Below are 54,257 nucleotides of genomic sequence, written 5' to 3'. Positions count from 1 at the left end.
CACTGCGCGAAGCGATGTCACCGCAGGTGATCTCGGGCGGGGGCAATGACCTCGCTGTGCGCCCCTCGCACTACGGGTTCGGGTTCAACGCCTCGCCGTTGCTGTCGGGACGGATCGCGTACTCGCACTCCGGGGCGTTCGTGCTCGGGGCCGGCAGCGCCTTCCAGGTGGTCCCCGATCTCGACCTCGGCATCGTCGTGCTCACCAATGGCGCCCCCGTGGGAGCGGCCGAGTCGGTGATCGCCGAGTTCACCGACCTCGTGCAGTTCGGATTCGTCACGCGCGACTGGACGGCAGACTTCGGTGGCGTCTTCGCGGGGTACTTGACTCCCATCGGAGACCTGGCGGGCAGCGAGGCGCCCGGTGGCGCCGCACTGCCGGATGACGCGGATGCCCTGACCGGGCGCTACGCCAACGACTACTTCGGCGACATGGAGGTCGTCGCCGTCGGAGACGGGCTGGTGGCGCGCATCGGACCCGGCGGTGTCACCGAGATGGCATTGCAGCCGTGGGACGAGGAGCGCATGGCGTACGCGCCCGAGAACGAGAATGCCCCGTACGGTTCCTTGGCCAGCGCGTGGGTCACCCACGAAGACGGAGGCGTGCAGCTGCGGCTCGACACCTTCGATACGCGCGGGCTCGGAACCTGGACGAAGACGTCGTAGCGGACAGGTACGGACGTGAGGATCGCGGTCTCAGGGGCGCACGCCACCGGCAAGACCACGCTGATCGGCGACTATCTCGACGAGAGGCCGGGGGTCGAGCACGTCCCTGATCCTTTCGAGCTGGTCGAGCACGCGGCATCCGCTCCAGGGTTCGAGGAGTTCGCCCAGCAGCTCCTCGTCTCGGCGCGGGCGCTGTCGGCATCGACCCCCGGCGCCGCCCGCATCATCGAACGCACTCCGCTCGATTTTGTCGCCTACCTCAACGCTCTGCACGACCTGGGTCGTACCGCGCACCCGGCGCCGGATGAGCTCGTGGCTGTTGCGGAGGATGCGCTGGCGCATCTGGACCTGTGGGTCGTGCTGCCGATCGAGCACCGCGACTCCACGGCACCCGGCCCCGACGAGGACCTGCCCCTGCGACGCGCCATGAACGATGCGCTGCTCGAGCTTGTGGATGCGGCCGACCTCGCCAGGCACACCCGCGTGATCGAGATCACCGGCTCGCGCAGCGAACGGCTGCGCCGCCTGCTCGCCGAGAGCGGTTGACCGCTTCAGAAGTTGCCGAGCGCCTTGCCGATGATCTGCGCACCGAGCACGAGGAAGAGCGTCATCATGATCACCGCGTTGTGCGCGGTGAGCCAGGTGCGGATGCCCGAGAGCAGCGTCGCGGCCTTGTGCGGCGCCACGATCACGGCGATCACCGGGATCGCGACGGTCAGCGCCGCGATGAGACCGAAGACGAGTACCACGGTCAACTGCTCGGGCACGTCGAGCTCGGCGCGTCCGATCATGCTGCCCGCGGCAACGGCCAGCAACAAGTTCTTGGGGTTGATCGCGGCCAGCACGAACGCCAGCCCGGTAGCGGCGAACGGGTTCATCGAGTCGATCTTCGCCATCCACGCCGGCAGTTCGGCCTCTTCGCCCGGCGCAGGGCGAGAACGCCACTGACGTGCGGCCAACAGCAGCAGCAACGTCCCCAGCACGAGCTGGATCACCGCGATCACGGGCTGCGCGCCGTCGGATTCCTCGGGCTCGGGGATCACCCCTGCCAGGAGGGTGAAGGCCGTCGTCGCCACCAGAACGCCCAGCAACCAGCCGACCAGGAACCCGAGTCCGAGCTGCCGCGGACGCGGAGACATCAGCATGAGGATCACCGCGATGAGCGGGATCGGACTGATCGCGATACCCACGGCGGTGGGTAGAACGCTACCGAGAACCTCGAGCATGGGAACCTCCGTGCGCGAATGATGGGGACCCTGCTCATCATGGCAGGGCGATCCGCTCTCGTCACGCGCCGGATCATCCTCTACGTTCAGTGGTACGCATGGCCCCGTCACGCACAACGAAGGTGGAAGATGACGCAGCTGACGATCGGTACCGAACTCGACACCCCGAACGCGCCGGTTCAGCTGGACGCGCGCCGATTCAACCGCCACACGTTCTGGTGCGGCCAGAGCGGCAGCGGAAAGACCTACGCCCTCGGCGTCGTGCTCGAGCAGCTGCTGCTGCACACCGAACTGCCCATGCTCATCCTCGACCCCAACTCCGACTTCGTCCGACTGAACGAAGCGCGAGAGAGCGCCGGTGACGACGTCGCGAACCGGATCGCCGAGACCGACATCCGGGTGTTCCACTCCTCGCGCTCCGACGGTGAACGCCTGCACGTGCGCTACGTCGACCTGTCGACGCCGTCCAAAGCGGCACTGCTGCAGCTCGACCCCATCGCCGACCCCGAGGAGTACAACCTGCTGCTGCACATCGAAGAGCACACCGAGGTGCTCGACACCGACAATATGGTCGCCCGGCTGCGGGCATCCGATGATCCGGGAATGCGGCGTCTCGCCAACCGCGTCGACAACCTCGAGGTGCTCGACTGGGACCTGTGGTCGCGTGGCTCGACGACGGTCACGGATGCCATCGATGAACGTCCCCGCGCGACCGTGATGGACCTGGGCGGGTTCGCGCACCAGGCCGAGCCCAAGATCGCCGCGCTCGCCGTCCTCGAGCACCTCTGGCGCAACCGCGAAGAACGCCGACCCATCCTCATCGTGATCGACGAGGCGCACAACCTGTGCCCCCCGAATCCCCGCACCGACGTCGAACGCGCACTGACCGAGCAGCTGGTGCAGATCGCGGCAGAGGGCCGTAAGTTCGGCCTGTGGCTTCTGCTGTCGACGCAGCGGCCGACGAAGATCCACCCGAACGTGCTCTCGCAGTGCGACAACCTCGGCCTGATGCGGGTGAACGCACCGCGGGATCTCGCCGAACTCGCCGACGTCTTCGGCTTCGCCGGCGACAAGGTCAGCCGATCACAGCGGTTCACGCAGGGGCAGGCGCTGTTCGCGGGCGGTTTCATCGCTCAGCCCACCTACGTGCAGATGGGGCAGCGGTTGACCGAGGAATCCGGCGGCGACGTGCGCGTGCCGCTGCGCGAGGGCTGAGCAGGACGCGCGCCATGGCAGACACGTTCGCAGCGGTAAAGCGGAACCTGCGCGGCTACCTGCGCCGCTTCGGCGGGCGCAAAACCGTCGCATCCGATCTCAAAGCCGGGCTCGTGCTGGGCGTCGAGAGCGTCCCCGACGGTCTCGCCGCCGGCGTCCTCGCCGGCGTGAACCCACTGCACGGCCTGTACGCGTACATGTTCGGTGCGATCGGCGGGGCGCTTGCCACCGGGTCGGCATTCATGACGGTGCAGGCCACCGGTGCGATGGCGGTGATCATCTCGGATGTCTCGGCCGAGACCCCCGGCGGCCTGACACCGGCCGCGTTGACCACTCTCGGGCTCATGGTCGGCGTGATCATGCTCGTGCTGGGGATCGCACGCCTCGGTTCGCTCGTCAGGTTCATCCCGACCGCCGTGCTGGTCGGTTTCGTCAACGCCGTCGCCGTGAACATCGTGCTCGGCCAGATCGACAACGCCACCGGCTTCGCCGCCGAGGGCGCCAACCGCATCGCCAGGACCCTGGACTCGCTCCTGCACTTCTGGCAGTGGAGCTGGCCGACGATCCTCGTCGGCGTCGTGACCGTCACGCTGATCCTGCTGTTGGAACGCACCCGGCTCGGAGCACTGGCGCTGGTCGTCGCGGTCATCGTCGGTTCCGGTCTGGCCGCCGCGCTGGCGCTGCTCGACGGCATCGATCGGGTCGCCACGATCGGCGACATCGCCGAGGTTCCGCAGACGCTGCCCGGCATGCAGATGCCCGACCTGTCGGTGGTGCTCGCCCTGATCGTGCCAGCGCTCTCGCTGGCGCTGGTGGGGCTCGTGCAGGGTGCGGCGATCAGCGGGTCGATCGCGAACCCCGACGGCCGCTACCCCGACGCGTCGGCGGACTTCCGTGGCCAGGGGATCGCGAATCTGGCATCCGGGTTCTTCCAGGGCATCCCCGTCGGCGGGTCGATGTCGGCGACGGCCCTCGTGCGCGCGGCAGGTGCCAGAACTGCCCTGGCAAACCTCTTCGCCGGAGTGGTGATGGGCATCACGGTGCTGGCCTTCGCCTCGCTGATCGGCTACATCGCCATGTCGGCGCTGGCGGCCCTGCTCATCATCGTGGGCGTCCGCACCTTCAAGGTGCACGACATCTACATGGTGTGGCGTACCGGTATCGTGCAGGCGACGGTGCTGACGGTGACGTTCGTGCTGACCCTGCTGATCCCGCTGCAGTACGCCGTGCTCACCGGCGTCGGACTCGCGGTCATCCTGATCGTGGTGCAGCAGTCGAACCGGGTCGTGCTGCGGCAATGGGAGTTCGACGACCTCAGCGCGCTGCCGATCGAGTCCGCTCCGCCGGCCACGATCCCGCCGGGTGAGGTGGTGGTGCTCGCACCGTACGGAAGCCTGTTCTTCGCTGCGGCTCCGGTGTTCGAGAAGCAGCTCCCCGCCGTACCGGCACGGCTCGACGGCGCCGTGGTGATCGTGAGACTGCGTGGCAAAGAAGCGCTCGGCAGCACCTTCCTGCGGGTCATCGCGACCTACGCCGAGCGGATCCGCGCTGCCGGTGGGACGCTGATGATCTCAGGCGTCAGCGAGGCCGTGCACCGGCAGCTGCGCGATACCGGGATCATCCGCCGGATCGGTGAACGGCAGGTCTTCCGCGCGCACGCCCGCGTCGGGGAATCGTTGCAGCAAGCGCGAGACGCCGCGCAACGACTGATCGACGAGCGGGGAGGCGCCGACGGCTGACGTGACTCGGGCGGCGCGGTCCGCACCGCCCGAGTCGTGATCACGGCACCTCGCGCAGCATCCGCTCTGCGTCGTCGCCGACCGACACTTCCAGCGTCAGGTCGATGTCGAGACTCGCGAGGAACACGTCGTCGTGACTGACGACCAGCACGGCACCCCGGTAGGCGCGCAGCGCCCGCACCAGCTGCCCGACCGTATCGAGATCGAGGTTGTTCGTCGGCTCATCGAGCACCACGAGCTGCGGAGCGGGATCGGCGAGCAGCAACGTCGCCAGGGCAACCCGGAATCGCTCGCCGCCCGACAGTGCCGCCACGGGCCGGTCGACGGCCGCCCCACGGATGAGGAAGCGCGCCAGCCGGTTGCGCAGCTGCTTGTCGGGCACGTGCGGTGCCGACGCCGCCACGTTCGCGATCACCGAGGCGCGATCGTCGAGCCCGTCGACGCGCTGCGAAAGGTACCCGATGCGGTCGACGTGCGGTTCGCAACTCCGGAAAATCTGCCCGAGACCATCCGGAACAGCAGAATCCGGGCCGATCCGGCCCGTTTCTCCGGAGTTGTGAACAGCGGATGCCAGCAGCCGGCGCAGCAGTGTGGTCTTGCCCGCCCCGTTCGCGCCGATGAGAGCGACCCGCTCGGGCCCCTGGATCACCCATGACCGTTCGCCGTCGCCGAGCGTCGCGATCCGCCTGCTCGCGGGCACGTGCGGGTCAGGCAACTCGATCTTCATCGTCTCGTCGTCGCGCACACGGTGCCCAGCGTCATCCAGTGCCTGCCGGGCGGCATCCTCCTTTCCGGCCATCTCGGTGCGCAGCCGACCGGCCGACACCTGCGCAGCGCTCTTGCGCCCGCCGGCGATGATCTTCGGAACCCGCTTCTCGTGCTCGGCCTTGCGGGCCGTCTGCGCGCGTGTGGCGAGCTTCAGCTCAGCCTCGATCCGTTGACGCTTCTCTCTCTTCAGCGCCTGCTTGGCGTCGCGTTCGGCCTGCTCGGCCGCGGCCTGCTCGGCATCCAACCAGGCGCGCCACTGCGAGTACGGGCCGCCGAACACGGTGAGACGGTTCTGGTAGAGCTCGGCCGTGGCATCCATCAGCTCCAGCAGCGAGACGTCGTGACTGACCACGATGAGTACGCCTCTCCAGGCGCGCACCATATCGGCCAGGCGTGCTCGCGCCCCGCGGTCGAGATTGTTGGTGGGCTCGTCGAGCAGGGTGATCGGGGCGCGGCGCAGACGGATGCCCGCCACCGCCACGAGCATCGCTTCACCGCCCGAGAGTTCACCGACCGTGCGGTCGAGGAACGACGGATCGAGGCCCGCCTCGGCGAGCGCTGCTTCGGCGCGCGCTTCGATGTCCCAGTCGTTGCCGACCGCATCGAAGTGCGCCGGGTCGACGTCGCCCGCGGCGATCGCGCGTACCGCGTCCAGCGGTACGGCGACGCCGAGCAGTTCTGGGATCCGACGGCCGGTGTCGAGGGTGAGACGCTGCGGCAGGTACGCGACCTCGCCGCTCATGGTGACGTGACCCGATGTCGGGTGCAGATCGCCGGCGAGCAGACGCAGCAGCATCGTCTTGCCCGACCCGTTGCGGCCGACCAGCCCGGTGCGGCCGGGGCCGATCGCCCCGGTCAGCTGGTCGAGCGCGACGGTCCCGTCAGGCCAGGTGTGGGTGAGCCCGTCGAAGGTGACGGGCGCGGTGGAGGTGAGTGATGACATGGGCGACTCCCGGATGTGTGCGGGTGCGCGGATGCCGACGGCTCGCCGTCAGAGGGCGAGGCGGTCTGTGAGATGAACCCGGATGCCGGGGAAGAACAGGATCGTCGGATCGGCGCGTGGATGATGACGCGGAGGCGACGATTCAGATCAATGGACTTCCCAACACAGCGGACAGGGGCTCGAAGACTGTATCCCGGGCGTGTCGCGCTTCGCAACCCCGGAGCGGTCGATCCCCGGGCCCTATCCGTCGCGCGGTGGAGGTGCCAGCCCGGACGGGCGCGTATCGTCGAGGAATGCACGATCATCCGAGCGGCCATGAGACCAGCCGGCGCCTCGCACTGGGGGCGGGCATCGCCATCGGCATGGGCGTCGGCGTCGCTCTCGGCGTGGCCCTCGACAACATGGGCCTGGGGATCGGCCTCGGTCTCGCGATCGGCGTCGTCATCAGCGCCGCCCCAGAATGGCTGGGCTCCCTGCAGCGGCGCCGCAGCGCACCGGAGGGCCGGGAACCCGACAATGCATCCGAGGTCGCACCAGACGCGGATCACGATGACGGTTCCGACGACGTCGAGGACGAACCGCGCCCCTGAGCCGGCACACGGGCGCTCAGCCGTCGGTGCTCACCGCGCCGTCACTCTGCCGTCGCGGCGTCCCGCCACTTCGTGAGGAACACGCGCACGTCGGCGAGCTCCTGTTCGGAGATGCTGTGCGTCAACCCCGCGTACACGCGGCCGGAGAGCTCTGTGTGGTCGGGCAGCCATTGCGCCGTGTGGGCGACGAGGGATGCCGGGATCACGTCGTCGTGGCTGCCCCGCCCCCAGAACACCGGCGGGCGCTCCTCGCGCAACCGCGCGTCGCGGGGGAGTTCGCCCATCGCGGCATAGCCGCTCAGCGCCACGACCGAGGCGATACGCGCCGGTGCGAGTCGCAGCGCCTGCAGCGAGACGGCCGCGCCCTGCGAGAAGCCGAGCAGTGCGACGGGGGTCGTGGGTTCGGTGACCTCATCGAGCCATGCCAGCAGGGCCTCGGCCGCGGTTGTGATGCCCGCGGCGTCCCGGGTGTCGAGCGAGTCGATCGGGTACCAGGAGCGCCCCGGCATCGGCCACGGCGGCGTGAGCGGCGCCGCGACGGCGGCGACGGCGATGTCATCGGGCAGATAGGGCACCAGACCGAACAGGTCGTTCTCATCGGCGCCGTACCCGTGCAGCAGCACGAGCAACGGCTTGCCCTCGCGGGGGCCGGCAGACCAGAGCGTGGCGGTCGGATCGATCGAGACGGTCACGGGTCCATCCTGCCAGCAGCGTCCGACGCTGGTAGAAATGAGCCATGACGGTGCGCACACCCGACCCAGATCCCGACGACGACTTCGGGCTCGACGCCGCGCCGCCGCGCGACAGCAACCCGGGGTGGTTGACCGACATCGAGCTCGCTGAGGCGCGCCGCCGCCTGCCGATGCTGTACGTCGAGGCGATCCCCGTGCGCACCGATGGCTCCGGTCAGGTGACCTCGATCGGCGTGCTGCTGCGTTCGACGCCCCTCGGTGAGATGACGCGCACGATCGTCTCGGGGCGCGTGCGGTATGGCGAGAGCATCCGTGACGCCCTGTTCCGTCACGTCGAAAACGATCTCGGGCCGATGGCCTTCCCGTTGCTGCCCCCGTCGCCCGACCCGTTCACGGTCGCCGAGTACTTCCCGCTGCCGGGGATCAGCGCCTTCCACGACGACCGTCAGCACGCCGTCTCGCTGGCGTTCGTGGTGCCGGTCACGGGCACGTGTGAGCCGCGCCAGGATGCACTGGAAGTCACCTGGTTCACCCCGCAGGAGGCCGCATCCGACGCGCTGGCCGCCGACATGGAGGGCGGCCGCGGCACACTGCTGCGCCAGGCGCTGTCGCACCTGGGCCTGCTGCGCTGACAGCATCCGCCCTGCCCTGCTCCGCCCCACCGTGCCCGGCCCCGCCCTGCCCACCCCTCCCGCAACGCCGAGACCCCCACTCCTCGTCGAGACCCCTACGTATGGACGTCCATACGTGGGGGTCTCGACGCCAGGTGGGGGTCTCGGCGAAGAGGGACGGGCCGGGTCAGGCCGCGGTGAGGCGGGCCAGCTCGGCGACGAAGGCGTCGACGTCGGACTCCTGGGTGTCGAAGCTGCACATCCAGCGCACCTCGTTGCGTGCGGCATCCCAGTCGTAGAACCGGAACTTCTCGCGCAGCTGGTCCGCGACGCCGTCGGGCAGCGTCGCGAAGACGCCATTGGCCTGGGTGGGCTGAGAGAAGCCGACACCGCGGATGCTGCCATCGGCGAGCCCCTGCTCGACCTCGGCCCGCAGGCGGGCCGCCATGGCGTTGGCGTGGCGGGCATTGCGCAGCCACAGGTCGCCCTCGAGCAGGGCGATCAGCTGCGCCGACACGAAGCGCATCTTCGACGCCAGCTGCATGTTGAGCTTGCGGCCGTACAGCAGGCCGGCGGTGGCGTCCGGGTTCAGCACCACGACCGCCTCGCCGAGCATCGCGCCGTTCTTCGTGCCGCCGAAGCTGAGCACGTCGACGCCGACGTCGCGCGTGAAGGCGCGCAATGGCAGGTCGAGGGCGGCGGCGGCGTTCGACAGGCGTGCGCCATCGAGATGCAGCTTCATGCCGCGCTCGTGTGCGTGGTCGGCCAGCGCGCGAATCTCGTCCGCGGTGTACAGGGTGCCCAGTTCGGTCGACTGGGTGATCGACACGACGAGAGGCTGTGCGCGGTGCTCGTCGCCCCAGCCCCACGCCTCGCGGTCGACCAGCTCGGGCGTGAGCTTGCCGTCGTCGGTGGGCACCGTCAGCAGCTTGAGCCCGCCGACCTTCTCGGGCGCCCCGCCCTCATCGACGTTGATGTGCGCCGTGGATGCTGAGATCACCGCGCCCCACCGCGGCAGCATCGACTGCAGACCGACGACGTTCGCGCCGGTGCCATTGAAGACCGGGAAGGCCTCGACGCCCTCGCCGAAGTGCTGAACGAAGACCTCGTTCAGGCGCGCGGTGTACTGATCTTCGCCGTAGGCGACCTGGTGACCGCCGTTGGCCGCCGCGATCGCGGCGAGCACCTCGGGGTGGATGCCAGAGTAGTTGTCGGATGCGAAGCCGCGCACGGTGGTGTCGTGCAGCGGGGCGTCATGCAGAAGGCTCACCGCACCAGCCTACGGGCGCGTGGGCCTCGCGCGTGCGCGCGCGGGAAAGATACCCGGATCGGATGCCCGAGGTGCCCCTATCCGATGTCGGTGGCCGTGATTACTCTCGTACCGTGATCGATACCGCAGCGAGGCGGGCGTTCGCGAACGTCCTGGTCAACACGCTCATCGCCAATGTGACGACGAGCTTCCTGTGGTTCGCGCTGACCTTCTGGGTCTACCTCGAGACGCGGTCGGTGCTGGCCACGGGCATCATCGGCGGCGCCTACATGCTGTTCATCGCCTTCTTCTCGATGATCTTCGGCACCCTCGTCGACCGGCATCGCAAACATGCGGTCATGCTCGTGTCGAGCGTGGTCTCGGCGGCGGCGTTCATCGTTGCCGGCGTCATCTACGCGGTGCATCCCGAGGCTGCGCTGCTCGACCTGGGCGGTCCGTGGTTCTGGCTGTTCTCGGGCGTCATCCTGTTCGGCGGCGTGATCGAGCAGCTGCGCAACATCGCGCTGTCCACGACCGTGACCCTGCTGATCCCCGAAGAGCGTCGGGCCAACGCCAACGGGCTCGTGGGAACCGTGCAGGGCATCGCGTTTCTCATCACGAGCGTGTTCTCGGGGTTGGCGATCGGCTTTCTCGGCATGGGGTGGACGCTGATCATCGCCATCACCGCGATGGGGCTGACCTTCGTGCACCTGCTGTTCGTGCGGATACCCGAGGGCGAGCCCGAGCGCGATCCGAGCGCACCGGGCGCGTTCGACTTCCGCGGCAGCGTCGCGGCGATCCGTGCCGCGCCAGGGCTGTTCGCGCTCATCGTTTTCTCGACGTTCAACAACCTCATCGGCGGTGTCTACATGGCACTGATGGACCCCTACGGGCTGACGCTGTTCAATGCCCAGACCTGGGGGTTCGCCCTGGCCTTCGCCTCGACCGGCTTTCTGATCGGCGGCGCGCTGGTGGCGAAGTTCGGGCTCGGCAAGCGGCCCGTGCGCACGCTGCTGCTGGTCGTCATCGCGATGGGCGCGCTCGGCGCGCTGTTCATGCTGCGCGAATGGTGGCCGCTGTTCGTCATCGGCATGTGGTTGTACATGATGCTCATCCCGCCCGCCGAGGCTGCCGAGCAGACCGTGATCCAGAAGGTCGTGCCGTTCACCCGCCAGGGTCGAGTGTTCGGTATGGCCGCTGCGATGGAGGCAGGGGCAGCGCCGATCACCGCATTCCTGATCGCCCCGATCGCTGAGTTCCTGATCATTCCGTACATGCGTGCGGACGAAGGGCAGCAGCAATGGGGCTGGTTGCTCGGCGACGGCGAGACCCGCGGGATCGCGCTGATCTGCCTGTTCGCCGGCCTGATCATCGTGGTCGTGGCGGTGCTGGCCTTCTTCACCCGCTCCTACCGCACGCTCAGCGCGCTCTACGAGAACGCTCCCGAACAGCAGCTGCCGCCGCCCGAAGCCGCCTTCGACCCGATCGCCGCACGCGGCGGATTGGTCGAAGAACCCGTCCTCCGTGACGAGTCGAGCGACGAGGAGCCCCCGGCGAAGACGGCCGAATGACGTCCGCGACCGGGGCGCTGCCGACCCGGCGCCGCGCTCACCCCAGGGGGAGCATCCGGTCGTTCAGGTCGGTGGCATCCGAATCCCACAAATCGACCGCGGCGCGCGCCAGCGCGTCCGGATCAAGCGCCCCCTTGGCGCGGAATACGACCGAGGCGGCAGCCAGAGGTCGCTCGCCGTCGCGGGCGGCCTTCGCGAAGCCGTGCGCCACAGCGCGCGTCCAGGCCTCGGTCGCCGACTTCACGGCGGCGTAGTTCGCGCCGCCCGCCAGCGGTCGCTCCACGGCCGTCGACGACACGACGGCGAAGCGTCCGGCATCCGACGCCTGCAGTGCCGCGTCGAACGCGCGGCTGGTCGCCCGCACCGCGTGCAGAGCAGGGAGCAGAGCGACGAAGTCCTCGTCGCTCTGCCCCGCAAGACCACCGCCGCCGCGCCATCCGCCGACCAACGGGATGACCCCGTCGACGCGACCGAGACGCGTGGCGAGTGCGGCCATGTCGCTCAGATCGGTGGCATCCGACACCTCCACCTGCGCGCCGGCCGCGGCCAGCGGTGCCAGGCGCTCGACCGAGCGGCCCGTGGCCACCACGTGCGCGCCGGCCGCGATCAGTGCCTCAGCGACCGTCTGTCCGGCGGCGCTGGTCGCGCCGGCCAGGACGATCGTGCGTCCAGCGATGCTCATGGCGGCCCTCGGGTCTCTCTGGATCAGTTGTCGGTGCCGCGGATGCCGACCGTCGATTCGATGACCGGCTTCATCTTCTTGTCGAGCGCCTCGAAGAACATCGACAGCGGGAACTCGTCGTCCAGCACTGCGTCGGTGAACCCCTTCGGCGGCCCGGCGAGCACCTCATCCGAGAGCCCGCGCGCCCACACCGAGGCCGGGTGCGGTTCGAGCGTGGAGCGCACCAGCTCGTACGCGGCCAGCCAGTGGGCGGTCTTCGGCCGGTCGATCGAGCGCCAGTACAGGTCGTCGATCGCGTCTCCGAGCGCGACGACAGCCTCGGGCACGCGTTCCCAGTCGAAGGCGAGCTGGGTGTCGGTCCAGTGCAGCACACCGCGCTGGTGCAGCCAGGCGAACAGCAGCTGTCCACCGAGGCCGTCATAGTTGCGCAGGCGCGAACCGGTGATCGCGAAGCGGAAGATGCGGTCGAAGATCACGGCGTACTGCACGAGGCCGGCGTGCTCGAGCATCTCCTGCTCGGCGTCCGACAGGGCATCGGTGCGCTCGGCAAGCGACTTCTGGATCTTCACCGACTCGCGGAACGCGGTCAGATCGCACCGCAGCTCTTCGAGCGAGTACAGGAAGTACGGCATGCGCTGCTTGATCATGAACGGGTCGAACGGCAGGTCGCCGCGCATGTGGGTGCGGTCGTGGATGATGTCCCACATCACGAACGTCTTCTCGGTGAGCTGCTGGTCATCCAGCATCCGCGCCGCGGCCTCGGGCAGCTCGAGCTTGGTGATCTGCGATGCCGCGCGCACGACGCGGCGGTACCGCGCCGCCTCGCGGTCCTGGAAGATCGCGCCCCACGTGAACGGCGGGATCTCGCGCATCGCGACCGTCTCGGGGAAGAGCACGGCCGAGTTGGTGTCGTACCCGGGGGTGAAGTCGATCAGGCGCAGCGACACGAACAGCTTGTTGCCGTAGTCGCCTGCTTCGAGCTCGGCGATGAACTCGGGCCAGATGGTCTCGACGATGAGCGCCTCGACGAGGCGGTCGCTGGAGCCGTTCTGCGTGTACATCGGGAAGATCACGAGGTGGCGGATGCCGTCGACCCGGTTCTGCTGGGGCTGGAACGCCACGAGCGAGTCGAGGAAGTCGGGCACGCCGAAGTCCTCATCGGCCCAGCGCTGGAAGTCGACCACGGCCGCCTCGAGGTAGGCCGCGTCGTGCGGGAAGGACGGGGCGAGCGTGCGGATGCTGTCGATGATGGTTCCGACGAGCGCGCGCGCCTCATCGTGCGCACCGGTCTCGGGGATCGAACCGTCCTTGACCTGGTGGGTGCGCAGAGCGATCGCGGCGGCCTTGAGCTGCTGCCACGCTGCGGTGTCCTCGACGACCTCGGGTTCTCCGATGACGGCCTGCGTGTGCGGCGTGATGATGGACATGTGAACCTCCGATCGCGTAGACAACGGAAATTTTCCGGTGATTGCGTGTTTCGTTCGCTATTATTCCACTCATGGATGATGCTGTCGACCACGCACTTCTCGCCGCCGTCTCGCTCGACGGGCGCGCGACGCTCGCGCAGCTATCCCAGGAGGTCGGGCTGTCGACCTCAGCCGTGCAGTCGCGGTTGAAGCGACTCGAAGCGCGGGGTGCGATCGCCGGCTACCAGGCCGTGCTCGACCCCGAACAAGTCGGCGCGCCCCTGTCGGCGTTCATCGAGATCACCCCTCTCGACCCCGCCCAACCCGACAACGCCCCGGAACTGCTCGAACACCTCGCGGCGATCGAGGCGTGCCACTCCATCGCCGGCGACGCCGCCTACATGCTCTTCGTGCGCGTCGCCTCGCCGCGTGCACTGGAACAGCTCGTGCGCGACATCCGTCTGGCGGCGAACGTGAGCACACGCACCACGGTCGTGCTGCAGACCTTCTACGAGCGGCGTCCGATCGTGACCGCCACGACCTGACGTGCTTCCCCGGCCGGCATCGCGACGGCCAGTAGGATGCCCAACGTGGCAGGAAAGTCCAAGAAGAACAGCAAGAAGCGCGCTCAGCACCGGCCGCGCACCAGCGGCAACCCGGCCAAGCAGCCCGTACTGGAGCTCCCGCCGGTGACGGTGAAGGACTGGATCGGCGCCGCCCGGCTGCGCACGCTGCCCCTCGCGGCCGCGCCCGTCATCATCGGCACAGGAGCCGCACAGACCATCGATCACAACCTGCACTGGGTGATCGCGCTGTTCTGCCTCGCCGTCGCCCTCCTGCTGCAGATCGGCGTCAACTTCGCCAACGACTACAGCGACGGCATCCGCGGCACCGACAGCGAACGCGTCGGTCCCGCCCGCCTCACCGCCTCGGGGCGTGTACCCGCCAAACGGGTGCTCACCGTCGCGCTGGTGTTCTTCGCGCTCGCCGCCCTCGCCGGACTCGCCATCGTCATCCGCACGCAGCAGTGGTGGATGCTCGCCGTCGGCGCCGCCTGTATCGTCGCGGCCTGGTTCTACACGGGCGGCAAACGCCCCTACGGATACAACGCGCTGGGCGAGGTGTTCGTCTTCGTCTTCTTCGGCCTCGTCGCCACGCTGGGGACCACGTGGGTGCAGGCCTTCGCTCTGCCGTTGCCGGCCTGGCTGGGAGCCATCGCCGCCGGACTGTTCGCCTGCGCCGTGCTGCTGGCCAACAACCTGCGCGACATCGTGCAGGACGGTCGGGTGGGCAAGCGCACCCTCACCGTGCTGATCGGCAAGCGCGCCACCCAGGTGCTGTTCACGCTGTTCGTGCTGGTGCCCTTCGGGATCGCGGCGATGATCGCCCTGATCTACCCGATCGCCTGGCTGTCGCTGCTCGCCCTGTTGGCCGGGGTGCCGGCCATCGTCATCGTCTGGTGGTACCGGCAGCCGCGCGAACTGGTCATCGCCTTGGGCCTGACCTCGCTCACGGCGCTCGCGTACGCCGGGTTCCTCTACTGGGCGTTCGTGGGCTGATACTCATGGAACCCGTCCTATTCGCGCTTCCCGCGCAGCCCGGGCGGGAGAGCGAGGACGCCTGCGCACTCGGCGAGGGGATCGCGGTCGTCGTCGACGGCGCCGGTCTGCCGAAGTCGTCCCGCCGCGGATGCGGGCATTCGGTGGCGTGGTACGCGAGAATGCTCGCCGAAGCGTTCCGCGTGCGACTGGAGGACCGCACGACCCGCATGACGGATGCCCTCGCCGGCGCGATCGGTGAAGTGACGGCGGCGCATGCCGACACGTGTGACCTCGCCCTGGGGTCGCCGAGCGCCACCGTCGCCGCCTGGCGGATCACCGGCGATGAGATCGAGCACCTGGTGCTGTGCGATGCGTCGATCGTCGTGGTCACCGCCGACGGCGGCGTGCGCGAGATCACGGATGCCCGCATCGACGACGCCGTGCGCCGACGCGCCGCGCAGTTGGCGGCCCAGGCCGGAATCGCCGAGGCGCCCGCCGAGATGCGCTTCCGGGCGCTCGATCAGATGCGCAACGTCGACGGCGGGTTCTGGTGCGCGCACACTGATCCCGGCGCCGCCCGACACGCCCTCACCGGGCGGACGCCCGTGGCGGATCTGCGTGCGATAGTGGCGGCATCCGACGGCGGCACCCGCGGCTATCAATGGCTGGCGGCGCACTCGATCGAGCGCTTCGCCGAGCTGGCGGTGCAGGAGCGGTTGGGCGAGATCGCCGACGAGATCCGCGCGGCAGAGGCGGGCGCGCCCGTGCGAGTCTTCACCAAGCCTCACGACGACATCACGCTGGTCGCGCTGACGCTCTGACCAGCCTGCGGCTCAGATCAGTCCGAAGCGGCGTCCTCTACGTCTTCGTCGGACGTCGCGCGGTTGCGCTTCTCATAGATCTGGCGGGACGCGTTCGACAGCGGCGCGCGCAGGAACAGCAACGAGATGCTCATGCCGATCAGCGCCGAGAACAGCGCGGCCAGCCACCAGAACTCCCGGAAGATCGGGAAGAAGAGCCACATGATCGCGAGCGGCACGATGAACGCCAGCAGCCGCAGCACGGTGTAAACGAGGAGAGGTGGCAACTTCACCGCCCCAGTCTACGATTCGGGCTTAGGTGGTGGCTGAGCGCGGGCATTCGCCGTGCCGCCGCCGCGTAGGCGACCTACACTGGGGATATGGCTCGTGCTCTGATCGTCGGCGGTTTCCTTGCTGTCATCTTCTGGGTGTTCAGCATCGTCGACGTGTCCGTGCAACCGGCCGACCGTCACCGTGGCGTCTCCAAGGGCATCTGGGTACTGATCGTGGTGCTGCTGCCGGTGCTCGGCGGCATCCTGTGGTTCGCGCTCGGACGTCGCCGTCAGGGCGACACCCGCACCACTCTCTCGCTGCACCCCGACGACGATCCCGAGGCGCTGCGGCGCATGAGCACGGCCGAGCAAGATGAGCGCATCCGCCAGATGGAACAAGACGAGCGCATCCGCCAGCTTGAGGAAGAGCTCGCGCGCCTCGATGACGAGACCGACGGTGCGGATCCGCGGTCGTGACCGCGTCGCCGGCGAGTGACGCCGCGGCCGATCTGCTCGCCGAGCTGATCCGTCATGGTGTGCGCGATCTGGTGCTCGCGCCCGGCTCGCGTTCTCAATCGATCGCTCTCGCGGCGGTCGGCTACGCCCGAGCGGGCGTTCTGCGGGTGCACGTGCGCATCGACGAGCGTGTCGCCGGGTTCACGGCGCTCGGCATGGCGCGCGAGACGGGCGTGCCCGCGGCGGTGCTGTGCACCTCGGGAACGGCCGCGGGCAACCTGCTTCCCGCGGTGATGGAGGCCTTCCATGCCGGCGTGCCGCTACTGCTGCTGACCGCCGACCGTCCGCCCGAGTTGCGTGGTATCGGTGCCAACCAGGCGACCGTGCAGCCCGGGATCTTCGGAGCGTTCACGCGTCTGCTGATCGACGCGCCTGTGCCTGCGGACACGGCGACCACCGATTCTGTGTCAGGAATCACCGATTCTGTGTCGGAAATCTCAGACGAAACCGGTGCAGACCGGCGTGTTGAGCCCGGGCGCGCCGAGCAGAGCACGATCGGCCTGGGAGTTCCCACCGCATGGACGGGGCTCGGCGTCCGTGCCGTGCGCGCGGCTCTCGGACGCGACGGCGAAGGACTGCCCGGCGTCCGTGGCCCGGTGCAACTGAACCTGCCGACGAGGGAGCCTCTGTCGGCGACGATCGAACTTCCGGCCGTCACGCCCGCGGACGCACCGACCCCGCCGCGTGCGCAACCGCTCGTGCTGCCGCGCGGTCCGCGCACGGTCGTGATCGCGGGCGCGGATGCCGGGGCGGATGCTGAAGAGCTCGCCCACAACGGCGGCTGGCCGCTCATCGCCGAGATCGTCAGCGGTGCACGATTCGGACGCCTGCTCGTGCACGGCTATCGCGAACTGCTCGGCGAGGCCGCACTCGGCGGCCGCATCGAACGGGTCGTGGTGCTCGGGCATCCGACGCTGAGCCGCGAGGTCGCGGCGCTGTTGGCGCGGGAGGACGTCGAGGTGCTCGCGGTGCGGTGCGGGGGAGAGGCGCTCGATCTGAACGGGCGCACAACAGCGCTGGATTCCGTCGATGTGGCACCCGGCGCGGTCGATCGAGAGTGGTTGGGTGCATGGATGACGGCCTCGCAGGCGCGCATGGTCGACCTCAGCGCGCCCGCACCGGACCACGACGGGCTGTCGTCCGACGACAAGGCCACGCGGCTGGGAGCCGTGCGCGCGGAGTTGGACGCCGTACGCGCCCGGGTCGATCGCGAGATGCTGGTGGATGCCGTCTGGCGGGCGACCTGGCCGCATGATCGGCTGGTGTTCGGGTCGTCGCGCCTGGTGCGGGTCGCCGACCGGGTGCTGGGCGGCAAGAAAGTGCCGGTGCACGCCAACCGTGGCCTGGCGGGTATCGACGGGACCATCGCAACGGGAATCGGAATCGCGCTGGCGAGCCAGGCCGAGGGATCGCCGGGGACGACCCGCGTGCTGCTGGGCGACCTGTCGTTCTTGCACGACGTCGGCGCACTGCTGCTGCCCGAGGATGAACCGGCACCGCGCATTCAGGTGATCGTCGGCAATGACGGCGGCGGAACGATCTTCGACGCCCTCGAGGTCGCCGGCACCGCACCAGCGGCCGACCTGGACCGAGCGTTCTACACGCCGCACGCCGCAAACCTGGCGGCGCTCGCCGAGGCCTATGGCTGGCAGTTCTCGCGGATCGACACCCGGTCGTCACTGGACCAGGCGCTGACCTCTCCGATCGACGGTCCGCAGATCATCGAGATCCCTCTGAAACGCTGACGTCTGACGCTCACTCCAGCCGCTGGGTGACCTCGCCCACATCAGCGCTGGCGTACCGCTCGGCGTCGGGCTCTGCTTCTTCGAGCTCGTAGAGGTCGCTCTTCTGCGGTGCGGTCGCGAGGGCCTCGACCGGCGAGGCGTCGGCGAGCACATCATCGAGCCCCTGCAGGGCGCTGAACCGGCGCGCCTGGGTGACCACGTTGCGGTCGAGCGAACCGGCGAACCGGTTGTACGCATCGACGGTCGAGTTCAGGCTCCGGCCCAGCTTGGCGAGGTGCCCGCCCAGCGTGCCCAGCCGCTTGTGCAGTTCCTTGCCGACGGTGAAGATCTGCTGCGCCTCCTGCGCCAGCTGATCCTGGCGCCATGCGTGGCCGACCGTGCGCAGCAGCGCGATCAGAGTCGATGGGGTCGCGATGACGACGTTGCGCTCGAACGCGTACTCGTAGAGCGTCGCGTCCTGATCCAGTGCGGCGGCGAGAAACGGCTCGGCCGGTACGAACATCACCACGAACTCGGGGGAGCCGGCCACCACATCCCAGTACTCCTTGGTACCCAGATCGTCGATGTGCTTCTTCAGGTGTCGCGCGTGCGCCTGCAGTCGCTGCGTGCGGACGGTGTCGTCGGTGGCCTCCATCGCCTCGAGATAGCCGTTGAAGGCCACCTTCGAATCGACCACGACGCGCTTGTCGCCGGCGAGATGCACGACCAGATCGGGACGCAGCGCGCCCTCATCGGTACTGTGATGCGGCTGCTCGTCGAAGTCGACGTGGTTGACCATGCCCGATGCCTCGACCACCCGCCGCAACTGCAGCTCGCCCCAGCGGCCGCGCACCTGCGGGGCGCGCAGCGCGCTGACCAGCTTGCGCGTCTCGGACCCCAGCGTCTCGGACGACTGACGCATGAACTGCAGCTGTTCGGCCAGGGCGGCGTTCGCCTCGAGACGCGACTTCTCGGCCGTCGTCATCTCGGTCTTGACCGTATCGAGGGTCTTCTGAATCGGCTCGATCAGCTGCTGCACGGCGTCCTGCCGCTTCTGCAGTTCGGCCGCGCCCTCGCTCTGGCTGCGCTTGAGGCGCTCCTCGGCCTGCTGCAGGAACACCTTCGTGTTCTGCTCCAGCGCGCGGCGGCTGAGGGCGTCGAACTCGTCGGCGAGACGCTTCTGATCCGACCGCAGCTCGTCCAGGCGCCGGGCGTGCTCGGCGCGTTCGTGCTCGAGCCGCGCGTGGGCCTCGGCACGGGCATCCGCCACCGCCTTCTCGCCGAGCGCCCGCGCCTCGGCCACCCGGCGCTCCGCCAGACCGCGCTCTTCGTGCACACGCGATGCGGTCTCGGCGCGCAACGCCACGGCGTCGCGCTCCAGGGACTCGATCCGCAGGCCGGCCGCCGCCGCTTCGGCGTGCTGTGCGGCATCGGAGGAGCGCCCGCGCTGCGTTCCCAGCAGGAATCCCAGCGCGCCCGCGAGAGCCGCTGCCAGCAGCGCGACGACGATGATCAGAAGCGACGTGTCCATGGTTCCGATTGTGTCCGAGACCACCGACATCGCGATCCCGTCTCGTGCGCCGGGCACACGGAGCGGGCATGATGTCTGCATGAAGACGCATGGATGGACGCACGACCCGGTCGACCTGCTGCGCGTGGACGAGGAGTTCTCGCTCTCCGATGTGGACAGCGCCTCTACCCCCGGCTTCACGGGGGACAAGGCCGACGGCGAGCAGGCGCTCGAGGGGCGCGGGCAGGTGCTCGGCAACCTGCAGGAGCGCCTCTTCGCCAGCCGCGGCGATGGCACGGCATCCGTGCTGCTCGTGCTTCAGGCGATGGACACCGCCGGCAAGGGCGGCATCGTGCGTCATGTCGTCGGCGGCGTCGACCCGCAGGGCGTCGAGCTGGCGGCCTTCAAGAAGCCGACCCCCGAAGAGCTCGAGCACGACTTCCTGTGGCGCATCGAGAAGCACCTGCCCGCCCCTGGATTCATCGGTGTCTTCGATCGCTCCCACTACGAGGACGTGCTGATCGGCAAGGTGCACGCCCTCGCCGACGCCGCCGAGATCGAGCGCCGGTATGAGGCGATCAACGTCTTCGAACAGCGCATCACGGCCACCGGCACCCGCATCGTGAAGGTCATGCTGAACATCTCGCGCGATGAGCAGAAGCAGCGGCTGGCCGAACGCCTCGACCGCCCCGACAAGTACTGGAAGTACAACCCGGGCGACGTCGACGAGCGCCTGCGCTGGGACGACTACATGGCCGCATACCAGACGGTGTTCGAGCGCACCGCGACACCCGAGGCGCCCTGGTACGTCGTGCCGGCGAACCGCAAGTGGTACGCGCGCCTCGCCGTGCAAGAACTGCTGCTGGACGCCCTGGAGCGCATCGACCCGCAGTGGCCCGCGGCCGACTACGACATCGAGGCCGAGAAGAGGCGCCTCGAAGCGAGCTGAGCGCCGGTGAGCTGAGCGCCTTCGGGCTCAGCGCGGCTTGCGTGCCCGGTGCAGTGCGACGATGCCGAACGACAGGTTGCGGTACTCGACGTGCGTCCAGCCCGCCTCGCGGATCCAGGCCGCCAGGGTGCGCTGATCCGGCCAGTCACGGATCGACTCGTTCAGGTAGTCGTACGCGTCGCCGTTGGTGCCCGCCAGACGGGCCACCTTTGGCAGGACCTGCGCGTTGTAGAACGTGTAGAACCCGCGGAAGAACCGGCTCGGCGGGGTCGAGAACTCGTTGATCACCAGGCGTCCGCCGGGCTTGGTGACCCGTAGCAGCTCGGCCAGCGCCTTCTTCGGCTGCTGCACGTTGCGCAGCCCGTATGACATGGTCACCGCATCGAACTCATCGTCGCCGAACGGCAGGTCGGTGGCATCCGCCTCGACGAAGGTGATGTTGGGCAGGTGACCGTGCCGGCGGCGGCCCTCGGCGAGCATCCCCGGCGAGAAATCGGCCGCGACGACCTGTGCGCCGCTGGCGGCCAGCGACGCCGACGAGGACGCCGTCCCCGCGGCGAGGTCGAGGATGCGCTCGCCGCGCTGCGGTGCCACCGCGCGCGTCGCCGCGGCGCGCCACAGCGCGTCGTTGCCGAGCGTCATGGCCGTGTTCGTGCGGTCGTAGCCCTTGGCGACCTGATCGAACATGCCGCTGACGTGCGAGGGGTCCTTGCCGAGGTCGGCGCGATTCGACGAGGTCATACTTCGATCCTATGCGGCGGATGCTGGGCGCTTCGCGCGGGGATGTGCGCTTCGCGCGGACAGAATCCTGCAGATCGTCCGCGCGAAGCGCACAAGTCCGCGGCAGGCGTACGCGCTGACTCGCGCGGCGGTGCCTGCGACTAAACTGGGTCGCGTGAGCAGCATCCGTCTGGTCGCGCAGACCCGCGAGATCCCACCCGTCGACGACCTGCTGGCACATACCTCTGCCGCACGGCCGATGGCCTGGTTGCGTCGCGGCGACGGGATCGTCGCCGTCGGCGACGCGCCGGCGGCGGTCATCCGCATCCCCGCCGGGCAGTCGCGCAAGCGCAGCGACATCCTCGCTGACGCGTGGCGCGAGATCTCATCGGATGCTGACATCGACGACCCCGTCGGACTCGCCGGCACCGGCCTGGTCGCCTTCGGGGCGCTGATCTTCGATGAGCACTCGCAGGCCGACAGTGTGCTTGAGGTGCCGCGCACTCTGATCGGACGACGGGGCGATCGCAGCTGGATCACTCGCATCCGCGCCGTCGATGAGGACTTCGCCGATGTGCCGCCATCGGTGCCGTACGGTCCGCACTGGGCCGGTCGCGTCGGACCCGGCGCGCAACCACCGCAGGGGTATCAGCAGTCGGTGCGCACGGCGCTCGATGAGATCGAACGCGGCGACTACGGCAAGATCGTCCTCGCCCGTGATCTGACCGGCACCGTACCCGGGGACGCCGACCTGCGACGCCTCGTGCGCGCACTGGCGAGCGGATACCCCGACACGTGGACCTTCGCGGTCGACGGCTTGATCGGTGCCAGTCCCGAGACGCTCGTCACCGCGCATGAGCGCACGGTGACGGCGCGCGTGCTGGCAGGCACCGCCGCGCGCGGCGCCGACCCCGCAGAAGACGCCGCCGCCTCGCAGGCGCTCGCTCACAGTGCCAAGGATCGCGCCGAGCACGCCTATGCGGTGCAGAGCGTGCTCGACACCCTGCGGCCGCACACCCGCTCACTGAACGCTGACGAGAACCCGTTCACGCTCGAGCTGCCCAATCTGTTCCACCTCGCCACCGATGTTGAAGGCGTGCTCGATGACGGTGCATCCTCACTCGACCTCGTCGGCGCTCTGCACCCGACCGCGGCGGTCGCCGGCGCGCCGACCGACGTCGCGCTTGCGGCCATCCGCCGCATCGAGCCGTTCGATCGCGGCCGGTACGCGGGACCGGTGGGCTGGATCGACGGCAACGGCGACGGCGAGTGGGCGATCGCCCTGCGTTGCGCGCAGTTCGCGGATGCCCCCGATGACGCATCCGGTGCGCGCCGGGTCACCGCCTACGCCGGGGCAGGGATCGTCACCGGCAGCGACCCAGAATCCGAACTGCTGGAGACGCGCGTGAAGTTCCGTCCGTTGGTCGATGCGCTCGCGTAAGACGGTGCGATCGCGCCGCCGAGAGCGGGTGGGCGTCCGGGCGCGGGTAGGGTGGAACACGTGACTTCGAGCCCCGCCTCCTCGGGCACGCGCCTTGCGAGCCGACTCGGCTTCAGCGACCGCGTCTTCCTCGGCCCTGCGGCCCGCCGCATCGCGGCACGCATCGACGAGGGCCTCGACCTCGTCGAGTCCACTCTTGCCAGCGAGGTGAAGGTCGCCGACCCGGTCACCGATGCGGCCACGCGTTACCTGTACGAGGCCGGTGGCAAGCGCATCCGTCCCGTGCTCGCGCTGCTGACGGCCCAGCTCGGTGACGGCAACATCACGCCGGTCATCGAGATCGCCGCAGCGCTCGAACTGACCCACCTCGGTTCGCTCTACCACGACGACGTCATGGACGGGGCCGACACTCGACGCGGTGTACCCGCGGCGCACGCCGTGTGGGGCAACAACGTCGCGATCCTCACCGGTGACATCCTCTTCTCGCGTGCCAGTCAGATCATGTCGCGTTATGGCGACCGGGCCATGCGCCTGCAGGCTGACACGTTCGAGCGCCTGGTCATGGGGCAGATGCACGAGACCGTCGGTGCGCAGCCCGACGACGATCCGATCGAGTTCTACCTGCAGGTCTTGGCGGACAAAACGGGATCGCTCATCGCCGCGGCCACTCAGGGCGGTGCGATCTTCTCGAACGCGCCCGCCGAGTACGAAGAGCCGTTGCGTGTGTACGGCGAGAAGGTCGGCGTCGCGTTCCAGTTGCTCGACGACGTCATCGACCTGTCGGCCGATGCCGAGGAGACCGGCAAGGTTCCCGGTACCGACCTGCGCGCAGGCGTGCCGACCATGCCGTCGCTGCTGCTGAAGACCGGCACCTCCGACGCCGACGTTGAACTCGCCCGTCGTATCGACGACGGCGTCGCCCGTATCGCCGAGGGTGCCGACCCCGCGCTGCTGGACGGACCGCTCGCCGAGCTGCGTGACCATGAGGCCACGGCCCGCACGATGGACCTGGCCCGTACCTGGACATCCGACGCGATCGCCGCGCTCGCACCGCTGCCGAAGGGCGCCGTGCGCGAAGCGCTGACCCGGTTCGCAGAGACTCTCGCTGATCGCAGCAGCTGACGGAAGGAACCCCCATGACGAAGCTCAAGCTGGCCATCGTCGGGGCAGGACCGGCGGGTATCTACGCCGCTGACATCCTGCTCAAGGCCGAGCGCAAGTTCGATGTGTCCATCGACCTGTTCGAGCAGCTGCCGGCCCCGTACGGCCTGGTCCGTTATGGTGTTGCGCCCGACCACCCCCGTATCAAGGGCATCATCACCGCGCTGCGCAACGTGCTCGACCGCGGTGACATCCGCATCTTCGGCAATGTGCGCTTCGGTGAGGACATCACCCTCGACGATCTCAAGCGCCACTACAACGCGGTGATCTTCGCCACCGGTGCGGTGCGCGACTCGGGCCTCGACATCCCCGGCATCGACGCCGAGGGGTCGTACGGTGCGGCCGACTACGTCAGCTGGTTCGACGGGCACCCCGACGTGCCGCGCGACTGGAACCTGGATGCCGAGTCGGTCGGCGTCATCGGCAACGGCAACGTTGCGCTGGACGTGGCGCGGATGCTCGCGAAGCACGCCGATGACCTGTTGGTCACCGAGGTGCCCGACAACGTCTACCAGGGCCTCAAGGCCAGTCGGGTCACCGACGTGCACGTGTTCGGCCGTCGCGGACCCGCGCAGGTGAAGTTCACCCCGCTCGAACTGCGCGAGCTCGGCGAGCTGCGCGACGTCGACATGGTGGTCTACGACGAGGACTTCGACTACGACGAGGCCTCCCAGCAGGCGGTCGCCAGCAACAAGCAGGTCATGGTGATGGACCGCATCCTGCAGTCCTGGCGCAAGCTCGACTCGGTCAACAACGCCGGCGGAACGGCATCCCGCCGCCTGCACCTGCACTTCTGGGCCCGCCCCGTCGAGGTGCGCACGGACGAGAACGGCCGGGTCGCGGCCCTCGTGTACGAGCGCACGACGTCCGACGGCGCCGGCGGCGCGGTCGGCACCGGGGAGCTGCGCGAGGTGCCCATGCAGAGCCTGTACCGGGCCGTGGGCTACTTCGGTTCGCCGCTGCCCGATGTGCCGTTCGACAAGAAGCACGGCGTGATCCCCAACCGCGAGGGTCAGGTGCTCGAGGCGCAGTCGAACCAGCGGGTTCCCGGCATCTACGCCACCGGTTGGATCAAGCGTGGCCCGGTCGGGCTCATCGGGCACACCAAGTCGGATGCCATGGAGACCGTGCGTCACCTCATCAACGACCAGGGCTCGTGGTGGCAGCCCGAGGACCCCTCCGACGAGGCGATCCCGGCGCTGCTGGCTGAGCGCGGTGTGGAGTGGACCGACCTCGAAGGATGGCATCGCCTGGATGCCCACGAGATCGCCCTGGGCGCCGCGCAGGAACGCGAGCGGGTCAAGCTCGTTCCGCGCGACGAGATGGTGCGGGTCTCACGCGGGGAGTGAGCGCGCCGCGCTGAACCGCACTGCCCGTTCCTCCTCGGCGCGCCGGATAGGGTGTCGACATGGGGGAGTGGATACCGGACATCCTCGGCGACGGGTTCGAGCAGCAGACGCTACCGCTGGGTGAGGACTCCGAGGGTCAACTGGTCGCGACCGTGGTGCGGTCGCTACCGGAAGCGCCGCGCTGGTGGCATCCGCTGATCGGACATCGTGATCGTCGGCCGCTGGCCGACGTCGATGTGCTGTACGTGCACGGCTGGTCGGACTACTTCTTCAACCGCCGCCTCGCCCGCTTCTGGACCGACCGCGGTGCGCGCTTCTACGCACTCGACCTGCGCAAATACGGACGCAGTCTGCGTCCGGGTCAGACCCCGGGCTTCATCACCGATCTCGCCGAGTACGACGCCGACATCGGTGCGGCGCTGGCCGCGCGAGGGGATGCCACCGGGCGCCGGTTGGTGCTGCTCGGCCATTCGACAGGCGGGCTCACCCTCAGCCTGTGGGCTGCACGTCATGCCGGCGACGTCGCGGCGGTGGTGCTGAACGCACCCTGGCTCGAGTTCCAACTCAGCGCGGCGCGCGCCGCGATCACGCCCGTGGTCGAACTGCAGGCGCGATTCTGGCCGATGGATGCGGCGCCCCAGGTCGATCTCGGGTTCTACAGTCGCGCCCAGCGCGAGGTCGCCGACCCTGATGATCCCCTCGAGACGAATCCCGAGTGGCGCCCCGAGAAGGCGATGACCGTGCACGCGGCGTGGTTGCGCGCGGTCTTCGCCGGGCACGATGCGGTCTCGCGGGGCCTGGGGATCACTGCGCCGGTGTGCGTGCTGCTGTCGCAGCGCACGGCCTTGCCCACCCGCTGGTCGCCGGAACTCACGCGCGCTGACAGCGTCCTGGTCGTCGACGACATCGCCGCCGCCGCCGTGAAGCTCGGATCGTCGGTCACGGTCGAGCGGATCGACGGCGCGCTGCACGACGTCTTCATCTCGCAGAAGGATGCCAGAGACGAGTCCTACGCGCGGTTGGCGCGGTGGGTGGACGGCTGGTCGGTTCAGACGGCGTAGAGACGACGGCACGCCTGTTCGGCGGCGTCGGCGTCACGGCGGTGCAACGCGTCGATCATCTGGGCGCACCCTTCGACCATGCGACGACGGTGCTCGGGGGCGATCACGAAGTCGCGCAGGGACCGCGCGAGGGCCAAGCTCACTTCTTCGATCAGCGACTGCTGCAGCGGGTTTCCGGTGCGCGACGAGAGGAATCCCATCAGCTGCCGGCGGGCGTGAGAGCACGCGAACGGGTCGTCGACCGAGTCGGCGACATCGGCGATGAGTGCCGTCGCTGTCGCGAGTTCATCCTCTGCGAGCCGAGGACATGACAGGCGGACGATGATCCCGGCCTGGAGTCCGGCGAACTCCCGGGCCACCTGGATCGACTCCGGCGTGACCGTGCTGACCTCGGTGTAGCGACTCGGGTACATCGTGACCAGCCCGATGCGCTCCAGCCGCTGCAGGGCCTCGCGCACCGGCGTGCGCGACACCGCGAGCTCTGCGGCCAGGTCCGCGTCGCGGATTCGCATTCCGGGTGCCAGCTCCCCTTCGACTATGCGTCCGCCGATCAACTGGAACAGACCCTCCGCCAGCAGTTTCTTGTGCCCGGTGATTGTGGGCTCGTGCCGTCGCTCGACGTCGACCATCTTCTCTCCCCATGAGCCTCGATGCGGTCTCCCGCGTCGGAGTTCTCGACTGCCCCATACAGTCGTGACTCCGTAGTCTACCCGCGTGGATTCGGCGGACATCCGTGGGCTGTGGAGAGATTCTCGAGCCGGTAGATATCTGACAGTTGTCGTATAAACTGCAGATATGGATGCGCGCGTGCGACGTTCGCGAGACGCGCTTCGGGCAGCGGTGCTCGAAGCGGCGGCCGTGACCCCGATCGCCCAGCTGACGGTGTCGCAGATCTGCCAGTCGGCCGGGGTCACTCGTGACACCTTCTACCGGCACGCGGCAGCGCCGGCGGAACTGCTCGCCGATGCCCTCGAGGCCGAGCTGGAGCCGATTCTCGCCGACATGCCGACCACCCGAGTGCTTGACGAGAGCGAGCGCGCTCTGCTGACGCACATCCAGCAGCGCGCCGCCGTGTACCGCGGTGCCATGCAGCCCCTGCTGGCCGCCCCGATCCGGTTCGCGCTCGACGCGGCCCTGCGCCGCGGTCTTCGGCTGTGGTTGCAGCTGCACCCCGACATCGTTCCCGATGCGATCGCCGCCGACCCGGCGGCGCTGCGCATCGCCATCGCCTATTCGGCCGCCGGCACCGTGGGTGCCATCGAGGAGTGGCTGCCGGATGGTGGTGACCCGGATCGCGCCGCAGAGATGATCCTCGCGGCTTCACCCCAATGGTGGCGGGCGACATCCGCCATCGAGGAAAGGAAACAATCATGAAGGCAGCGGTGTTCCACGCGAAGGAGGACCTGCGCATCGAGCAGGTCGACGAGCCGGTCGTGGGCCCTGGGCAGGTCAAGCTGCGCAACGCGTTCGCGGGCATCTGCGGATCCGACCTGCACGTGTACTACGCGCCCGAGGCATCCGGCCTGGATCTCTCCAAGCCGCACCCCCTCACCGGTGCAACGCTTCCGCAGATCCTCGGGCACGAGTTCTCGGGCACGGTCGTCGAGCTCGGCGAGGGCGTCACCGACGTCGCCGTCGGTGACCGCGTCGCCGTGTGGCCGATCTACTCGTGCGGCGAGTGCGTCGCGTGCCGTCGTGGCATGTTCAACGCCTGCCGCACGATCGGCTTCCACGGGCTCACGTCGCACGGCGGTGGCATGTCCGAGTTCACCACGGTGCCCGCGGGCAACGTCCACGTGCTGCCCGAGAATGTTGACCTGCGCATGGGCGCGCTGGTCGAGCCGATGGCTGTTGCCTGGCACGCCGTCAACCGCGCCGAGATGCCCGAGAACGGCACGGCTCTGATCGCCGGCGCCGGTCCCATCGGCATCGGTGTGTGGTTCGCTCTCAAGGCCCGCGGGATCGACCGGGTGCTCGTCTCGGAGCCCAGCGCAGAGCGCCGCGAGATCATCGCAGCACTCGGTGCGACGGTCGTCGATCCGGTGAACGGCGACCTCGCCGCGGCCGTGGCCGAGCTGACCGACGGCGACGGCGTGGATGCCGCGTTCGACGCCGCGGGTGCGGGGCCGGCGATCACATCGGCACTGCCGCAGCTGACCCCCGGCGGCAAGGTCGTGGTCGTCGCGATCCACGAGCGCCCCATCGACCTGCTGCCGACGCAGCTCGTCGCGACCGAGATCGGCATCTTCGGTACGCTCGGGCAGCTTCCCGAGGACTACGAAGACGTGATCGCCGCCATGGCCCGTGGTGTGTACGACACCACCGGCTGGGTGCAGGAGGTCGAGCTCGACGGTGTGGTGGATGCCATGACGGCACTGCGCGGTGGCGCCGGCGCGAAGATGCTGGTGAAGGCCGGCTGATCCCCGTCCGCAGAGACACAGAGGCGGGCCCGTGCGATCGCACGGGCCCGCCTCTGTGTCTGAGTGCTGTCGGTCAGCGGTAGTTCACGAACTGCAGGTCGACCTCGAGGTCGGAGCCCTTGAGCAGAGCGATCACCTGCTGGAGGTCGTCGCGGCTCTTGGACTGCACGCGCAGCTCATCGCCCTGGATCTGGCTCTTGACGCCCTTGGGGCCCTCGTCGCGGATGATCTTGCTGATCTTCTTCGCGTTCTCGCTCGAGATGCCGTCCTTGAGCGAGGAGACGATCCGGAACTCCTTGCCGCTCGCGAAGGGCTCGCCGGTGTCGAGGCTCTTCAGCGAGATGCCCCGCTTGATGAGTTTGGTCTGGAACACGTCCAGGACGGCCTTCGCGCGCTCCTCGGAATTGGCCTTGATGAGGATCTGCTCGCCGCTCCAAGCGATGGACGCGTCGGTGCCCTTGAAGTCGTAGCGCTGCTCGACCTCCTTGCGGGCCTGGTTCAGAGCGTTCTCGGCCTCCTGGTGGTCGACCTTGGAGACGATGTCGAAAGAGCTGTCAGCCATACACGCAGTGTATCCAAGAGCGCCGGTGTGGAAGCGTTTCCATACCGATATGCGGTTCGCGACGCCATCACGGCTCGGTATCAGTCCGCGGAGGCATTGCGGAACAGCATGCTTGCCAGGCATACTGTAAGCGCTTGCAGGTCTGCAGGTCCACGCATCGAGAGAGGCACACCAATGAAGGTGAACAAGAGGAGCATCCTCGCGTTCGGCGCCATCGCCGCCACGTCCGCAATCGTCCTGACCGGCTGCGCATCCGACTCGCCTGCGGGCGAGGGTGATTCGGGCAACACGACCGACTTCTCGGGCCAGATCACCGTCTGGGTCGACGCCGACCGCGCCGGTGTGATGGAAGACGCCGCCGCCGACTTCACCGCGGACACCGGCGTGAAGGTGTCTCTCGTGCAGAAGGAGTTCGGCGAGATCCGCGACCAGTTCGTGCAGCAGGTCCCCACGGGCAAGGGCCCTGACGTGATCGTGGGCGCACACGACTGGCTCGGCGTCCTCGTCGAGAACGGTGTTGCCGCACCGGTCGAGCTCGGCGACCGCGCAGGGGAGTTCGAGCAGGTGGCGCTCGATGCATTCAGCTACAACGGTCAGGTCTACGGCGTTCCCTACGCCATCGAGAACATCGGACTGCTGCGCAACACCGACCTGGTCGCCGAAGCGCCCACCGACTTCGACGACATGATCGCCAAGGGCGAAGCGGCCGGCACAGAGTACGCCTTCCTCGTCGGACTCGACCCCGAGGCCGCCGACCCGTACCACCTGTACCCCTTCCAGACCTCGTTCGGCGCCCCCGTCTTCGGCCAGAACGCCGACGGCAGCTACAACCCGGACGACCTGCAGATCGGCAACGACGGCGGCAAGGAGTTCGCCGGATGGCTCGCCGAGCAGGGCGAGGCCGGTGTCTTCAACACCAACATCACCGGCGACCTCGCCAAGGAGAACTTCAACTCGGGTAAGGCGCCGTTCTTCCTCACCGGACCGTGGAACGCGCCGTCGGCGGTCGAGGCGGGCCTGAACGTGGCCGTCGACATGATCCCGTCGGCCGGCGGTCAGGACGCACAGCCGTTCGCCGGTGTGCAGGGCTTCTTCCTCAGCGCTGAGAGCGAGAACAAGCTCGCAGCCAATGAGTTCCTGCTGAACTACGTCGGTTCCGAAGAGGTGCAGACCGCTCTGTACGAGGTCGGTGGCCGTGCCCCCGCGCTGACCAGCGCTTTCGAAGCCGCCGTCGCGGGCGACCCGATCACCGCCGGCTTCGGTGAGGTCGGTGTCAACGCGGTTCCGATGCCCAGCATCCCCGAGATGGGCGCCGTGTGGCAGTACTGGGGCGTGACCGAGGCAGCCATCATCAACGGAAGCGGTGGCGATCCGGCTGCGCTGTGGGAGAAGATGACCGCAGACATCCAGGGCGCGATCAGCGAGTGACGCGGACGGGTGGGGAAGCGCCGCAAGACGCCTCCCCACCCGGCATCCCGACGGATGCCATCGCCGACCTGCCGTGATAGCAACCCACCTCGACGAGGAACGCCGATGACGATCACCGATCCGCAGCCACCTACGCCACCGACTGCGCGCCAGCGGCGCGCCTCCCGCATCGCGGATGCAGCCAGCGGCGGTTGGGGCCTGATGCTGTTCAAGGTCGTGGTGCTGGGACTGATCCTGGCGCTGGGCCTGTACGCCGCACTGGTGCTCGCGCGCACCGGACAGTGGGTGGTGGCGGTCATCGTCATGGCTGTCGCGGCGCTCGCCGTCTGGATCTACTTCGGCCGCGGCAAGCTTCCGGCGAAGTACCTCATGCCGGGTCTGGTGTTCCTCTTCGTCTTCCAGGTCTTCGCAGCCGTCTACACCGGCTACGTCGCCTTCACGAACTACGGCACGGGGCACAACAGCGACAAGCAGAGCGCCGTGAACTCGCTCATGCTGTCGGCGCAGGAACGCGTGCCGGACTCTCCGGCGTACGACCTCACCGTGGTCGAGCGCCTCGGTGAGCTCTCATTCCTGGTCACCGCGCCCGACGGAACCGTCTCGGTCGGTGGTGTCGAACGGCCCCTCGAAGAGGTCGACGGGGCGCAGATGGACGGCGACAAAGCGGTCGGCCTCGAGGGATACAACTCCCTCGGCTTCGCCCAGATCGTCGCCGACCAGCAGCGGATCGCGGACATGACGGTGCCGCTGAGCGACGACCCGAACGACGGCGCACTGCGCACGCCCGACGGTTCCAGCGCCTACGTCTACACCTCCGCACTCGTGTACGACGAAGACGCCAGCACGATGACCGACACTCGCAGCGGCGTCGTCTACTCCGACATCGGAACCGGCGCGTTCACGGCATCCGACGGCACCGAACTCAAGCCGGGCTGGAAGATCAACGTCGGGTTCGACAACTTCACCCGCGCATTCACCGAGGAATCCATCCGCGGCCCGTTCATCTCGGTGCTGATCTGGACGTTCGTCTTCGCATTCCTCTCGGTGTTCACCTGCTTCGCGCTCGGACTGTTCCTGGCGATCGTGTTCAACGATCCGCGCATGAAGTCGAAGAAGTACTACCGCGTGATCATGATCCTGCCGTACGCCTTCCCCGGCTTCCTCTCGGCGCTGGTGTGGGCGGGCATGATGAACCAGGAGTTCGGGTTCATCAACGTCGTGCTGTTCGGCGGCGCCGACATACCCTGGCTCACCAATGAGTGGCTGGCGAAGTTCAGCATCATTCTGGTGAACCTCTGGCTCGGGTTCCCGTACATGTTCCTGATCTGCACGGGTGCGCTGCAGTCCATCCCGGATGACGTGCAGGAGGCCGCGCGCGTGGACGGGGCCAGCGCCTGGCAGATCTTCCGCTCGATCAAGCTGCCGCTGCTGTTCGTCGCGGTCGCGCCGTTGCTGATCTCGTCGTTCGCCTTCAACTTCAACAACTTCAGCCTGATCTACATGCTCACCGGTGGTGGCCCTCGCGACGTCACCGCCGGAGTGAACGTCGGTGCGACCGACATCCTCATCACGATGGTCTACAAGGTCGCTTTCGTCGGTTCGAGCTCCGACTACGGACTCGCGAGCGCGTTCTCGATCATCATCTTCATCCTGGTCGCGACCATCTCGGTGATCGCGTTCCGGCGCACCAAGGCACTGGAGGATCTGAACTGACATGAGCACCGCACCCGTCACCGCCCCCGACACGGCTGCGATCGTGTCCTCCTCCGGTGTGCGCGGCGAGGCCCCGGAGACCCGTCGCCCCTTCCGCAAGTACTTCCGTGAGACCGGCTGGCGCCATCTCGTCGGCATCGCCGCCACCGTGTTCGCGCTGTTCCCCCTGCTGTACGTGTTGAGCGCTTCGCTGAACCCCGGGGGGACCCTGCTCACCGCCAACTCGCTGTTCAGCGACGTCAGCGGCGAGAGCTACCTGCAACTGTTCCAGAACCCCCGGCACCCGTACGGCGCATGGTTCATGAACACCCTGGTGATCGGTCTGATCACGTCGGTGTTCACCGTGCTGCTGGGCGCGCTCGCCGCGTACTCCTTCTCACGGATGCGGTTCACCGGCCGGCGGTTCAGCCTCACGGCGCTGCTGGTGGTGCAGATGTTCCCGCAGATGCTGGCCATGGTCGCGATCTTCTTGATCATGGTGACGATCAGTGACATCTTCCCGGCGATCGGCCTGAACACGCAGATCGGTCTGATCATGGTCTACCTGGGCGGTGCGCTCGGCGCGAACACCTACCTGATGTACGGCTTCTTCAACACCGTGCCGGCCTCCATCGACGAGGCCGCGAAGATCGACGGCGCCGGACACGCCAGGATCTTCTTCACGATCATCCTGCGGTTGGTGGCCCCCATCCTCGCTGTCGTCGGCCTGCTCAGCTTCATCGGAACGAGCAGCGAGTTCGTGCTCGCCAGCGTCATCCTGATCGACCCCCACAAGCAGACGCTTGCCGTCGGGCTGTACAAGTTCGTCGCAGACGAGTTCTCGAAGAACTGGAGCGTGTTCGCCGCGGGCGCCGTGCTCGCCGCCATCCTGCCCGTGGCGCTGTTCCTCGCGCTGCAGAAGTACATCGTCGGTGGCCTGACGGCGGGGAGCGTGAAGTGACCGCGATGCACCCGCGCACCCCGCACCACGACGGCTCCCCTCTGCACGTCTCGAACGATGCGCCCACCCTCGGCGAAGTCGTTACCGTCCGGCTGCGCGTGCCCGCCGGCTACGGCCCGCTGCGTGCCGTGCGCACCCGCTCCAATCCCGACCATGAGCCCGAGTGGACCGACGCCGAGCGCATCGGGTCGGTCGACGGCTGGGAGTGGTGGCAGGCGCCGATCACCGTGCGCAACCCCCGGCACGGCTACCGGTTCGTGCTGGTTCACGATGATGGCACGGTCGAGTGGCTCAACCAGAGCGGGCTGCACCGCGGCGAGACGCTCGACGCCGAGGACTTCGCGCTCGTCGCCAACCCGGCGCCCCCGGCCTGGCTGAACGACGCGGTCATGTACCAGGTGTTCCCGGACCGCTTCGCCCGCTCGGCCGAGGCTGACGGGCATCCGACGCCCGAATGGGCGATCCCCGCGACGTGGAGCGACCCGGTCGACCCCGTCATGCCGGGGCGCTCCCAGCAGTTCTATGGCGGTGACCTGCCGGGCATCATCGAACGACTCGACCACCTCGTCGACCTGGGCGTGAACCTGCTGTACCTCACGCCGGTCTTCCCCGCCGCATCGAACCACCGCTACGACGCCTCGAGCTTCGACTCGGTCGACCCGCTGCTCGGCGGCGACGAGGCCTACGTCCGACTGATCGAAGAAGCTCACGCCCGCGGCATCCGCGTCATCGGTGACCTGACCAGCAACCACTCCGGCGACCGGCACGAGTGGTTCCAAAAGGCGCTTGGCAACCCCGGCGCCGATACGGAGGAGTTCTACTACTTCACGGACGAGGGCAACACGAGCTACGAGTCGTGGCTCGGAACGCCGACGCTGCCGAAGTTCGATTGGTCGTCCCAGAGGCTTCGGCAGCGCTTCGTTTCGGACGACGACTCGATCGTCGCGAAGTGGCTCAAGCCGCCCTACTCGATCGATGGCTGGCGTATCGACGTGGCGAACATGACCGGCCGTCTCGGCACCGTCGATGTCAACGCCGAAGTGCGTCAGTTGCTGCGCGAGACGATGCTGCGCATCAATCCCGAGGCGATCCTGCTCGGCGAGTCGACGAACGACGCCGCGAGCGACCTGCAGGGCGACGGTTGGCACGGCGCCATGACGTACCCGTCATTCACCCGTCCGCTGTGGGGATGGCTGAGCGAGCCGACCGGTGAGCCGTATCTCACCGGTGAGGGCGACGAGCGCACCGAACCGTGGTTCTTCGGGCAGCCGATCGGGGGCATCCCGCGCTATACGGCACAGGACTTCGCGGATGCGGTCGTGCGCTTCACCGCGAGCATCCCGTGGCGGGTGCGCCTGGGGAACATGCAGCCGCTCGACACCCATGACACCGGCCGCTTCGCGACCAACGCGGCGGCCGGGACGATCCCCGTCGCCGTCGGCCTCTCGATGACGCTCCCCGGGCTGCCGGTGGTGTTCGCCGGTGACGAGTTCGGGCTCGTCGGCGCAGACGGCGAGGCCAGCCGCACTCCGATCCCGTGGGGGAGCGAGGCCGACGTCGACGTCGCCGCCCGCCTGGCGCTGTACCGCGACCTGATCGGCCTGCGTCGCGCGCATCCCGTGCTGGGGGCCGGCGGACTGCGCTGGCTGCACGTCGACGACGACACGGTCGTCTTCGTCCGCGAGAGCGCACAGGAGTGCATCCTGGTACTGGCGACGCGCGGGGGAGCGGACGCCGCACTTCCCGCGGGGGCGTTGCCCCGGGCATCCGACGCGGAGGCGCTCTTCGGCGACGCGACATTGGCCGTCGCGACCGATGGTGCCGTCGCGCTCGCGGCCGACGGCCCGGCCTTCGCCGTCTGGGCGCTCCCCGGGGTCGACGTTCCGTCGAGCTTCTGACCGCACCGTCGTTTTCTGTTCACAACTCCGGAGAAACTCCCGCGGACTGGCGCCCACGTCGGATTCTGCCCGGTGCAGGGCCGTTCTTCCGGAGTTGCGAACGGCGGACGTGTGGCGCGTGTCGGGTGAGCCGCCACGTCGCCGGGGGCGTACGGTGTGGTCATGTCCGCACGTGTCGGAGGGCGCAACCCGGTGATCAGCTGGGTCGTCGGTCTGCTCTGCGTCGGCGTCATCGCGGCGTTGCTGTGGCTGTCGCTACCGGCTGGTCCCGGGGTCGTGACGGTGCTGATGCACATGCTGGGAGCGCCGGTACCACCGGGAGCCGCGGGGCAGTGAGACATCCCGCCTGACGACACGTCGGCACGCCTGCGACACGGGGGTTCGCGCGAGCGTTACTCTCGCACTGGATCAATCCACGAGAGGCGACACCATGAGCGACCCCGACGTTCCCGAGAACAAGTCGGCTGACAGCGTCGATGACGTCGTCGGCAGTGCGAACGAAGGGCTCGATGCCGCCGCGGCGGCACGCGCCGAGGTTCCTCCTGCCGATGGTGCAGCGGATGCTGTCGATCCCGATCTGGAGGCGTTCGCCGCTGCAGAGCGCGACCACCCCGGCGTCTTCCTGACGACCGAGCAGGCCGCGGCTGCGGCGGATGCCGGCACCGAGCCCGTTGCGGCGACGGATGCTGTCGGGCCCGCCGAGGAGTACGTCGACTCGACGGGACCGGTGCCCGCCGACAGCGTCGACACCTCTGTGCACACGACCTCTGTCGCTGACACGGCTTACGCCGCTCCCGCGGTCGACTCGGCGGCCGAGACCCAGGTCGTCCCCGCCGAGCCCGTGGCGCCTCCGCCCGTGGTCGCGCCGCAGCCGATCTTCGTGCAGGCACCCGAGCCCCCGCGTGAGCTCGGCAACCGCGCGACGGCCGGCGCGATCGGTCTGCTCGCGATGGTCTCGTTCGCGATCCTGTACCTCGGTGCGATCCTGGGCATCGGGGCCGTCGAGGGAACCGTGACCGTCGAGAACGTGGGTACGGCTGCGGTTGCGCCGCTGTCGACCTGGTCTTTCTGGGTGCCCGTCGTCATCTTCTACATCGCGTTCTGGTTGCTCGGCGCGATCATCAACCGCGGCCGCTGGGGGCATTGGGTCATCTTCGGCCTGTTCGTCGGCGCCGCCGCCTACGGTGGTCACCTTCTCGGCCAGCTGTTCCAGGCGCCGTTCTGGCGTCTGACACCGACCGAGGCCGTCGAGCTCCTCGAGCAGCAGACCTTCGCTCCGCTCGCGATCGCGGCTTTCCTGTTCGCCCGCGAGCTCACGATCTGGTTCGGTGCCTGGGTGGCTCGCAGCGGCGCACGCAAGAAGGAGCTGAACGCCGAGGCTCAGGCCGAGTACGAGCGCACGCTCGAGGCGGGCCCTTCGGCCCTGCGTTGACCGCGCGCACAACGGCATCCGATACGGTGTCAGCATGAGTTCAGGAGACCCCCACGGCGCCGCGCCGGAGGGGGTCTCCGTCGCTCTGGCCGCGGTCGTCGGCATCGCCTGTTTCGGAGCGCTCGGGCTTCTCGGGCTCGGGATGCTGTCGTACTTCAGCGACACCGACATCCTCGCCGTCGAGGGGCTGACGCTGTGGCCAGGGATCATCGGGATGCTCGTGGCGATCGCCGTCTTCGCCGGCATGCTGATCGCGGTGCTGCGCAGGCGTTCGTCGCGTCTGGCATCGATCCTCGCGGTCGGGCTCGTCACCGTCGTCGCCCATGTCGCGGCGGTCTGGGTGAGTGCGGTGATCGGCGGAGCCGGTCTCGCCCACGCCAGCGTCGCCGGATCGCAGCTCATCGTGCGCGGGTCGAGTCTCGTGCTGTTCGCCGTTGCGGCGCTGGCGGCAGGTATCGCCGTCGCTCTCCGGCGCGCCCGCGGTGGTACCCCGAAGTGGCCGTGGGAGCGCGACGACGAGCTCTGAGCGTCACACCCACGCCGCGCCGATGACGTTGACAGCGCCGCTGCGCGGGCTGGGGTCGTACGCTGGGTGCGTGGAGCGATCTCTGGATGCCCAGGTGAGCCAGGCCGTCGAGGCCTGGTTGCGCTGGGTGCCGCGCTGGGCTCCGGCCACGCACCGTGGCCGCGTGGCACCGTGCCGTCGTTGCCTCGGGTCGCCCATTCTGTCGGCGGCCGGCATCGGCGCAGGCGTGCCGCACGGAGTGCAGCATGGGTTGTCCACGCGGATCAAGGCGATCATCGACCAGGCCGTCGCGGAGTACACGGTGCGCAATCTGCCGATGCTGCAGGCCGAGCTCGATCAGCAGGCCGATCGGAACCGATCGCGGGGGTACCGGCCGTCCGAGGGGCTCGACCCCGAGTACGAGGGGATGCCGCTGGACCCCGACCCCGTGCCGGGCGCGCCTTTCCTGTTCACCGTCGCGGGGCTTGCCGACGAGGCGGCGGCCGAGCTGCCGCCCCTGCCGCCGCTGAGCGACGAGGCGAAGGCCGCGCTGCGGCAGGAGGTCGCACTCGCCGACGAGTACGCGAACATGGTGGGTCGCGAGATCTGCGGGATGCTCCTGGCGCACCGCCTCGACGTGCAGGCCGCGATCTCGCGGTACGTCGAGCCGCAGATCGAGGCGATGCTCGCCGAGCTGAGCGAGGCCTTGGACTCGCCGTTCGACCCGGATGCTCCGTAGCACAGCATCCGACCTGCCATTTGACCGCCACGCGCGTGGCGGATTACACTTGATCGCGTGTGCGCACGCCTGTGCGTGCACGCTGGGCACCGACACCGTCGGGCCGCCCCCACGGCATACCCACCACACCAAAAGCGCTGCGGATCCGCAGCGCCGGTGGGTCATGATGTGAAACCCATCACGCTGTCACCGTGCAGCACTAAGAGGAGAGAACGTGCCAACTATTCAGCAGTTGGTTCGCAAGGGACGTTCGCCGAAGGTCACCAAGACCAAGGCGCCCGCTCTGAAGTCGAACCCGCAGCAGGCCGGGGTGTGCACCCGTGTCTACACCACCACCCCGAAGAAGCCGAACTCGGCGATGCGTAAGGTCGCTCGTGTGAAGCTCCGCAACGGCACCGAGGTCACCGCCTACATCCCCGGTGAAGGCCACAACCTGCAGGAGCACTCGCTGGTGCTCGTGCGCGGTGGTCGTGTCAAGGACCTTCCCGGTGTCCGCTACAAGATCGTCCGTGGTGCACTCGACACCCAGGCAGTCAAGAACCGTAAGCAGAGTCGCTCTCGCTACGGCGCAAAGAAGGGTTGAGTTAGATGCCTCGTAAGGGTCCCGCCCCCAAGCGCCCGGTCGTCAACGACCCCGTATACGGTGCACCGATCGTCACCTCGCTCGTGAACAAGATCCTCGTCGACGGCAAGAAGTCGCTCGCCGAGTCGATCGTCTACGGCGCCCTCCGCGGTGTCGAGGCCAAGAGCGGCCAGGACGCCGTCGCCACCCTGAAGAAGGCGCTCGACAACGTGCGCCCCACCCTTGAGGTCCGCAGCCGCCGCGTCGGTGGCTCGACCTACCAGGTCCCCGTCGAGGTCAAGCCGCACCGTGCGAACACCCTTGCACTGCGCTGGCTGGTCAGCTACGCGAAGGGTCGTCGTGAGAAGACGATGACCGAGCGCCTGCAGAACGAGATCCTCGACGCGTCGAACGGTCTGGGTGCAGCGGTCAAGCGCCGCGAGGACACCCACAAGATGGCCGAGTCGAACCGCGCCTTCGCCCACTACCGCTGGTAAAGGGCTGAGCGGATGCCGCACCCGCGGCATCCGCTCGCACTCTCTGTTCGTTCCTGAACCATCCCGGAGGAACCCCCGTGGCACAAGAAGTGCTCACCGACCTGAGCAAGGTCCGCAACATCGGCATCATGGCGCACATCGATGCCGGCAAGACCACCACGACCGAGCGCATCCTGTTCTACACGGGTGTCAACCACAAGCTCGGCGAGACCCACGATGGTGGCGCGACCACCGACTGGATGGAGCAGGAGAAGGAGCGCGGCATCACGATCACGTCGGCCGCCGTGACCTGCTTCTGGAACAAGAACCAGATCAACATCATCGACACCCCCGGCCACGTCGACTTCACGGTCGAGGTCGAGCGCTCGCTGCGCGTGCTCGACGGTGCCGTCGCGGTCTTCGACGGCAAGGAGGGCGTTGAGCCCCAGTCCGAGACCGTGTGGCGTCAGGCCGACAAGTACGACGTCCCGCGCATCTGCTTCGTCAACAAGATGGACAAGCTGGGCGCCGACTTCTACTACACGGTCGACACGATCGTGAACCGTCTGGGTGCCAAGCCGCTCGTGCTGCAGCTCCCGATCGGCTCCGAGAGCGACTTCGTCGGCGTCGTCGACCTCATCGAGATGCGCGCCCTGGTCTGGCCCGGCGACGCCAAGGGTGACGTGACGATGGGCGCCTCGTACGAGGTGCAGGAGATCCCCGCCGACCTCAAGGAGAAGGCCGAGGAGTACCGCCAGCAGCTGCTGGAGACGGTTGCCGAGACCGACGACGCGCTGCTGGAGAAGTTCTTCGGTGGCGAGGAGCTCTCGATCGCCGAGATCAAGGGCGCCATCCGCAAGATGGTCGTCGCGAACGAGATCTACCCGGTGCTGTGTGGTTCGGCGTTCAAGAACCGCGGTGTGCAGCCCATGCTGGACGCCGTCGTCGACTACCTGCCCAACCCGCTCGACGTGGGTGCCATCGAGGCACACGACCCGAAGGACGAAGAGAAGGTCATCGAGCGTCACCCCGACGCCAACGACCCGTTCTCGGCGCTGGCCTTCAAGGTCGCCGTGCACCCGTTCTTCGGTCGTCTCACCTACGTGCGCGTGTACTCGGGTCACCTCGACTCGGGCTCGGCCGTGATCAACTCGACCAAGGGCAAGAAGGAGCGCATCGGGAAGATCTTCCAGATGCACGCCAACAAGGAGAACCCGGTCGACTCGCTCACCGCGGGGAACATCTACGCCGTCATCGGTCTGAAGGACACCACCACCGGTGACACCCTCGCCGACCCGGCCGCCCCGGTCGTCCTCGAGTCGATGACGTTCCCGGAGCCGGTCATCGAGGTCGCGATCGAGCCGAAGACCAAGGCTGACCAGGAGAAGCTGGGTCTCGCGATCCAGAAGCTCGCAGAAGAGGACCCGACGTTCCGCACGGAGCTGAACCCCGAGACCGGTCAGACGACCATCAAGGGCATGGGTGAGCTGCACCTCGACATCCTCGTCGACCGCATGAAGCGCGAGTTCCGCGTCGAGGCGAACGTCGGAAAGCCGCAGGTGGCCTACCGCGAGACGATCAAGAAGGCCGTCGAGAAGCACGACTACACCCACAAGAAGCAGACCGGTGGTTCGGGTCAGTTCGCCAAGATCCAGTTCAACATCGAGCCGCTCGACCTCGACTCCGAGAAGACCTACGAGTTCGTGAACTCGGTCACCGGTGGTCGCGTTCCGCGCGAGTACATCCCTTCGGTCGACGCCGGCTTCCAGGATGCGATGAACGTCGGCGTGCTCGCCGGCTACCCGATGGTCGGTGTCAAGGCGACGCTGGTCGACGGTGCCGCGCACGACGTCGACTCCTCGGAGATGGCGTTCAAGATCGCGGGTTCCATGGGCTTCAAGGAGGCCCTGCGCCGTGCCAACCCCGTTCTGCTCGAGCCGCTGATGGCGGTCGAGGTGCGTACTCCCGAGGAGTACATGGGTGACGTCATCGGTGACCTGAACTCGCGTCGTGGTCAGATCCAGTCGATGGAGGATGCCCAGGGCGTCAAGGTGGTGCGCGCTTCGGTGCCGCTGTCCGAGATGTTCGGCTACATCGGTGACCTGCGCTCGAAGACCTCGGGCCGCGCGGTGTACGCGATGGAATTCGACAGCTACGCTGAGGTTCCCCGCGTCGTCGCCGACGAGATCATCCAGAAGACCAAGGGCGAGTAAGCCCTTCACTCGGGCTCCTGCCTCGTTCGCGAGAGCGCAGGGCAGGGGTCCGGGTACCCCACAACTTCACATTCACTCTCTACTAAACTGAGAAACCGAAACCAGTAGGGAGCCGGTCACAATCCAGTGCCCGGCGATCTCTACACGAACGTCCTGAGGAGGACCCAGTGGCCAAGGCCAAGTTCGAGCGGACCAAGCCGCACGTCAACATCGGAACGATCGGTCACGTCGACCACGGCAAGACCACCCTGTCTGCCGCGATCTCGAAGGTGCTTGCTGACAAGTACCCGTCCGACACGAACGTCCAGCGTGACTTCGCGACGATCGACTCGGCTCCCGAGGAGCGTCAGCGCGGTATCACGATCAACATCTCGCACATCGAGTACGAGACCCCGAAGCGCCACTACGCGCACGTTGACGCCCCCGGCCACGCCGACTACGTCAAGAACATGATCACCGGTGCTGCGCAGATGGACGGCGCGATCCTCGTGGTCGCCGCCACCGACGGCCCGATGGCTCAGACCCGCGAGCACGTCCTGCTCGCCAAGCAGGTCGGCGTGCCGTACCTGATGGTCGCGCTGAACAAGAGCGACATGGTCGACGACGAGGAGATCCTGGAGCTCGTCGAGCTCGAGGTTCGCGAGCTGCTGTCGGCTCAGGGCTTCCCCGGCGACGACGCTCCCGTCATCCAGGTCTCGGCGCTGAAGGCGCTCGAGGGCGAAGAGAAGTGGGTCCAGGCGATCCTCGACCTCATGCAGGCCGCGGACGACAGCATCCCCGACCCCGAGCGTGACCGCGACAAGCCGTTCCTGATGCCGATCGAGGACGTCTTCACGATCACCGGTCGTGGAACCGTCGTCACGGGCCGCGCCGAGCGTGGCACGCTGGCCATCAACTCTGAGGTCGAGATCGTGGGTCTGCGCCCGACGCAGAAGACGACCGTCACCGGTATCGAGATGTTCCACAAGCAGCTCGACGAGGCATGGGCCGGCGAGAACTGTGGTCTGCTGCTCCGCGGCACCAAGCGCGAGGACGTCGAGCGCGGCCAGGTCGTCGTGAAGCCGGGCTCGATCACCCCGCACACCAACTTCGAGGGCACTGCCTACATCCTCTCGAAGGACGAGGGTGGCCGTCACAACCCGTTCTACACGAACTACCGCCCGCAGTTCTACTTCCGCACCACCGACGTCACCGGCGTCATCTCGCTGCCCGAGGGCACCGAGATGGTCATGCCCGGCGACACCACCGACATGACGGTCGAGCTGATCCAGCCGATCGCTATGGAGGAGGGCCTCGGCTTCGCTATCCGTGAGGGTGGCCGCACCGTTGGCGCCGGCACGGTGACCAAGGTCATCGCGTAAGCATCTGCTTCAGAAGAGGGGTCGGACCTGAGGGTCCGGCCCCTCTTTCGTGTAGAAAAGAGCAGGAGGACAGAGGGTCTGTCCTCACGTACCGCGCGGGAGGTAGACGATGGGTTTCGACGACATCGTGGGCAAGGGCAAGGCTCTCTACGAGGAGCACAAGGAGACGATCGAGGACGCGGTTAAGAGTGACCAGGCCGAGGACATCAGCGACAAGCTTCTCGACGGCGTCGCCGACTTCGCCAAGAAGGTGGCACCGGGTGCTGCGGATGCTATCGACGACGTTCGCGACAACGTGGACAAGGCCGTCGGCAACGAGTGACGGCAGTCTGATCTGAAGGCGGCGCACCCTCGGGTGCGCCGCCTTCTTCGTGCGCGACACGCCCGGGTTTGCAGTAGTCGAATCGGGCATGGCAGAATAGACAGGTTCCACATTTCTGCGCTCTTCGTGATGCGCGGAATCACTGTCATGGCAGTGCATAGACGGCGAGCCCTTCGGGGCGTGCGCAGGGTTCTAGGCCGCGGGCAGCAGAACAGACAATCCGATTCCTCTTATCGAGGGCTTCGCCGTGCGTGCGCGGTGAAGGTCGGGCTGACATCAGAACAGTGATGCAGAGGCGCGAACAGCGCCACCGTGCGTCCAATGCCCCAGGGCCACCCGGTCCCGGTCGGTACGACGCCTATAGAGAGAGAGCAGACAAATGGCGGGACAGAAGATCCGCATTCGCCTGAAGTCGTATGACCACGAGGTCATCGACACGTCGGCACGTAAGATCGTCGACACCGTGACCCGCGCGGGCGCGACCGTCGTCGGCCCCGTGCCGCTTCCGACCGAGAAGAACGTCGTGTGCGTCATCCGGTCGCCCCACAAGTACAAGGACAGCCGCGAGCACTTCGAGATGCGCACCCACAAGCGTCTGATCGACATCGTCGACCCGACGCCGAAGGCTGTCGACTCGCTGATGCGTCTCGACCTCCCGGCCGACGTCAACATCGAGATCAAGCTCTGAGGTCCGCCATGGTTGACATCAACTCCAAGGTTTCCAAGGGCATGCTCGGCACGAAGCTCGGCATGACCCAGGTCTGGGACGCGAACGGCAAGCTCGTTCCCGTCACCGTCATCGAGCTGGCTCCCAACGTGGTCACCCAGGTCCGTACGCCCGAGAAGGACGGCTACAAGGCTGTTCAGATCGCGTATGGCCAGATCGACCCGCGCAAGGTGAACAAGCCCCTGACCGCTCACTTCGAGGCAGCCGGCGTCACGCCGCGTCGTCACGTCACCGAAATCCGCACCGCGGATGCCGCTGACTACTCGCTGGGCCAGGAGCTCACCGTTGACGGCGTGTTCGAGGCGGGCCAGCTGGTCGACGTGGTCGGTACCAGCAAGGGTAAGGGCACCGCCGGTGTCATGAAGCGCCACAACTTCGCCGGTGTCTCGGCGTCGCACGGTGCGCACCGCAACCACCGCAAGCCCGGTTCCATCGGTGCCTCGTCGACGCCCAGCCGCGTCTTCAAGGGCATGCGCATGGCCGGCCGTATGGGTGGCGAGCGTGTGACCGTCCTCAACCTCAAGGTGCACGCCATCGACGTCGAGAAGGGACTCATGCTCGTCAAGGGCGCAGTCCCCGGCGCGCGTGGTCGTATCGTGTACGTCCGCAACGCAGTGAAGGGTGCCTGATCTTATGGCTGACTCGACTCTCGCAATCGACGTCCTGACGGTCGACGGTAAGAAGGCAGGCTCGGTCGAGCTGCCCGCCGCGATCTTCAACGTCGAGACCAACGTCCCGCTGATCCACCAGGTCGTCGTCGCGCAGCAGGCTGCTGCACGTCAGGGAACGCACGCTACGAAGACTCGTGGCGACGTGTCCGGCTCCGGCACCAAGCCCTTCAAGCAGAAGGGCACCGGTAACGCGCGCCAGGGCTCGATCCGCATGCCGCAGCACCGCGGCGGTGGCACGGTCCACGGCCCGCAGCCGCGCGACTACTCGCAGCGCACCCCCAAGAAGATGATCGCCGCTGCCCTCCGTGGCGCGCTGAGCGACCGCTTCCGCGGTGAGCGCCTGCACGCCGTTGAGGCGTTCGTCGCTGACAGCACCCCTTCGACCAAGACCGCAGCCGGCCTCATCGCCGCCGTGGCTCCGTCGAAGAACGTGCTGGTCGTCATCGAGCGCGACGACGAGCTGACGCTGAAGAGCGTCCGCAACCTCGCGAACGTGCACATCCTCAGCTTCGACCAGCTGAACGCCTACGACGTCATCGTCTCCGACGACATCGTCTTCACCAAGGCCGCGCTCGAGGGCTTCATCGCCTCGAAGACCGGCGCAACCGAGGAGGTCTCGGCATGAGCGAGCAGAACCCTCTCGCAGCGGCTCTGAACAAGGACCCGCGCGACATCATCCTGGGACCGGTCGTCTCTGAGAAGAGCTACGGCCTGATCGACGAGGGCAAGTACACCTTCCTCGTCGACCCCCGCGCTTCGAAGACCGAGATCAAGCTCGCCATCGAGAAGATCTTCGGTGTCAAGGTGGCGTCGGTCAACACGATCAACCGCGTCGGCAAGGCCCGTCGCACCCGTTTCGGCACCGGTAAGCGCAAGGACACCAAGCGCGCCATCGTCTCGCTGAAGTCGGGTTCCATCGACATCTTCACGGCAGTCGGCTGACCGGGGGATAAGGACAGAACATGGCTATTCGCAAGTACAAGCCCACGACCCCGGGCCGTCGCGGTTCGTCGGTAGCGGACTTCGCCGAGATCACCCGATCGACGCCTGAGAAGTCGCTGCTGCGTCCCCTTTCGAAGACCGGTGGTCGTAACAACCAGGGCCGCATCACCACCCGCCACATCGGTGGTGGACACAAGCGCCAGTACCGCGTCATCGACTTCCGTCGTAACGACAAGGACGGCATCAACGCCAAGGTCGCTCACATCGAGTACGACCCCAACCGCACCGCACGCATCGCACTGCTGCACTACTTCGACGGCGAGAAGCGCTACATCATCGCCCCGAACAAGCTGAAGCAGGGTGACATCGTCGAGTCGGGTCCTTCGGCTGACATCAAGCCCGGCAACAACCTGCCGCTCAAGAACATCCCGACCGGTACGGTCATCCACGCCATCGAGCTCCGCCCCGGCGGCGGCGCGAAGATGGCCCGTTCGGCCGGCGCCTCGGTGCGTCTGGTCGCGAAGGACGGCCCGTTCGCTCAGCTGCGTCTGCCCTCGGGCGAGATCCGCAACGTCGATGCGCGCTGCCGCGCGACCATCGGCGAGGTCGGCAACGCCGAGCAGTCGAACATCAACTGGGGTAAGGCCGGCCGCAAGCGCTGGAAGGGCGTCCGCCCGACCGTCCGTGGTGTCGCGATGAACCCGGTCGACCACCCGCACGGTGGTGGTGAGGGTAAGACCTCCGGTGGTCGTCACCCCGTTTCCCCGTGGGGTCAGGCTGAGGGTCGTACCCGTCACGCCAACAAGGAAAGTGACCAGTACATCGTCCGCCGCCGCAACGCTGGCAAGAAGCGCAAGTAGGAGTAGAGGAAGATGCCACGCAGTCTCAAGAAGGGCCCCTTCGTCGACGAGCACCTGCTTCGCAAGGTGGTCGGTCAGAACGAAGCCGGTTCCAAGAACGTCATCAAGACCTGGTCGCGCCGTTCGATGATCATCCCGGCCATGCTGGGTCACACCATCGCCGTGCATGACGGTCGCAAGCACATCCCCGTGTTCGTGACCGAGACCATGGTCGGCCACAAGCTGGGCGAGTTCGCGCCCACCCGCACCTTCCGCGGCCACGTGAAGGACGACAAGAAGGGCCGCCGCCGCTGACGCGGGGGCGATAGAGGAGAGAGAAATGGTGGAGTCCATCGCACGTGTGCGACACATCCGCGTGACCCCTCAGAAGGCTCGTCGTGTCGTCGCGCTCATCAAGGGCAAGCAGGCTCAGGAGGCCCTGGCCATCCTGAAGTTCGCGCCTCAGGGTGCCAGCGAGCCGATCTACAAGCTCGTGCACGCTGCAATCGCGAACGCATCGGTCAAGGCCGATCGCGACGGCGAGTACCTCGACGAGCAGGACCTGTACGTGAAGAACGCGTACGTCGACGAGGGCACGACGCTCAAGCGGTTCCAGCCGCGCGCTCAGGGTCGTGCATTCCAGATCAAGAAGCGCACGAGCCACATCACGGTCGTGCTGGCCACTCCGGAGGTCGCTGACGCGCCCGCCGAGGCGGCCACGACGAAGAAGGCGAGCAAGTAATGGGCCAGAAGGTCAACCCGTACGGCTTCCGTCTCGGCATCACGACCGACCACGTGTCTCGTTGGTTCTCGGACTCGACGAAGCCCGGTCAGCGTTACGCCGACTACGTCGCCGAGGACATCAAGATCCGCAACCTGCTGCAGACGCAGCTCGACCGTGCCGGCGTCTCGAACATCGAGATCGAGCGCACCCGTGACCGCGTGCGTGTGGACATCCACACCGCGCGTCCCGGCATCGTCATCGGTCGCCGTGGCGCCGAGGCCGAGCGCATCCGCGGCGACCTCGAGAAGCTCACCGGCAAGCAGATCCAGCTGAACATCCTCGAGGTCAAGAACCCCGAGGCTGACGCTCAGCTCGTCGCCCAGGGCATCGCCGAGCAGCTCTCCGCACGTGTGGCGTTCCGTCGCGCGATGCGCAAGGGTCTGCAGGGTGCTCAGCGCGCCGGCGCCAAGGGTATTCGTATCCAGGTCTCCGGCCGTCTCGGCGGCGCAGAGATGAGCCGTTCGGAGTTCTACCGCGAGGGTCGTGTGCCGCTGCACACGCTGCGCGCGAACATCGACTACGGCTTCTACGAGGCCAAGACCACCTTCGGCCGCATCGGCGTGAAGGTCTGGATCTACAAGGGCGATCTCACCAACAAGGAACTCGCACGCGAGCAGGCCAACCAGAAGCCGGCTCGTGACCGTGGCGACCGCCGTCGTGCCCCGCGCAACGAGGCACCGGTCGCAGAAGGAGCGTCGGCATAATGCTCATCCCTCGCAAGGTCAAGTACCGCAAGCAGCACCACCCGAAGCGTTCGGGCCAGGCGACCGGCGGCACCAAGGTCTCCTTCGGTGAGTTCGGCATCCAGGCTCTGACCCCCGCCTACGTGACCAACCGTCAGATCGAGTCCGCTCGTATCGCGATGACCCGTCACATCAAGCGTGGTGGAAAGGTGTGGATCAACATCTATCCCGACCGTCCGCTCACGAAGAAGCCCGCCGAAACCCGCATGGGTTCCGGTAAGGGTTCGCCCGAGTGGTGGGTCGCCAACGTCAAGCCGGGCCGTGTCCTCTTCGAGGTCGCGGGCGTGAATGAGGAGCTCGCACGCGAAGCCCTCACCCGGGCCATTCACAAGCTGCCGCTCAAGGCACGCATCATCAAGCGCGAGGAGGGCGACGCGTAATGGCGATCGGCACCAAGGAGCTCGCACCTGCCGAGCTCGACACGTTCGAAGACCAGCGCCTCGTCGAGGAGCTGCGCAAGGCCAAGGAGGAGCTGTTCAACCTCCGTTTCCAGTCGGCCACCGGCCAGCTGGAGAGCCACGGCCGCATCCGCGCCGTCAAGCGCGACATCGCGCGCCTCTACACCGTGATCCGCGAGCGAGAGCTGGGCATCCGCGCGACGCCCGCTCCGGTCGAGGCTCCGGCGAAGAAGGCGTCCAAGGCGAAGGCGAAGAAGGAAGCTGCGGCTGACGACGCGCCGAAGGAGGAGGCCGAGTAATGGCTGAGAAGAAGGCAGCAGAGCACGCCGAGCACGACGTGCGCGACGCCGACGCCCGCGGGTACCGCAAGGCCCGTCGTGGCTACGTCGTCAGCGACAAGATGGACAAGACCATCGTCGTCGAGGTCGAAGACCGCGTGAAGCACCCGCTCTACGGCAAGGTCATCCGCCGCACCGAGAAGGTCAAGGCGCACGACGAGAACAACACCGCCGGTATCGGCGACCTGGTCCTCATCAACGAGACCCGGCCGCTGAGCGCCACCAAGCGCTGGCGTCTGGTTGAGATTCTGGAGAAGGCCAAGTGATTCAGCAGGAGTCCCGCCTCAAGGTCGCCGACAACTCCGGCGCGAAGGAACTGCTCACGATCCGCATCCTCGGTGGCTCGCGCCGCCGCTACGCGGGTCTGGGCGACACCATCGTTGCCACGGTCAAGGACGCGATCCCCGGCGGCAACGTCAAGAAGGGCGATGTGGTCAAGGCCGTCATCGTCCGTACCGCAAAGTCCACGCGCCGTCCCGACGGCTCGTACATCAAGTTCGACGAGAACGCCGCCGTCATCCTGAAGAACGACGGGGAGCCCCGCGGCACCCGTATCTTCGGACCGGTCGGTCGCGAGCTTCGTGACAAGAAGTTCATGAAGATCGTCTCGCTCGCCCCGGAGGTCATCTGATCATGGCGAACATCAAGAAGGGTGACCTCGTTCAGGTCATCACCGGCCGCAAGCAGGACAAGGGCGGCGACCGCGGTAAGCAGGGCAAGGTCCTCGAGGTCCTCGTCGAGCAGAACCGCGTCGTCGTGGAGGGCGTGAACTTCGTCACCCGCCACACCCGTGTGGGCCAGACGCAGCGCGGCACCAAGACCGGTGGCATCGAGACCGTCGAGGCCCCGATCCACATCTCCAACGTCGCCGTCGTCGACCCCTCGACCAAGGAGCCGACTCGCGTCGGACACCGGGTCGAGGAGCAGGTCAAGGACGGCGTGAAGCGCACGGTTCGTGTGCGTTTCGCGAAGAAGTCAGGTAAGGACCTCTGATGGCAGCTACGCAGCCCCGCCTGAAGCAGAAGTACAACACCGAGATCAAGAAGGCTCTGCAGGAGCAGTTCGGCTACGCCAACGTCATGCAGATCCCCGGCCTGGTCAAGGTTGTCGTCAACACCGGTGTCGGCGAGGCAGCTCGCGACAGCAAGGTGATCGAGGGCGCCATCGCCGACCTCACCAAGATCACCGGTCAGAAGCCGGTCGTCACGAAGGCCCGCAAGTCCATCGCGCAGTTCAAGCTGCGTGAGGGTCAGGCCATCGGTGCGCACGTCACCCTGCGTGGCGACCGCGCGTGGGAGTTCGTCGACCGCCTGGTGAACCTGGCTCTGCCCCGCATCCGCGACTTCCGCGGCCTGTCGGGTGACCAGTTCGACGGCAACGGCAACTACACCTTCGGTCTCCAGGAGCAGAGCGTGTTCCACGAGATCGATCAGGACAAGATCGACCGCGTCCGCGGCTTCGACATCACCGTGGTCACCACGGCCAAGACGGACGACGAGGGCCGCGCTCTGCTGCGTGCGCTCGGCTTCCCGTTCAAGGCCGCTGACGCCGCAGCGTGATCCGGCGGTGTGGGGAGGGGAGCTGTACGGCGCCCCTCCCCACACCCCGTACAATTGAAGATTGCGTGCCCAGCAGGGCAAGGCTCATAGCAGGCCGTCTGTCGTGTAACGGCAGCCGGAACCTCATGAACAAAGGAAAATCACTATGACGATGACAGACCCGGTCGCAGACATGCTGACCCGTCTGCGCAACGCGAACTCGGCGCACCACGACTCCGTGACCATGCCGTCGAGCAAGCTCAAGACGAACATCGCCGAGATCCTCCAGCAGGAGGGCTACATCTCTGGCTTCGAGGTCACCGACGCGCGCGTCGGCAGCAACCTCACCCTGTCGCTCAAGTACGGCCCCAACCGTGAGCGCTCCATCGCCGGCATCAAGCGCGTGTCGAAGCCCGGTCTGCGCGTCTACGCGAAGTCGACCGAACTGCCTTCGGTCCTCGGCGGCCTGGGCGTTGCCATCCTGTCCACCTCCTCCGGTCTTCTCACCGACCGTCAGGCTGAGCAGAAGGGCGTGGGCGGAGAAGTTCTCGCCTACGTGTGGTGATCTGACATGTCGCGTATCGGACGACTTCCCATCGACATTCCCGCGGGCGTGACCGTTTCGGTCGACGGCCGTGAGGTCGCAGTCAAGGGCCCCAAGGGCGAGCTGACGCTCGAACTGGCCCGTCCCATCGAGATCACGGTCGAGGAGAACCAGGTTCTGGTCACCCGTCCGGACGACGAGCGTGAGTCGCGTGCACTGCACGGCCTGACCCGTACGCTCATCAACAACAACATCATCGGCGTCACCCAGGGCTACACCAAGGGCCTTGAGGTCGTCGGCACCGGTTACCGCGTGCAGCAGAAGGGCAGCTCGGTCGAGTTCGCCCTCGGCTTCTCGCACCCGGTCGTCATCGAGCCGCCCGCCGGCATCACGCTGACGGTCGAGGGCACCAACAAGCTGACGGTCAGTGGCATCGACAAGCAGGCTGTCGGCGAGGCAGCTGCGAACATCCGCAAGATCCGCAAGCCCGAGCCGTACAAGGGTAAGGGTGTGCGCTACGCCGGCGAGGTCGTGCGTCGCAAGGCCGGAAAGGCTGGTAAGTAACCATGGCTGTGAAGTCCAAGTCCGCCGCCCGCGCGCGTCGCCACGCCCGTCTTCGCAAGAAGATCGTCGGCACCGAGCTGCGCCCGCGTCTGGTCGTCAACCGCTCTGCTCGTCACATCTTCGTGCAGCTGGTCGACGACGCCAAGGGTCACACCGTGGCATCCGCTTCCACGCTCGAGACCGACCTGCGCTCCTTCGACGGTGACAAGACCGCCAAGGCACGCAAGGTGGGCGAGCTCGTCGCTGAGCGTGCGAAGGCCGCCGGCGTTTCCGAGGCAGTGTTCGACCGTGGCGGCAACCGCTACGCCGGTCGTGTCGCAGCCATCGCCGATGGCGCCCGCGAAGGGGGGCTGGCACTGTGAGTGACAACAAGGAGAACGAAGTGACCGAAACCGCTCCTGCCGAGGCTCAGGCCGAGCCGCAGCGCGAGCAGCGTGACGGCCGTCGCGGAGGCCGCGACCGCGGTCAGAGCCGCGACCGCAACTCGCGCGACCGTGGGGACAACCAGTTCCTCGAGCGCGTCGTCACCATCAACCGCGTCTCAAAGGTCGTGAAGGGTGGACGTCGCTTCAGCTTCACCGCTCTCGTGGTCGTCGGTGACGGCAACGGTCTGGTGGGCGTCGGCTACGGCAAGGCCCGCGAGGTGCCCCTGGCTATCTCGAAGGGTGTCGAAGAGGCCAAGCGCAACTTCTTCCGCGTCCCGCGCGTCGGTTCGACCATCCCGCACCCCGTGCAGGGTGAGGCCGCAGCCGGTGTTGTGCTGCTGCGTCCGGCCGCTGCCGGTACCGGTGTTATCGCCGGCGGCCCGGTCCGCGCCGTGCTCGAGTGCGCTGGCATCCACGACGTCCTGTCGAAGTCGCTCGGTTCGTCGAACACGATCAACATCGTGCACGCGACCGTCGAGGCCCTGCAGGGCCTCGAGGAGCCGCGCGCCGTGGCCGCCCGTCGTGGTCTCGACTACGACGCGGTCGTGCCCGAGATCATCATCCGCAACGAGGCGAAGGCCGCTGCCGCCGCCGCTGCGCAGAAGGTAGGTGCCTGATGGCCGCGCGCCTCAAGGTCACGCAGGTGAAGTCCAAGGTGAGTGAGAAGCAGAACCAGCGCGACACGCTGCGTTCGCTCGGCCTCAAGCGGATCGGCGACTCGGTCGTCCGTCCCGACGACGCCCAGACGCGCGGCTACGTCCGCACCGTCGCTCACCTCGTCAAGGTTGAGGAGATCGACTAATGGCTGAGAAGAACGAGGCCGTCGAGGCCGAGAAGGCCACGAAGAAGCCCGCCGCCAAGAAGGCTGCTGCATCCAAGAAAGCTGAGACGAAGGCTGCTCCGGCAGCGCGTCCCGCCGTTCTGAAGGTGCACCACCTCCGTCCCGTCCCGGGTGCCAACACCGCCAAGACCCGCGTGGGTCGCGGTGAGGGCTCGAAGGGTAAGACGGCCGGTCGCGGAACCAAGGGCACCAAGGCCCGCAACACCGTGCGGGTTGGCTTCGAGGGTGGGCAGATGCCGCTGCACATGCGCACCCCGAAGCTGCGCGGGTTCAAGAACCCGTTCCGAGTCGAGTACCAGGTTGTGAACCTGGCCAAGCTCGCCGAGCTCTACCCGGCCGGTGGCGATGTCACCGTCAGCGACCTGGTCGCAAAGGGCGCCGTCCGCAAGAACGAGAAGGTCAAGGTCCTCGGCGACGGCGACATCTCGGTCAAGCTCACGGTGTCGGTCGACAAGGTCTCGGGCAGCGCCGAGCAGAAGATCGTCGCCGCCGGCGGTTCGGTCAACTGATAGTCCCGTCGTGAACGCGAGGAGGGGTCGGAGATTCTCCGGCCCCTCCTTTGCGTTACTCTGGACATTCGGCCGTCCTTCGACGTTCGGCAATCCCTTCAGGAGGAACGCCCTTGTTTAGCGCCATCGCGCGAATCTTCCGCACACCTGATCTGCGGCGGAAGATCCTTTTCACCATCGGCATCATCGCGCTGTACCGTCTCGGCTCGAATGTGCCTGCTCCGTTCGTGAACTTCCCGAACGTCGAGCAGTGCCTCGCGGCGAACGCCGGCACTGACGGCCTGCTGGGCCTCGTGAACCTGTTCTCCGGTGGCGCGCTGTTGCAGCTGTCGATCTTCGCGCTCGGTGTGATGCCATACATCACCGCGACGATCATCACGCAGCTGCTGCGTGTGGTCATCCCGCACTTCGAAGCGCTGCACAAAGAGGGCCAGGCCGGCCAGAGCAAGCTGACGCAGTACACCCGCTACCTGACCATCGCCCTCGCACTGCTGCAGTCGGCGACCCTGGTGACGGTGGCGCGCAGCGGTCAGCTGTTCGGCACGACCGACGTCGCGGCCTGCAACAACCTGCTGACCAATGACGTGTGGTGGGCGCAGCTGCTCATCATCATGGCGATGACCGCAGGCACGGGTCTGATCATGTGGTTCGCCGAGCTGGTCACCGAGCGCGGTATCGGCAACGGCATGTCGCTGCTGATCTTCACCTCGATCGCCGCGACCTTCCCGGCCGCCATGTGGGGCATCTGGGAGGCCAAGGGCTTCGAGGTCTTCCTGCTCGTGCTGCTGATCGGCATCGTCGTGATGGGCATGGTGGTGTTCGTCGAGCAGTCGCAGCGCCGCGTGCCCGTTCAGTACGCGAAGCGCATGGTCGGACGCCGCACCTACGGTGGGACGAACACCTACATCCCGATCAAGGTCAACATGGCGGGCGTCATCCCGATCATCTTCGCCTCGTCGCTGCTGTACCTTCCGATGCTGGTGGCGCAGTTCAACACCCCCACCGATGGCAGCGAGCCGGCCGCGTGGGTGGTGTGGGTCAACCAGTACCTCGCCTCGGGCGACCAGCCGCTGTACATGGCCGTGTACTTCCTGCTGATCATCGGCTTCACCTACTTCTACGTCGCGATCACGTTCAACCCTGTCGAGGTCGCCGACAACATGAAGAAGTACGGCGGGTTCATCCCCGGCATCCGCGCGGGACGACCGACCGCGGAATACCTCGACTACGTGATCACGAGGATCACGTTCCCCGGTTCCCTCTACCTCGGCTTCGTCGCGCTGATCCCGCTGATCGCGCTGGCGACGGTGCAGGCGAACCAGAACTTCCCGTTCGGCGGCGCCTCGATCCTGATCATCGTGGGTGTCGGCCTTGAGACGGTGAAGCAGATCGACGCGCAGCTGCAGCAGCGCCACTACGAAG

The 54,257-nt window shown here is 67.5% G+C and carries 64 protein-coding genes (2 of these 64 only partly in view); 53 read left to right on the top strand and 11 right to left on the bottom strand.

The annotated features are described in order from the left end of the window. Positions 1–665, top strand: the 3' portion of a protein-coding gene (locus tag PTQ19_RS12845; RefSeq protein ID WP_274367597.1) for a serine hydrolase domain-containing protein. Its footprint begins 955 nt before the window's first position; the window shows 665 of its 1,620 coding nt (coding positions 956–1,620); its start codon lies off the left edge, out of view; it ends in the stop codon at positions 663–665. A 15-nt stretch (positions 666–680) separates the two neighbouring features. Beyond that, positions 681–1,211 (top strand): AAA family ATPase, encoded by a 531-nt coding sequence (locus PTQ19_RS12840; protein WP_274367596.1) that lies wholly within the window; start codon positions 681–683, stop codon positions 1,209–1,211. A gap of 5 nt (positions 1,212–1,216) precedes the next feature. Here the strand turns inward: PTQ19_RS12840 and PTQ19_RS12835 are convergent, their stop codons facing one another. Then, positions 1,217–1,891, bottom strand: coding sequence for a GAP family protein (locus PTQ19_RS12835; protein ID WP_274367595.1), 675 nt, complete (start codon positions 1,889–1,891; stop codon positions 1,217–1,219). 129 nt (positions 1,892–2,020) lie between these two features. Between PTQ19_RS12835 and PTQ19_RS12830 the strand changes: the two genes are divergently transcribed. Both PTQ19_RS12830 and PTQ19_RS12825 read left to right on the top strand, forming a co-directional pair. Next, complete coding sequence (locus PTQ19_RS12830) at positions 2,021–3,106, top strand: ATP-binding protein (protein WP_274367594.1); 1,086 nt, start codon at positions 2,021–2,023, stop codon at positions 3,104–3,106. 14 nt (positions 3,107–3,120) lie between these two features. Then, positions 3,121–4,845: a SulP family inorganic anion transporter gene (locus PTQ19_RS12825; protein WP_274367593.1), complete on the top strand. Its 1,725-nt coding sequence runs from the start codon at positions 3,121–3,123 to the stop codon at positions 4,843–4,845. A gap of 40 nt (positions 4,846–4,885) precedes the next feature. On the opposite strand, the gene PTQ19_RS12820 is transcribed toward PTQ19_RS12825, so the two are convergent. Next, complete coding sequence (locus PTQ19_RS12820) at positions 4,886–6,556, bottom strand: ABC-F family ATP-binding cassette domain-containing protein (protein ID WP_274367592.1); 1,671 nt, start codon at positions 6,554–6,556, stop codon at positions 4,886–4,888. Positions 6,557–6,849: 293 nt separating this feature from the next. Between PTQ19_RS12820 and PTQ19_RS12815 the strand changes: the two genes are divergently transcribed. Then, entirely contained in the window at positions 6,850–7,146 is a 297-nt protein-coding gene (locus PTQ19_RS12815; RefSeq protein WP_274367591.1) for a hypothetical protein, read from the top strand. 41 nt (positions 7,147–7,187) lie between these two features. On the opposite strand, the gene PTQ19_RS12810 is transcribed toward PTQ19_RS12815, so the two are convergent. Beyond that, positions 7,188–7,838: an alpha/beta hydrolase gene (locus PTQ19_RS12810; RefSeq protein ID WP_274367590.1), complete on the bottom strand. Its 651-nt coding sequence runs from the start codon at positions 7,836–7,838 to the stop codon at positions 7,188–7,190. 44 nt (positions 7,839–7,882) lie between these two features. Here PTQ19_RS12810 and PTQ19_RS12805 point away from each other — a divergent pair, with 44 nt between their 5' ends. Beyond that, a complete protein-coding gene (locus tag PTQ19_RS12805) occupies positions 7,883–8,470 on the top strand; it encodes an NUDIX hydrolase family protein (RefSeq protein ID WP_179410024.1) in 588 nt (195 codons plus the stop codon). Positions 8,471–8,636: 166 nt separating this feature from the next. Here the strand turns inward: PTQ19_RS12805 and PTQ19_RS12800 are convergent, their stop codons facing one another. Next, a complete protein-coding gene (locus PTQ19_RS12800) occupies positions 8,637–9,719 on the bottom strand; it encodes a threonine aldolase family protein (protein ID WP_274367589.1) in 1,083 nt (360 codons plus the stop codon). Between the two features lie 62 nt (positions 9,720–9,781). Here PTQ19_RS12800 and PTQ19_RS12795 point away from each other — a divergent pair, with 62 nt between their 5' ends. Next, positions 9,782–11,269 carry an MFS transporter gene (locus tag PTQ19_RS12795; RefSeq protein ID WP_179410025.1) on the top strand — a complete coding sequence of 496 codons (1,488 nt, stop codon included), beginning with the start codon at positions 9,782–9,784 and terminating at the stop codon, positions 11,267–11,269. A gap of 37 nt (positions 11,270–11,306) precedes the next feature. On the opposite strand, the gene PTQ19_RS12790 is transcribed toward PTQ19_RS12795, so the two are convergent. Beyond that, positions 11,307–11,951 carry an SDR family NAD(P)-dependent oxidoreductase gene (locus PTQ19_RS12790; RefSeq protein WP_274367588.1) on the bottom strand — a complete coding sequence of 215 codons (645 nt, stop codon included), beginning with the start codon at positions 11,949–11,951 and terminating at the stop codon, positions 11,307–11,309. Positions 11,952–11,974: 23 nt separating this feature from the next. Continuing rightward, entirely contained in the window at positions 11,975–13,378 is a 1,404-nt protein-coding gene (locus tag PTQ19_RS12785) for a DUF6421 family protein (RefSeq protein WP_179410027.1), read from the bottom strand. Positions 13,379–13,449: 71 nt separating this feature from the next. Between PTQ19_RS12785 and PTQ19_RS12780 the strand changes: the two genes are divergently transcribed. From PTQ19_RS12780 to PTQ19_RS12770, 3 genes are read left to right on the top strand one after another with little or no spacing between them, the layout of a single operon-like run. Beyond that, positions 13,450–13,902 carry an Lrp/AsnC family transcriptional regulator gene (locus PTQ19_RS12780; RefSeq protein WP_179410028.1) on the top strand — a complete coding sequence of 151 codons (453 nt, stop codon included), beginning with the start codon at positions 13,450–13,452 and terminating at the stop codon, positions 13,900–13,902. 36 nt (positions 13,903–13,938) lie between these two features. Beyond that, entirely contained in the window at positions 13,939–14,916 is a 978-nt protein-coding gene (locus PTQ19_RS12775) for a 1,4-dihydroxy-2-naphthoate polyprenyltransferase (RefSeq protein ID WP_179410029.1), read from the top strand. Between the two features lie 5 nt (positions 14,917–14,921). Further along, positions 14,922–15,719 carry a protein phosphatase 2C domain-containing protein gene (locus tag PTQ19_RS12770; protein WP_274367587.1) on the top strand — a complete coding sequence of 266 codons (798 nt, stop codon included), beginning with the start codon at positions 14,922–14,924 and terminating at the stop codon, positions 15,717–15,719. A gap of 17 nt (positions 15,720–15,736) precedes the next feature. On the opposite strand, the gene PTQ19_RS12765 is transcribed toward PTQ19_RS12770, so the two are convergent. Further along, positions 15,737–15,991: a DUF4229 domain-containing protein gene (locus PTQ19_RS12765; RefSeq protein ID WP_274367586.1), complete on the bottom strand. Its 255-nt coding sequence runs from the start codon at positions 15,989–15,991 to the stop codon at positions 15,737–15,739. 87 nt (positions 15,992–16,078) lie between these two features. Here PTQ19_RS12765 and PTQ19_RS12760 point away from each other — a divergent pair, with 87 nt between their 5' ends. Then, the gene (locus PTQ19_RS12760) at positions 16,079–16,447 is read left to right on the top strand and encodes a PLDc N-terminal domain-containing protein (RefSeq protein ID WP_179410032.1); all 369 of its coding nucleotides are present in this window, start codon (positions 16,079–16,081) and stop codon (positions 16,445–16,447) included. Further along, positions 16,444–18,231: a 2-succinyl-5-enolpyruvyl-6-hydroxy-3-cyclohexene-1-carboxylate synthase gene (locus PTQ19_RS12755; protein WP_274367585.1), complete on the top strand. Its 1,788-nt coding sequence runs from the start codon at positions 16,444–16,446 to the stop codon at positions 18,229–18,231. The genes PTQ19_RS12760 and PTQ19_RS12755 overlap by 4 nt, the downstream gene beginning before the upstream one ends. Positions 18,232–18,241: 10 nt before the next feature. On the opposite strand, the gene rmuC is transcribed toward PTQ19_RS12755, so the two are convergent. Continuing rightward, positions 18,242–19,741 (bottom strand): DNA recombination protein RmuC, encoded by a 1,500-nt coding sequence (rmuC, locus tag PTQ19_RS12750; RefSeq protein ID WP_274367584.1) that lies wholly within the window; start codon positions 19,739–19,741, stop codon positions 18,242–18,244. Between the two features lie 79 nt (positions 19,742–19,820). On the opposite strand from rmuC, the gene PTQ19_RS12745 reads away from it, so the two are divergent. After that, positions 19,821–20,669: a polyphosphate kinase 2 family protein gene (locus PTQ19_RS12745; RefSeq protein ID WP_274367583.1), complete on the top strand. Its 849-nt coding sequence runs from the start codon at positions 19,821–19,823 to the stop codon at positions 20,667–20,669. 27 nt (positions 20,670–20,696) lie between these two features. Here the strand turns inward: PTQ19_RS12745 and ubiE are convergent, their stop codons facing one another. Then, positions 20,697–21,410: a bifunctional demethylmenaquinone methyltransferase/2-methoxy-6-polyprenyl-1,4-benzoquinol methylase UbiE gene (ubiE, locus tag PTQ19_RS12740; protein WP_179410036.1), complete on the bottom strand. Its 714-nt coding sequence runs from the start codon at positions 21,408–21,410 to the stop codon at positions 20,697–20,699. A 154-nt stretch (positions 21,411–21,564) separates the two neighbouring features. Between ubiE and PTQ19_RS12735 the strand changes: the two genes are divergently transcribed. From PTQ19_RS12735 to PTQ19_RS12720, 4 genes are read left to right on the top strand one after another with little or no spacing between them, the layout of a single operon-like run. Then, positions 21,565–22,830 carry an isochorismate synthase gene (locus PTQ19_RS12735; RefSeq protein WP_274367582.1) on the top strand — a complete coding sequence of 422 codons (1,266 nt, stop codon included), beginning with the start codon at positions 21,565–21,567 and terminating at the stop codon, positions 22,828–22,830. Positions 22,831–22,890: 60 nt separating this feature from the next. Beyond that, on the top strand, positions 22,891–23,952 hold the full coding sequence (locus PTQ19_RS12730; RefSeq protein ID WP_274367581.1) for a polyprenyl synthetase family protein: 1,062 nt from the start codon (positions 22,891–22,893) through the stop codon (positions 23,950–23,952). Between the two features lie 14 nt (positions 23,953–23,966). Next, positions 23,967–25,340: an FAD-dependent oxidoreductase gene (locus PTQ19_RS12725; protein WP_274367580.1), complete on the top strand. Its 1,374-nt coding sequence runs from the start codon at positions 23,967–23,969 to the stop codon at positions 25,338–25,340. A 59-nt stretch (positions 25,341–25,399) separates the two neighbouring features. Further along, positions 25,400–26,401, top strand: coding sequence for an alpha/beta hydrolase (locus PTQ19_RS12720; protein ID WP_274367579.1), 1,002 nt, complete (start codon positions 25,400–25,402; stop codon positions 26,399–26,401). Here PTQ19_RS12720 and PTQ19_RS12715 read toward each other — a convergent pair. Then, positions 26,389–27,030 carry a GntR family transcriptional regulator gene (locus PTQ19_RS12715; protein WP_224818902.1) on the bottom strand — a complete coding sequence of 214 codons (642 nt, stop codon included), beginning with the start codon at positions 27,028–27,030 and terminating at the stop codon, positions 26,389–26,391. The genes PTQ19_RS12720 and PTQ19_RS12715 overlap by 13 nt on opposite strands. Before the next feature lie 166 nt (positions 27,031–27,196). On the opposite strand from PTQ19_RS12715, the gene PTQ19_RS12710 reads away from it, so the two are divergent. Together PTQ19_RS12710 and PTQ19_RS12705 are read left to right on the top strand one after the other, a co-directional pair. Further along, a complete protein-coding gene (locus PTQ19_RS12710; RefSeq protein ID WP_274367578.1) occupies positions 27,197–27,775 on the top strand; it encodes a TetR/AcrR family transcriptional regulator in 579 nt (192 codons plus the stop codon). After that, entirely contained in the window at positions 27,772–28,821 is a 1,050-nt protein-coding gene (locus PTQ19_RS12705; RefSeq protein ID WP_274367577.1) for a 2,3-butanediol dehydrogenase, read from the top strand. Before PTQ19_RS12710 ends, PTQ19_RS12705 begins: the two co-directional genes overlap by 4 nt. A 73-nt stretch (positions 28,822–28,894) precedes the next feature. Here PTQ19_RS12705 and PTQ19_RS12700 read toward each other — a convergent pair whose 3' ends face one another. Continuing rightward, on the bottom strand, positions 28,895–29,383 hold the full coding sequence (locus PTQ19_RS12700) for a YajQ family cyclic di-GMP-binding protein (protein ID WP_179410044.1): 489 nt from the start codon (positions 29,381–29,383) through the stop codon (positions 28,895–28,897). A 174-nt stretch (positions 29,384–29,557) separates the two neighbouring features. On the opposite strand from PTQ19_RS12700, the gene PTQ19_RS12695 reads away from it, so the two are divergent. The 34 genes from PTQ19_RS12695 to secY form a co-directional block, all read left to right on the top strand. Then, entirely contained in the window at positions 29,558–30,811 is a 1,254-nt protein-coding gene (locus PTQ19_RS12695) for a sugar ABC transporter substrate-binding protein (RefSeq protein ID WP_274367576.1), read from the top strand. Positions 30,812–30,916: 105 nt separating this feature from the next. Then, a complete protein-coding gene (locus tag PTQ19_RS12690; protein ID WP_274367575.1) occupies positions 30,917–32,524 on the top strand; it encodes an ABC transporter permease subunit in 1,608 nt (535 codons plus the stop codon). Between the two features lies 1 nt (position 32,525). Continuing rightward, positions 32,526–33,464 carry a sugar ABC transporter permease gene (locus tag PTQ19_RS12685; protein WP_274367574.1) on the top strand — a complete coding sequence of 313 codons (939 nt, stop codon included), beginning with the start codon at positions 32,526–32,528 and terminating at the stop codon, positions 33,462–33,464. 5 nt (positions 33,465–33,469) lie between these two features. Continuing rightward, entirely contained in the window at positions 33,470–35,362 is a 1,893-nt protein-coding gene (locus PTQ19_RS12680; protein WP_274369073.1) for a glycoside hydrolase family 13 protein, read from the top strand. Positions 35,363–35,524: 162 nt separating this feature from the next. Further along, positions 35,525–35,698, top strand: a complete 174-nt coding sequence (locus PTQ19_RS12675; RefSeq protein ID WP_179410048.1) for a hypothetical protein — start codon at positions 35,525–35,527, stop codon at positions 35,696–35,698. Between the two features lie 94 nt (positions 35,699–35,792). Next, positions 35,793–36,794 carry an ABC transporter gene (locus tag PTQ19_RS12670; protein ID WP_274367573.1) on the top strand — a complete coding sequence of 334 codons (1,002 nt, stop codon included), beginning with the start codon at positions 35,793–35,795 and terminating at the stop codon, positions 36,792–36,794. A 34-nt stretch (positions 36,795–36,828) separates the two neighbouring features. Continuing rightward, on the top strand, positions 36,829–37,320 hold the full coding sequence (locus PTQ19_RS12665) for a hypothetical protein (protein WP_274367572.1): 492 nt from the start codon (positions 36,829–36,831) through the stop codon (positions 37,318–37,320). 70 nt (positions 37,321–37,390) lie between these two features. Continuing rightward, positions 37,391–38,038, top strand: coding sequence for a spermidine/putrescine ABC transporter substrate-binding protein (locus tag PTQ19_RS12660; RefSeq protein WP_206551470.1), 648 nt, complete (start codon positions 37,391–37,393; stop codon positions 38,036–38,038). 214 nt (positions 38,039–38,252) lie between these two features. Then, entirely contained in the window at positions 38,253–38,621 is a 369-nt protein-coding gene (gene rpsL, locus PTQ19_RS12655; protein WP_179410052.1) for a 30S ribosomal protein S12, read from the top strand. 5 nt (positions 38,622–38,626) lie between these two features. After that, positions 38,627–39,097 carry a 30S ribosomal protein S7 gene (gene rpsG / locus PTQ19_RS12650; protein ID WP_179410053.1) on the top strand — a complete coding sequence of 157 codons (471 nt, stop codon included), beginning with the start codon at positions 38,627–38,629 and terminating at the stop codon, positions 39,095–39,097. Positions 39,098–39,174: 77 nt separating this feature from the next. Continuing rightward, on the top strand, positions 39,175–41,289 hold the full coding sequence (gene fusA / locus PTQ19_RS12645; protein WP_274367571.1) for an elongation factor G: 2,115 nt from the start codon (positions 39,175–39,177) through the stop codon (positions 41,287–41,289). A gap of 167 nt (positions 41,290–41,456) precedes the next feature. Continuing rightward, the gene (tuf, locus tag PTQ19_RS12640) at positions 41,457–42,650 is read left to right on the top strand and encodes an elongation factor Tu (RefSeq protein ID WP_274367570.1); all 1,194 of its coding nucleotides are present in this window, start codon (positions 41,457–41,459) and stop codon (positions 42,648–42,650) included. 109 nt (positions 42,651–42,759) lie between these two features. Continuing rightward, the gene (locus tag PTQ19_RS12635) at positions 42,760–42,972 is read left to right on the top strand and encodes a hypothetical protein (protein WP_179410056.1); all 213 of its coding nucleotides are present in this window, start codon (positions 42,760–42,762) and stop codon (positions 42,970–42,972) included. A gap of 379 nt (positions 42,973–43,351) precedes the next feature. Beyond that, positions 43,352–43,660 carry a 30S ribosomal protein S10 gene (gene rpsJ / locus PTQ19_RS12630; protein WP_017201594.1) on the top strand — a complete coding sequence of 103 codons (309 nt, stop codon included), beginning with the start codon at positions 43,352–43,354 and terminating at the stop codon, positions 43,658–43,660. Positions 43,661–43,668: 8 nt separating this feature from the next. After that, the gene (gene rplC, locus PTQ19_RS12625; RefSeq protein WP_179410057.1) at positions 43,669–44,328 is read left to right on the top strand and encodes a 50S ribosomal protein L3; all 660 of its coding nucleotides are present in this window, start codon (positions 43,669–43,671) and stop codon (positions 44,326–44,328) included. 4 nt (positions 44,329–44,332) lie between these two features. Then, a complete protein-coding gene (gene rplD, locus PTQ19_RS12620) occupies positions 44,333–44,995 on the top strand; it encodes a 50S ribosomal protein L4 (RefSeq protein ID WP_206551474.1) in 663 nt (220 codons plus the stop codon). Next, positions 44,992–45,312 carry a 50S ribosomal protein L23 gene (gene rplW / locus PTQ19_RS12615; protein WP_179410059.1) on the top strand — a complete coding sequence of 107 codons (321 nt, stop codon included), beginning with the start codon at positions 44,992–44,994 and terminating at the stop codon, positions 45,310–45,312. The genes rplD and rplW overlap by 4 nt, the downstream gene beginning before the upstream one ends. Positions 45,313–45,332: 20 nt before the next feature. Continuing rightward, a complete protein-coding gene (gene rplB, locus PTQ19_RS12610) occupies positions 45,333–46,172 on the top strand; it encodes a 50S ribosomal protein L2 (protein ID WP_179410060.1) in 840 nt (279 codons plus the stop codon). A 12-nt stretch (positions 46,173–46,184) separates the two neighbouring features. Next, complete coding sequence (rpsS, locus tag PTQ19_RS12605; RefSeq protein ID WP_179410061.1) at positions 46,185–46,466, top strand: 30S ribosomal protein S19; 282 nt, start codon at positions 46,185–46,187, stop codon at positions 46,464–46,466. Positions 46,467–46,491: 25 nt separating this feature from the next. After that, positions 46,492–46,893 carry a 50S ribosomal protein L22 gene (gene rplV, locus PTQ19_RS12600; protein WP_179410062.1) on the top strand — a complete coding sequence of 134 codons (402 nt, stop codon included), beginning with the start codon at positions 46,492–46,494 and terminating at the stop codon, positions 46,891–46,893. Further along, positions 46,893–47,639: a 30S ribosomal protein S3 gene (rpsC, locus tag PTQ19_RS12595; RefSeq protein WP_179410063.1), complete on the top strand. Its 747-nt coding sequence runs from the start codon at positions 46,893–46,895 to the stop codon at positions 47,637–47,639. The genes rplV and rpsC overlap by 1 nt, the downstream gene beginning before the upstream one ends. Beyond that, positions 47,639–48,058 (top strand): 50S ribosomal protein L16, encoded by a 420-nt coding sequence (gene rplP, locus PTQ19_RS12590; RefSeq protein ID WP_179410064.1) that lies wholly within the window; start codon positions 47,639–47,641, stop codon positions 48,056–48,058. Before rpsC ends, rplP begins: the two co-directional genes overlap by 1 nt. Continuing rightward, complete coding sequence (gene rpmC, locus PTQ19_RS12585; protein WP_179410065.1) at positions 48,058–48,375, top strand: 50S ribosomal protein L29; 318 nt, start codon at positions 48,058–48,060, stop codon at positions 48,373–48,375. Before rplP ends, rpmC begins: the two co-directional genes overlap by 1 nt. Continuing rightward, positions 48,375–48,680 (top strand): 30S ribosomal protein S17, encoded by a 306-nt coding sequence (gene rpsQ, locus PTQ19_RS12580; protein WP_179410066.1) that lies wholly within the window; start codon positions 48,375–48,377, stop codon positions 48,678–48,680. The genes rpmC and rpsQ overlap by 1 nt, the downstream gene beginning before the upstream one ends. Next, on the top strand, positions 48,677–49,045 hold the full coding sequence (rplN, locus tag PTQ19_RS12575; protein WP_206551475.1) for a 50S ribosomal protein L14: 369 nt from the start codon (positions 48,677–48,679) through the stop codon (positions 49,043–49,045). Before rpsQ ends, rplN begins: the two co-directional genes overlap by 4 nt. Before the next feature lie 2 nt (positions 49,046–49,047). Continuing rightward, positions 49,048–49,407 (top strand): 50S ribosomal protein L24, encoded by a 360-nt coding sequence (gene rplX / locus PTQ19_RS12570; RefSeq protein WP_179410068.1) that lies wholly within the window; start codon positions 49,048–49,050, stop codon positions 49,405–49,407. Further along, entirely contained in the window at positions 49,407–49,973 is a 567-nt protein-coding gene (rplE, locus tag PTQ19_RS12565; RefSeq protein WP_179410069.1) for a 50S ribosomal protein L5, read from the top strand. The genes rplX and rplE overlap by 1 nt, the downstream gene beginning before the upstream one ends. 145 nt (positions 49,974–50,118) lie before the next feature. Further along, a complete protein-coding gene (rpsH, locus tag PTQ19_RS12560) occupies positions 50,119–50,517 on the top strand; it encodes a 30S ribosomal protein S8 (RefSeq protein ID WP_179410070.1) in 399 nt (132 codons plus the stop codon). A gap of 6 nt (positions 50,518–50,523) precedes the next feature. Then, complete coding sequence (rplF, locus tag PTQ19_RS12555) at positions 50,524–51,060, top strand: 50S ribosomal protein L6 (RefSeq protein WP_206551477.1); 537 nt, start codon at positions 50,524–50,526, stop codon at positions 51,058–51,060. Between the two features lie 2 nt (positions 51,061–51,062). Continuing rightward, positions 51,063–51,422, top strand: coding sequence for a 50S ribosomal protein L18 (gene rplR, locus PTQ19_RS12550; RefSeq protein ID WP_274367569.1), 360 nt, complete (start codon positions 51,063–51,065; stop codon positions 51,420–51,422). Then, a complete protein-coding gene (gene rpsE / locus PTQ19_RS12545; protein WP_179410073.1) occupies positions 51,419–52,102 on the top strand; it encodes a 30S ribosomal protein S5 in 684 nt (227 codons plus the stop codon). Before rplR ends, rpsE begins: the two co-directional genes overlap by 4 nt. Further along, complete coding sequence (gene rpmD, locus PTQ19_RS12540) at positions 52,102–52,287, top strand: 50S ribosomal protein L30 (protein ID WP_018171461.1); 186 nt, start codon at positions 52,102–52,104, stop codon at positions 52,285–52,287. Before rpsE ends, rpmD begins: the two co-directional genes overlap by 1 nt. Further along, the gene (rplO, locus tag PTQ19_RS12535; RefSeq protein WP_218847916.1) at positions 52,287–52,835 is read left to right on the top strand and encodes a 50S ribosomal protein L15; all 549 of its coding nucleotides are present in this window, start codon (positions 52,287–52,289) and stop codon (positions 52,833–52,835) included. The genes rpmD and rplO overlap by 1 nt, the downstream gene beginning before the upstream one ends. Before the next feature lie 113 nt (positions 52,836–52,948). Beyond that, positions 52,949–54,257 carry the 5' portion of a preprotein translocase subunit SecY gene (gene secY, locus PTQ19_RS12530; protein ID WP_179410074.1) on the top strand. Its footprint extends 14 nt past the window's final position, so 1,309 of the gene's 1,323 nt are visible here — the first part of the coding sequence; the start codon lies at positions 52,949–52,951; its stop codon lies beyond the right edge, outside the window.

Origin of the sequence: Microbacterium esteraromaticum, assembly GCF_028747645.1 — a bacterium.
Lineage (GTDB): Bacteria > Actinomycetota > Actinomycetes > Actinomycetales > Microbacteriaceae > Microbacterium > Microbacterium esteraromaticum_C.
This window is presented reverse-complemented; position numbering and strand designations above follow the sequence as displayed.

Bases quoted from the DNA above. Each gene is read 5' to 3' on its own strand.
- rpsS (WP_179410061.1), top strand. From the start codon at position 46,185: ATGCCACGCAGTCTCAAGAAGGGCCCCTTCGTCGACGAGCACCTGCTT.
- PTQ19_RS12830 (WP_274367594.1), top strand. From the start codon at position 2,021: ATGACGCAGCTGACGATCGGTACCGAACTCGACACCCCGAACGCGCCG.
- PTQ19_RS12700 (WP_179410044.1), bottom strand. From the start codon at position 29,383: ATGGCTGACAGCTCTTTCGACATCGTCTCCAAGGTCGACCACCAGGAG.
- rpsQ (WP_179410066.1), top strand. From the start codon at position 48,375: ATGGCTGAGAAGAAGGCAGCAGAGCACGCCGAGCACGACGTGCGCGAC.
- PTQ19_RS12685 (WP_274367574.1), top strand. From the start codon at position 32,526: ATGAGCACCGCACCCGTCACCGCCCCCGACACGGCTGCGATCGTGTCC.
- PTQ19_RS12680 (WP_274369073.1), top strand. From the start codon at position 33,470: ATGCACCCGCGCACCCCGCACCACGACGGCTCCCCTCTGCACGTCTCG.
- PTQ19_RS12820 (WP_274367592.1), bottom strand. From the start codon at position 6,556: ATGTCATCACTCACCTCCACCGCGCCCGTCACCTTCGACGGGCTCACC.
- PTQ19_RS12775 (WP_179410029.1), top strand. From the start codon at position 13,939: ATGCCCAACGTGGCAGGAAAGTCCAAGAAGAACAGCAAGAAGCGCGCT.
- PTQ19_RS12715 (WP_224818902.1), bottom strand. From the start codon at position 27,030: ATGGTCGACGTCGAGCGACGGCACGAGCCCACAATCACCGGGCACAAG.
- rpsC (WP_179410063.1), top strand. From the start codon at position 46,893: ATGGGCCAGAAGGTCAACCCGTACGGCTTCCGTCTCGGCATCACGACC.
- PTQ19_RS12805 (WP_179410024.1), top strand. From the start codon at position 7,883: ATGACGGTGCGCACACCCGACCCAGATCCCGACGACGACTTCGGGCTC.
- PTQ19_RS12635 (WP_179410056.1), top strand. From the start codon at position 42,760: ATGGGTTTCGACGACATCGTGGGCAAGGGCAAGGCTCTCTACGAGGAG.
- rplB (WP_179410060.1), top strand. From the start codon at position 45,333: ATGGCTATTCGCAAGTACAAGCCCACGACCCCGGGCCGTCGCGGTTCG.
- rplX (WP_179410068.1), top strand. From the start codon at position 49,048: ATGGCGAACATCAAGAAGGGTGACCTCGTTCAGGTCATCACCGGCCGC.
- PTQ19_RS12745 (WP_274367583.1), top strand. From the start codon at position 19,821: ATGAAGACGCATGGATGGACGCACGACCCGGTCGACCTGCTGCGCGTG.
- rplR (WP_274367569.1), top strand. From the start codon at position 51,063: ATGGCTGTGAAGTCCAAGTCCGCCGCCCGCGCGCGTCGCCACGCCCGT.
- PTQ19_RS12780 (WP_179410028.1), top strand. From the start codon at position 13,450: ATGGATGATGCTGTCGACCACGCACTTCTCGCCGCCGTCTCGCTCGAC.
- PTQ19_RS12770 (WP_274367587.1), top strand. From the start codon at position 14,922: ATGGAACCCGTCCTATTCGCGCTTCCCGCGCAGCCCGGGCGGGAGAGC.
- PTQ19_RS12675 (WP_179410048.1), top strand. From the start codon at position 35,525: ATGTCCGCACGTGTCGGAGGGCGCAACCCGGTGATCAGCTGGGTCGTC.
- PTQ19_RS12795 (WP_179410025.1), top strand. From the start codon at position 9,782: ATGCCCGAGGTGCCCCTATCCGATGTCGGTGGCCGTGATTACTCTCGT.
- rplW (WP_179410059.1), top strand. From the start codon at position 44,992: ATGAGCGAGCAGAACCCTCTCGCAGCGGCTCTGAACAAGGACCCGCGC.
- rplV (WP_179410062.1), top strand. From the start codon at position 46,492: ATGGTGGAGTCCATCGCACGTGTGCGACACATCCGCGTGACCCCTCAG.
- rpmD (WP_018171461.1), top strand. From the start codon at position 52,102: ATGGCCGCGCGCCTCAAGGTCACGCAGGTGAAGTCCAAGGTGAGTGAG.
- PTQ19_RS12760 (WP_179410032.1), top strand. From the start codon at position 16,079: ATGGCTCGTGCTCTGATCGTCGGCGGTTTCCTTGCTGTCATCTTCTGG.
- PTQ19_RS12705 (WP_274367577.1), top strand. From the start codon at position 27,772: ATGAAGGCAGCGGTGTTCCACGCGAAGGAGGACCTGCGCATCGAGCAG.
- PTQ19_RS12695 (WP_274367576.1), top strand. From the start codon at position 29,558: ATGAAGGTGAACAAGAGGAGCATCCTCGCGTTCGGCGCCATCGCCGCC.
- PTQ19_RS12835 (WP_274367595.1), bottom strand. From the start codon at position 1,891: ATGCTCGAGGTTCTCGGTAGCGTTCTACCCACCGCCGTGGGTATCGCG.
- PTQ19_RS12710 (WP_274367578.1), top strand. From the start codon at position 27,197: ATGGATGCGCGCGTGCGACGTTCGCGAGACGCGCTTCGGGCAGCGGTG.
- rplF (WP_206551477.1), top strand. From the start codon at position 50,524: ATGTCGCGTATCGGACGACTTCCCATCGACATTCCCGCGGGCGTGACC.
- PTQ19_RS12665 (WP_274367572.1), top strand. From the start codon at position 36,829: ATGAGTTCAGGAGACCCCCACGGCGCCGCGCCGGAGGGGGTCTCCGTC.
- PTQ19_RS12690 (WP_274367575.1), top strand. From the start codon at position 30,917: ATGACGATCACCGATCCGCAGCCACCTACGCCACCGACTGCGCGCCAG.
- PTQ19_RS12785 (WP_179410027.1), bottom strand. From the start codon at position 13,378: ATGTCCATCATCACGCCGCACACGCAGGCCGTCATCGGAGAACCCGAG.
- PTQ19_RS12720 (WP_274367579.1), top strand. From the start codon at position 25,400: ATGGGGGAGTGGATACCGGACATCCTCGGCGACGGGTTCGAGCAGCAG.
- ubiE (WP_179410036.1), bottom strand. From the start codon at position 21,410: ATGACCTCGTCGAATCGCGCCGACCTCGGCAAGGACCCCTCGCACGTC.
- rpsG (WP_179410053.1), top strand. From the start codon at position 38,627: ATGCCTCGTAAGGGTCCCGCCCCCAAGCGCCCGGTCGTCAACGACCCC.
- PTQ19_RS12815 (WP_274367591.1), top strand. From the start codon at position 6,850: ATGCACGATCATCCGAGCGGCCATGAGACCAGCCGGCGCCTCGCACTG.
- PTQ19_RS12825 (WP_274367593.1), top strand. From the start codon at position 3,121: ATGGCAGACACGTTCGCAGCGGTAAAGCGGAACCTGCGCGGCTACCTG.
- PTQ19_RS12790 (WP_274367588.1), bottom strand. From the start codon at position 11,951: ATGAGCATCGCTGGACGCACGATCGTCCTGGCCGGCGCGACCAGCGCC.
- rpmC (WP_179410065.1), top strand. From the start codon at position 48,058: ATGGCGATCGGCACCAAGGAGCTCGCACCTGCCGAGCTCGACACGTTC.
- rplD (WP_206551474.1), top strand. From the start codon at position 44,333: ATGGCTGACTCGACTCTCGCAATCGACGTCCTGACGGTCGACGGTAAG.
- rplC (WP_179410057.1), top strand. From the start codon at position 43,669: ATGGTTGACATCAACTCCAAGGTTTCCAAGGGCATGCTCGGCACGAAG.
- rpsH (WP_179410070.1), top strand. From the start codon at position 50,119: ATGACGATGACAGACCCGGTCGCAGACATGCTGACCCGTCTGCGCAAC.
- PTQ19_RS12670 (WP_274367573.1), top strand. From the start codon at position 35,793: ATGAGCGACCCCGACGTTCCCGAGAACAAGTCGGCTGACAGCGTCGAT.
- rmuC (WP_274367584.1), bottom strand. From the start codon at position 19,741: ATGGACACGTCGCTTCTGATCATCGTCGTCGCGCTGCTGGCAGCGGCT.
- rplP (WP_179410064.1), top strand. From the start codon at position 47,639: ATGCTCATCCCTCGCAAGGTCAAGTACCGCAAGCAGCACCACCCGAAG.
- rplE (WP_179410069.1), top strand. From the start codon at position 49,407: ATGGCAGCTACGCAGCCCCGCCTGAAGCAGAAGTACAACACCGAGATC.
- rpsJ (WP_017201594.1), top strand. From the start codon at position 43,352: ATGGCGGGACAGAAGATCCGCATTCGCCTGAAGTCGTATGACCACGAG.
- rplO (WP_218847916.1), top strand. From the start codon at position 52,287: ATGGCTGAGAAGAACGAGGCCGTCGAGGCCGAGAAGGCCACGAAGAAG.
- PTQ19_RS12725 (WP_274367580.1), top strand. From the start codon at position 23,967: ATGACGAAGCTCAAGCTGGCCATCGTCGGGGCAGGACCGGCGGGTATC.